At 66.3% G+C, this 57,671-nt stretch carries 32 protein-coding genes, 1 tRNA gene and 1 pseudogene (2 of these 34 cut by a window edge); 16 read left to right on the plus strand and 18 right to left on the minus strand.

From position 1 onward, the window contains the following. From ABZ293_RS11770 to ABZ293_RS11785, 4 genes are all read right to left on the minus strand, one after another. Window positions 1-5,685: the 5' portion of an amino acid adenylation domain-containing protein gene (locus ABZ293_RS11770; RefSeq protein ID WP_355179691.1), read on the minus strand. The gene continues 1,719 nt to the left of window position 1, outside the view; the window shows 5,685 of its 7,404 coding nt (coding positions 1-5,685); it begins with the start codon at window positions 5,683-5,685; the stop codon falls past the left edge of the window. Window positions 5,686-5,943: 258 nt separating this feature from the next. After that, window positions 5,944-6,153 carry a hypothetical protein gene (locus ABZ293_RS11775; protein WP_355179693.1) on the minus strand — a complete coding sequence of 70 codons (210 nt, stop codon included), beginning with the start codon at window positions 6,151-6,153 and terminating at the stop codon, window positions 5,944-5,946. 259 nt (window positions 6,154-6,412) lie between these two features. Beyond that, a complete protein-coding gene (locus tag ABZ293_RS11780) occupies window positions 6,413-6,745 on the minus strand; it encodes a hypothetical protein (RefSeq protein ID WP_355179695.1) in 333 nt (110 codons plus the stop codon). Window positions 6,746-6,878: 133 nt separating this feature from the next. After that, complete coding sequence (locus ABZ293_RS11785) at window positions 6,879-7,091, minus strand: hypothetical protein (protein ID WP_355179697.1); 213 nt, start codon at window positions 7,089-7,091, stop codon at window positions 6,879-6,881. Window positions 7,092-7,252: 161 nt separating this feature from the next. Between ABZ293_RS11785 and ABZ293_RS11790 the strand changes: the two genes are divergently transcribed. From ABZ293_RS11790 to ABZ293_RS11805, 4 genes are all read left to right on the plus strand, one after another. Further along, window positions 7,253-8,146: a helix-turn-helix transcriptional regulator gene (locus ABZ293_RS11790; protein ID WP_355179699.1), complete on the plus strand. Its 894-nt coding sequence runs from the start codon at window positions 7,253-7,255 to the stop codon at window positions 8,144-8,146. Further along, window positions 8,143-8,352: a DUF397 domain-containing protein gene (locus ABZ293_RS11795; RefSeq protein WP_355179701.1), complete on the plus strand. Its 210-nt coding sequence runs from the start codon at window positions 8,143-8,145 to the stop codon at window positions 8,350-8,352. Before ABZ293_RS11790 ends, ABZ293_RS11795 begins: the two co-directional genes overlap by 4 nt. Before the next feature lie 34 nt (window positions 8,353-8,386). Beyond that, window positions 8,387-8,596: a DUF397 domain-containing protein gene (locus ABZ293_RS11800; RefSeq protein WP_355179703.1), complete on the plus strand. Its 210-nt coding sequence runs from the start codon at window positions 8,387-8,389 to the stop codon at window positions 8,594-8,596. Window positions 8,597-9,567: 971 nt separating this feature from the next. Further along, complete coding sequence (locus ABZ293_RS11805; RefSeq protein WP_355179704.1) at window positions 9,568-10,443, plus strand: DUF559 domain-containing protein; 876 nt, start codon at window positions 9,568-9,570, stop codon at window positions 10,441-10,443. Between the two features lie 67 nt (window positions 10,444-10,510). On the opposite strand, the gene ABZ293_RS11810 is transcribed toward ABZ293_RS11805, so the two are convergent. The 4 genes from ABZ293_RS11810 to ABZ293_RS11825 form a co-directional block, all read right to left on the minus strand. Further along, a complete protein-coding gene (locus ABZ293_RS11810; protein WP_355179706.1) occupies window positions 10,511-24,823 on the minus strand; it encodes an amino acid adenylation domain-containing protein in 14,313 nt (4,770 codons plus the stop codon). A gap of 144 nt (window positions 24,824-24,967) precedes the next feature. Beyond that, a complete protein-coding gene (locus ABZ293_RS11815; RefSeq protein ID WP_355179708.1) occupies window positions 24,968-32,368 on the minus strand; it encodes an amino acid adenylation domain-containing protein in 7,401 nt (2,466 codons plus the stop codon). Between the two features lie 241 nt (window positions 32,369-32,609). Next, window positions 32,610-33,593 carry a LuxR C-terminal-related transcriptional regulator gene (locus tag ABZ293_RS11820; protein WP_355179710.1) on the minus strand — a complete coding sequence of 328 codons (984 nt, stop codon included), beginning with the start codon at window positions 33,591-33,593 and terminating at the stop codon, window positions 32,610-32,612. Between the two features lie 106 nt (window positions 33,594-33,699). After that, window positions 33,700-34,524 (minus strand): M23 family metallopeptidase, encoded by an 825-nt coding sequence (locus tag ABZ293_RS11825; RefSeq protein WP_355179712.1) that lies wholly within the window; start codon window positions 34,522-34,524, stop codon window positions 33,700-33,702. A gap of 302 nt (window positions 34,525-34,826) precedes the next feature. Between ABZ293_RS11825 and ABZ293_RS11830 the strand changes: the two genes are divergently transcribed. The 4 genes from ABZ293_RS11830 to ABZ293_RS11845 all read left to right on the plus strand — a co-directional run bounded on the left by ABZ293_RS11830 (window position 34,827) and on the right by ABZ293_RS11845 (window position 40,245). Beyond that, window positions 34,827-35,873, plus strand: coding sequence for a nitronate monooxygenase (locus ABZ293_RS11830; RefSeq protein WP_355179714.1), 1,047 nt, complete (start codon window positions 34,827-34,829; stop codon window positions 35,871-35,873). 60 nt (window positions 35,874-35,933) lie between these two features. Continuing rightward, window positions 35,934-36,326, plus strand: coding sequence for an SCO5389 family protein (locus ABZ293_RS11835; RefSeq protein WP_355179716.1), 393 nt, complete (start codon window positions 35,934-35,936; stop codon window positions 36,324-36,326). Between the two features lie 216 nt (window positions 36,327-36,542). Beyond that, window positions 36,543-39,590: a tetratricopeptide repeat protein gene (locus ABZ293_RS11840; protein WP_355179718.1), complete on the plus strand. Its 3,048-nt coding sequence runs from the start codon at window positions 36,543-36,545 to the stop codon at window positions 39,588-39,590. A gap of 106 nt (window positions 39,591-39,696) precedes the next feature. After that, on the plus strand, window positions 39,697-40,245 hold the full coding sequence (locus ABZ293_RS11845) for an HD domain-containing protein (protein WP_355179720.1): 549 nt from the start codon (window positions 39,697-39,699) through the stop codon (window positions 40,243-40,245). A gap of 15 nt (window positions 40,246-40,260) precedes the next feature. On the opposite strand, the gene ABZ293_RS11850 is transcribed toward ABZ293_RS11845, so the two are convergent. Next, window positions 40,261-41,898 carry a long-chain fatty acid--CoA ligase gene (locus ABZ293_RS11850; protein ID WP_355179722.1) on the minus strand — a complete coding sequence of 546 codons (1,638 nt, stop codon included), beginning with the start codon at window positions 41,896-41,898 and terminating at the stop codon, window positions 40,261-40,263. Window positions 41,899-42,195: 297 nt separating this feature from the next. After that, window positions 42,196-43,134, minus strand: a complete 939-nt coding sequence (locus ABZ293_RS11855; RefSeq protein ID WP_355180007.1) for a cation diffusion facilitator family transporter — start codon at window positions 43,132-43,134, stop codon at window positions 42,196-42,198. Between ABZ293_RS11855 and ABZ293_RS11860 the strand changes: the two genes are divergently transcribed. After that, a complete protein-coding gene (locus ABZ293_RS11860) occupies window positions 43,093-43,506 on the plus strand; it encodes a hypothetical protein (protein ID WP_355180027.1) in 414 nt (137 codons plus the stop codon). The genes ABZ293_RS11855 and ABZ293_RS11860 overlap by 42 nt on opposite strands. On the opposite strand, the gene ABZ293_RS11865 is transcribed toward ABZ293_RS11860, so the two are convergent. The 4 genes and pseudogenes from ABZ293_RS11865 to ABZ293_RS11880 all read right to left on the minus strand — a co-directional run. Further along, window positions 43,488-43,883: a metalloregulator ArsR/SmtB family transcription factor gene (locus tag ABZ293_RS11865; RefSeq protein WP_355179724.1), complete on the minus strand. Its 396-nt coding sequence runs from the start codon at window positions 43,881-43,883 to the stop codon at window positions 43,488-43,490. The genes ABZ293_RS11860 and ABZ293_RS11865 overlap by 19 nt on opposite strands. 212 nt (window positions 43,884-44,095) lie before the next feature. Continuing rightward, on the minus strand, window positions 44,096-45,460 hold the full coding sequence (locus ABZ293_RS11870) for an NlpC/P60 family protein (RefSeq protein ID WP_355179726.1): 1,365 nt from the start codon (window positions 45,458-45,460) through the stop codon (window positions 44,096-44,098). 704 nt (window positions 45,461-46,164) lie between these two features. Then, window positions 46,165-47,169, minus strand: a complete 1,005-nt coding sequence (locus tag ABZ293_RS11875; protein ID WP_355179728.1) for a hypothetical protein — start codon at window positions 47,167-47,169, stop codon at window positions 46,165-46,167. Beyond that, window positions 47,169-47,861, minus strand: a pseudogene (locus ABZ293_RS11880) (ParA family protein); the annotation flags it as partial. The gene ABZ293_RS11875 and the pseudogene ABZ293_RS11880, both read right to left, overlap by 1 nt. Before the next feature lie 250 nt (window positions 47,862-48,111). On the opposite strand from ABZ293_RS11880, the gene ABZ293_RS11885 reads away from it, so the two are divergent. The 4 genes from ABZ293_RS11885 (at window position 48,112) to ABZ293_RS11900 (ending at window position 50,981) form a co-directional block, all read left to right on the plus strand. Then, window positions 48,112-49,254 carry an acyl-CoA dehydrogenase family protein gene (locus tag ABZ293_RS11885; RefSeq protein WP_355179730.1) on the plus strand — a complete coding sequence of 381 codons (1,143 nt, stop codon included), beginning with the start codon at window positions 48,112-48,114 and terminating at the stop codon, window positions 49,252-49,254. 101 nt (window positions 49,255-49,355) lie between these two features. Then, the gene (locus ABZ293_RS11890; protein ID WP_355180009.1) at window positions 49,356-50,204 is read left to right on the plus strand and encodes a DUF1542 domain-containing protein; all 849 of its coding nucleotides are present in this window, start codon (window positions 49,356-49,358) and stop codon (window positions 50,202-50,204) included. A 100-nt stretch (window positions 50,205-50,304) separates the two neighbouring features. Further along, window positions 50,305-50,562, plus strand: coding sequence for a hypothetical protein (locus ABZ293_RS11895; protein ID WP_355179732.1), 258 nt, complete (start codon window positions 50,305-50,307; stop codon window positions 50,560-50,562). Between the two features lie 346 nt (window positions 50,563-50,908). Continuing rightward, window positions 50,909-50,981 (plus strand) — tRNA-Arg (locus ABZ293_RS11900). A 285-nt stretch (window positions 50,982-51,266) separates the two neighbouring features. Here ABZ293_RS11900 and ABZ293_RS11905 read toward each other — a convergent pair. After that, window positions 51,267-51,944 (minus strand): CPBP family intramembrane glutamic endopeptidase, encoded by a 678-nt coding sequence (locus ABZ293_RS11905; protein WP_355179734.1) that lies wholly within the window; start codon window positions 51,942-51,944, stop codon window positions 51,267-51,269. Window positions 51,945-52,280: 336 nt separating this feature from the next. Between ABZ293_RS11905 and ABZ293_RS11910 the strand changes: the two genes are divergently transcribed. Together ABZ293_RS11910 and ABZ293_RS11915 are read left to right on the plus strand one after the other, a co-directional pair. Then, window positions 52,281-53,510 carry a sensor domain-containing protein gene (locus tag ABZ293_RS11910; protein WP_355179736.1) on the plus strand — a complete coding sequence of 410 codons (1,230 nt, stop codon included), beginning with the start codon at window positions 52,281-52,283 and terminating at the stop codon, window positions 53,508-53,510. After that, on the plus strand, window positions 53,501-54,133 hold the full coding sequence (locus ABZ293_RS11915) for a response regulator transcription factor (protein ID WP_355179738.1): 633 nt from the start codon (window positions 53,501-53,503) through the stop codon (window positions 54,131-54,133). Before ABZ293_RS11910 ends, ABZ293_RS11915 begins: the two co-directional genes overlap by 10 nt. Window positions 54,134-54,290: 157 nt before the next feature. Here ABZ293_RS11915 and ABZ293_RS11920 read toward each other — a convergent pair whose 3' ends face one another. From ABZ293_RS11920 to ABZ293_RS11930, 3 genes are all read right to left on the minus strand, one after another. Beyond that, window positions 54,291-54,695 carry a hypothetical protein gene (locus ABZ293_RS11920; protein WP_355179740.1) on the minus strand — a complete coding sequence of 135 codons (405 nt, stop codon included), beginning with the start codon at window positions 54,693-54,695 and terminating at the stop codon, window positions 54,291-54,293. 596 nt (window positions 54,696-55,291) lie between these two features. Further along, the gene (locus ABZ293_RS11925; protein ID WP_355179742.1) at window positions 55,292-56,326 is read right to left on the minus strand and encodes an amidohydrolase family protein; all 1,035 of its coding nucleotides are present in this window, start codon (window positions 56,324-56,326) and stop codon (window positions 55,292-55,294) included. A gap of 34 nt (window positions 56,327-56,360) precedes the next feature. Further along, window positions 56,361-57,236, minus strand: a complete 876-nt coding sequence (locus tag ABZ293_RS11930) for an NAD(P)H-binding protein (RefSeq protein ID WP_355179744.1) — start codon at window positions 57,234-57,236, stop codon at window positions 56,361-56,363. Between the two features lie 69 nt (window positions 57,237-57,305). Here ABZ293_RS11930 and ABZ293_RS11935 point away from each other — a divergent pair, with 69 nt between their 5' ends. After that, window positions 57,306-57,671 carry the 5' portion of a TetR/AcrR family transcriptional regulator gene (locus ABZ293_RS11935; protein WP_355179746.1) on the plus strand. Its footprint extends 279 nt past the window's final position, so only the first 366 of its 645 coding nucleotides appear in the window; its start codon is at window positions 57,306-57,308; the stop codon falls past the right edge of the window.

Here is a 57,671-nt window from a genome sequence, read left to right on the forward strand (position 1 = left end):
CTGTGCGGCCACCGAATTCTCGTCGTCATCGCTGCCGATGACCTCGCGCTGCCAGAGCGCGAAGTCGGCGTACTGCACCTCGAGCGGTGTCCAGGTCGGGACATTGCCCGCACAGCGCGCGGCGTAGGCGAGCATCAGATCGCGGGCCAGCGGGGCCATCGAGGCGCCATCGGCCGAAATGTGGTGCACCACCATGGCCAGCAGATGCCGGTTCGGAGCCAAATGATCGGCACTAGCGCCGCGCAGCAGCGCGCCGCGCACCGGAACCTGTTCGGTCACATCGAATCCGGTCGACATCAGCTCGGTGATGCGCACAATGGGTTCGGTGGTCGACTCGACCGTGAGCCCGCCCGGCCAGGCCTCGGCGACCGGCAGGATCTGCTGGTACGGCAGCCCACCCGGACCCGTCGCCGGGTAGCGGGTACGCAGCGCCTCGTGCCGTTCCAGCACATCGGCGACCGCATCGCGCAGCGCCTGCACATCGAGCGCACCGGTCAGACCGATGGCCAGCGGGATGTTGTAGGCCGCCGAGCGGGTATCGAACTGGTTGAGCACCCACATGCGCTGCTGGGCCAGCGACAGCGGCACCCGCTCGGGACGCACCGACGCAACCAGCGGCGCACGGGAACCGTTCGACGAACCGGGCACGATCCGGGCGGACAGCGCCGCGACGGTCGAGGCCTCGAAGAGTTCGCGCACCGAGACATTCGCGTCCAGCGCCTCATTGATCCGGCTGACCGCCCTGGTGGCCAGCAGCGAATTGCCGCCCAGACCGAAGAAGTCGTCGTCGAGGCCGACATCGCGCACACCGAGCAGTCCGCCGAACACGCTGGCAACGGCCTGTTCGATGGGCGTCTGCGGGGCACGGTAGGTGACGCCGCTGACGAATTCCGGTGCGGGCAGCGCCTTTCGGTCCAGTTTGCCGTTCGGGGTCAGCGGCAGTGCGTCCAGTACGACGATCGCGTCGGGAACCATATAGCTGGTGAGGAATTCGGCAACGGCGGCACGCAGTTCGGTGTCGTCCAATTGCGCATCGGCCTCGGCCACCACATATCCGACCAGCCGGTCACCGGCGTGCTCGTCGGAGCGCACCAGCACGACGGACTGGCTGACCCCGGACTGAGCGAGCAGCGCCGCCTCGATCTCACCGAGTTCGATACGGAAGCCGCGCAACTGCACCTGCTGGTCGCTGCGACCGGCGTATTCGAGATTCGCCTGACCACCGAAGCCGGCCCAGCGGCCGAGGTCGCCGGTGCGGTACATGCGCGAGCCCGGCGCCCCGAACGGATTGGCCACGAAGCGGGTCGCGGCGAGTCCGGGCCGACCGAGGTAGCCGCGGGACAGCTGCGCACCGCTGACATAGATTTCGCCGGCCACCCCGACCGGAGCCGGATGCACGCGATCGTCGAGCACATAGCTCTCCAGGCCGGGCAGCGCGCGGCCGATGGCACTGGCCGGATTCTCGGCAAGCTGCTCGTCCAGCGCCAGGAACGACACGTGCACCGTGGTTTCGGTGATGCCGTACATATTGACCAGCCACGGCGCGTTGTAGGGGTGCCGCTCGTACCAGCGCCGCAGCTGCCGCAGATCCAGTGCCTCGCCGCCGAATACGACATAGCGCAATGCGAATTTGCCCTGATCGCCCGCGTGCGAGGCGCGGTCGGCCTCGGCGAGCTGGTAGAACGCCGACGGCGTCTGGTTGAGCACCGTGACCTGTTCGCGAATCAGCAACTCGCGGAACTGTTCCGGGGAGCGGGAGGTCAGATAGTCGACGACCACGACGGTGCCGCCATTGGCGAGCGCGCACCACAGTTCCCACACCGAGAAGTCGAAGGCGAAGGAGTGGAACAGCGTCCACACATCGGTCTCGTCGAATTCGAACATCAACTGGGTATTGGCGAACAGCTCCACCACATTGCGGTGGGCCACACCGACGCCCTTCGGCACACCGGTGGAGCCCGAGGTGTAGATGACGTAGGCCAGATTGTCCGGACGCAGCCGGGCCGTGCGCTCGATATCGGTGATCGACGATTCGCCGAAGCCCGCGGTGTCCTCCAGCAGCACGATCGGCAGCTCCGTCGCCGGAATATCGGCCATCAGATCGGCGGTGGTCAGCACGCAGGTCGGCTGGGCGTCGGTGAGCATGAACTCGAGCCGCTGCGCCGGGTAGGTGGTGTCGATCGGCAGGTATCCGGCGCCGGCGGTGAGCACACCGAGCAGTGCAGTGGGCAGCTGTTCGGTCCGCCCCACGGCAACGGCCACCAGCGATTCCGGCCCGGCGCCGCGCGCCATCAGCGCCCGCGCCACCCGGTTCGCGCGCCGCTGCAGTTCACCGAAACTCAGTGCGGTATCGCCGAATCGGACCGCGATCGCATCCGGACGGCGGCGCGCCTGCTCCTGGATGAGGTCGACCAGGGTCACGTCGGGCACCGTCGCCCCGTCCGAATTCCATTCGTGCAGAACCAGCTCGCGCTCGCCGGGGGCGAGCAGGTCGATATCGCCGAGCACCGCGTCGGAATCGGCCGCCACCGCGGACAGTACGCGCAGGAAGCGATCGGCGAAGTCCTGCACGGTCGCGGCGTCGAACAGATCGGTGGCATAGGTGAAGGTCGCCGACATCCCCTGCTGGTCGGCATTTTCCGCGATCTCCAGCTGCAGATCGAACTTCGCCAGCGATACCGCGTGATCCACGCTCGACACGGTCAGCCCCGGCAGCTCCAGTTCGGTGCGCGCCAGATTCTGGAATACCAGCATCACCTGGAACAGCGGATGCCGAGCCGCCGAGCGCACCGGATCCAGCAGCTCGACCAGCCGCTCGAACGGCACATCGGCATGGCCGAAGGCCGCGACGTCGGTCTTGCGCACCGCGCGCAGCAGCTCGTCGAAGGTCATGGCGGGATCGATCTCGGTCCGCAACACCAGGGTGTTGACGAACATGCCGATCAGATCGTCCAGCGCCGCCTCGCCACGACCGGCCACCGGGGTGCCCACCGCGATGTCGCGGGTGCCCGACAGCCGGGCGAGCAGCACCGCGAGCGCCGCGTGCACGACCATGAAGAGCGTCGAATTATGCTCGTGCGCAAGCTGATTCAGTCGGGCGTGGACGTCCGGGCCGACCTCGAAGGCGATGACGGCACCCTGGTTGGACGCGGCGGCCGGACGTGGTCGATCCGCGGGCAGATCCAATTGTTCCGGCAGCGCGGCCAATTCGTTGCGCCAGTAGGCGATCTGCTGGGCGAGGACCGATTCCGGATCGTCCTCGCTGCCCAGGGTTTCGCGCTGCCAGATGGTGTAGTCGGCGTATTGCACAGCGAGCGGCGGCCACTCCGGCCGTCCGCCGCGCACCCGATCGGAATAGGCCGACATCAGATCCCGGGCCAGCGGGCCGAGCGAGAAACCGTCCGCCGCGATGTGGTGTACCACGCAGACCAGCACGTATTCGGATTCGTCGAGTTGGAACAGCCGCAGGCGCACCGGCGGCGCGGTCGTGACATCGAATCCGGCCAGCACCTCGGCGATGATCAGATCCGAAAGTTCCGGTGTGGCCGCGCTGGTCACCGCGAGTTCCAGCACCGCGCGCGCATCGCCCGCGGGCAGCACGACCTGGAAGCCCTCGCCGTCGATCTCCGGGTAGATGGTGCGCAGCACCTCGTGCCGCTCGACCAGATCGCGCCCCGCGGCCCGCAGGGCATCGATATCCAGTCGCCCGGACAGCCGCACCGCGAGCGGAATGTTGTTGACCGCGCTCGCGGCATCGAAGCGGTTCAGGAACCACATCCGCTGCTGTGCGTAGGACAGCGGAATCCGGTCGGGGCGGGTCTGCGCGGTGAGCGCCCGGCCGCTGGCCGAACCCGCATGCTGCTCAACCCGTTCGGCCAGCACCGAGACCGTGGACGCCTCGAAGATCACCTGCACCGGCACCCGCACGTCGAGTGCGAAACCGATGCGCGCGGCCGCCTGTGCGGCCAGCAGCGAATTGCCGCCGAGTTCGAAGAAATCGTCATCCGCGCCGACGCGCGCATCCTGCGCACCACCGAGCAGCAGGGCCGCGAAGACCTCGGCGACGATCTCCTCGACCGGTGTCGAGGGCGCACGGAACTGCCGCGCCGCGAAGACCGGTTCGGGCAGCGCCGCCCGGTCCACCTTGCCGACCGGGGTGAGCGGAATCTCATCCAGCACCATGATGGCGGCCGGAATCATGTAGTCGGGCAACGACTCCCCGATATGGTCCGCCAGCGCACCGGTATCGACGGTGCTACCGGCGCGCGGCAGCACATAGGACACCAGCGCGGTCGTGCCCGAGGGCAGGGTCTTGCCGAGGGTGGCCGCGAAGTCGACATCCGGATGGGCGGTGAGCACATTGTCGATCTCGCCGAGTTCGATGCGCAGGCCGCGAATCTTGACCTGGAAATCGGAGCGGCCCAGATACTCCAGCACACCGGCGTCGGTGCGCCGCACCAGATCTCCGGTGCGGTACAGGCGCGCACCCGGGTTATCGGCCTCCGTGCCGAAGGGACTGGCCACGAAGCGCTCCGCGGTCAGCTCCGGGCGGCCGAGATAGCCCTGTGCGAGCACCGCACCCGAGACGTAGAGCTCACCGACGACACCCGCGGGGACCGGACGCAAGCGGGAATCGAGAATGAACGCGCCGACGCCCGAAATTGCGGAGCCGACGGTGACGGGCTCACCGGGCACCAGCGCCGCGGTGCTGGTGACCATGACGGTCGCCTCGCTCGGCCCGTACGCATTGAACATGGACCGGCCGTGATCGCCCCAGCGCGCCACCAGATCTGCGCCGAGCCGGTCGCCACCGGCCACCACGACCTGCAGATCATCGAGATCGTCGGTATCGAGCGATTCCAGCGCACCGGGCGTGATCAGCAGATGGCTGACCTGTTCGCGGCGCAGCAGATCGGCGAGTTCGACACCGCCGAATACCGTCGGCGGCGCGATGACCAGCGTCGCACCCACCGAGAAGGTGAACAGCGTCTCCATCAGCGAGAAGTCGAAGCTGGGCGAACTCAGATGTGACACGCGCGCATCGGCGTCGATCAGATAATGCTCACCGACCGCCGCCAGACCGGCCAGACCGGTGTGGGTGACCGCGACCCCCTTCGGCTTACCGGTGGAACCCGAGGTGTAGATGACATAGGCGGGGTGCTGTTCATTCACCACGCGCACCCGGTCCGCATAGGAGACCGGATGGTCCGGCCGGGCGGCGATCCGCTCGGATACCACCGGATCATCCAGTTCGATCCAATAGGTCGAGGTGCCCAGCTTGGCCCGATGTGCCTTGGTGGTCAGGCCGAATTCGGCGCCCGAATCGGTCACGATGTGCTCGATCCGGTCCGGCGGATAGTTGGGATCGACCGGCACATAGGCCGCGCCCGTCTTCGCGATCGCCCAGAGCGCGACGATCGATTCGACCGAACGGGTAATGCCCATCGCGACGAAATCGCCCGCGCCGACCCCGCGCTCGATCAGCTCGCGCGCCACCCGCGAGGAGGCGGCGTCGAGTTCACGGTAGGTGAGTTCACGCTGATCGGCCGCATCGCCGGACGGATTGAACCGCAGCGCGACCGAAGTCGCCGCGGACTCCACCGCGGCGGTGAGCAGCTGCGCGAACAGCGGGCTGCCCGACCTGCGGCGACGACTACCACGGGCGGAACGGCGGGCAGTTTCCATTCGAGTGCATTTACCTCTCGCGTCGAGCTAGGACCTGCCCCACCCTCCTTGGAGGGCATCACCGGGGCCGCAGTCCGAGCCATCATATAAGCCTGCAGCATGCACGGTCGCGCCCGCGCCGCATGGGCGCAGACGTGACAGATGTGTATCGGTCTCAGACGGTCGATGTTGCGATGCGCCCCCATCTCAGTGAACTACGTCACATAACAGGTATACGTCTCCGACGCGTATTCCTCCATTGAAAAATCACACCTCACTTCATTCGTTGAGCCACCGCTCGATCTGATCGAGGTCTGCGGTCGAATAGATATTCGCGCCGTCTTCGGCGTCGAGCAGCATCCAGTCGTACGGCGCCCTGGACGCGCGTTCGAGCCGATATCCCACACGCCCGGCTCGCGCGGTGAGTTGTCGAATCCGCACCGATATGGAATCAGTTGGTTCCGGCTGAAGCCGCCTGTCGTCGCTCATCGAACGAACCGCCCTCGTGAATTCCTCAGGGGCGGTGCAACTTCCGCCCAGTACCCATGCCGAATCGCGTCCCATAACCGCGAGAGCTCGGGAAAGCGCTCTCGCATCTGCACCAGGTCCGGGGCCGAAGCCACCATGAACGAAACCAGGGGTTTCTCGGCCCCGCTGCGTACCAGCGTTATCCGAATGCGGTACTGGTCTACCTGCCACTCGGCCGACCAGCCGTCTACCTCGGTGCGATGCTCGCTCCCGGCCACCTCTATCGGGCTCGCGAGTCGTACGGATCGCACGCCAGGGTCTCGAGCCCCTCCAGCACCTCACGCAACGTGCCCGGTGAGTGGCCGCCGGGCGGTAGTGCGGCGATCTCGGCCGCTATTGAGTAATCGATACCTCTCGCGGCGGCACGTTCACGCGGGCTCATCGACTGCGGAACCAACCGCCCGGCGAGCACGAGCGTCTGATACGCCGCCGCCTTCCACACGCACCGGTCGATACGGCACGCACGATGCCGTTGCCACAGACCATGCGCCAACGTCACGTCCACGGCATCGCACAGCGGCGGCGCGGCAACGAGTATCTGTCGCCCGGTCATGCCGCCGGATCCGTTTCATACGCCAACATCGTTGGGAGACACGCAGATTCGAGGCGGCAATTCGCACATTTGGCACACACTTGCTTCACACCCCCGACTGCCCGAAGTCGAATGGCCTCGTAGCCAAGGTGTTTCAGCCCAACTGCGTGATCTGGTAGCGCCCCCTCCGCGCTTGTGTGGTCACGACGAGCGCACGGTCGGTGAGATTTGCCAGGGCTTGGCGCGTCTTCCATTTCGTAAGGCTCGCTGAGATCATGATCTGCTGTTCTGTAAGCATCCCTCCGCAGCTCAGCGCCCGTAAGACACGCGCATGAGCGACGTTGAGGATTCCGTGTTGCTCGGCCATGTGGTTATGTTGCTCCCCGCACACGGCGTCAGTGGGTCCGAAGTGGACAGTCCGATCAAAGTTGCCGGTTCGCCCAGAATTCGGACCGGCCGACACACGGGATAAGTCCGAACCGGACTGCGACCTGGGCCGTTTCGGACCAAGCGGGGAAATGGGGAGCCATGGTGCGGGAGGATCAACCGGACTCGACGCTGCCACGTCGCCAACTCGGCCGCGCGCTGCGAGAGGCCCGCGAGGGTGCCGGGTTCACGCTCGAGCAGGCTGCGCGCGAGATGGAGATGGGGAAGACCTCGGTAATACGTGTCGAAAAGGGGCACAACGACAAGGTCAAAATGCGCGACGTCGAAGGGTTCGGCCGCGTCTACGGCCTCAGTGAGGAACGGATCGAGGAGCTGAAAGCTCTTGCGCAAGAGACCGCGACGAAGTCGTGGTGGCAGGGAATACGCCATCTGATGCGATCTGGGTACAGCACCTATCTCGGGCTGGAATCCGGCGCATCACGGCTGACCTTCTATCAGCCAATGATCGTTCCCGGACTGTTTCAGTTGATCGACTATGCCAGGGCCATCGAACAACCGTTTCTACCGGGTGACACACCGGAAGATCTCGAACGCCGAGTCGAAGTCCGCTTACGACGATCCTCGATTCTGACTCGGCAACACAAACCAATAGCGGCTGAGTTCATCCTGCATGAGTGCGTTCTGCATACAGTCGTCGGATCGCGTGCAGTCATGGCCACGCAACTGAGGCATATCGCCGATATGAGCACCCGACCGAATATCACCGTTCGGATATTGCCGTTCGCGGCCGGGTTTCCTGGCAACATGGCTCCGGTTCTGCCGTATATCATTCTCGATTTCCCCACAGACAGCCGAAGTTTCGGGACGGAACCTCCAGTCGTCTTCACCGAACACACACTTGGAACGATGTTCCTCGAGGACAAAGCCGACGTGCAGCGTTGCCGCGAGATTCACGACGACCTCCGACGTGCCACACTGGACGAGCAAGCATCGAGGGACCTGCTCAGGCAGGTAGCAAGGAGATATGACCGGTGACCATCGACGTGACCGGCGCGCACTGGTTCAAGTCATCGCGCAGTAGTACCGGCAGCGAGTGCGTGGAAGTCGCCTGGCTCGAAGCCGGTCATGTCGGTATCCGCGACTCGAAGAACCCCACCGGCCCCGCACTGGTCTTCACACCAGCCGAGTGGGACGCCTTCACAGCTGGCGTACACGACGGCGAGTTCAACCAGCGCGCATAGCTCTCCGCCCCTGCCACACAAGGAGATACGGTCCATGACTATCAACCTGACCGACGCGCAGTGGTTCAAGTCCTCGCGCAGCGGTTCGGCCGGTGAATGCGTTCAAGTCGCCTGGCTCGAAGCCGATCATGTCGGTGTCCGCGACTCGAAGAACCCCACCGACCCCGCACTGATCTTCACACCAGGTGAGTGGGCCACCTTCACCACCAACGTGCACGCTGGCAACTTCCACCGTCCCGCATAGCATCTCAAAAGCGATCGGGCCCGCCGAGGGTAGTCAAACGGTACGTCGCCGCCCCCACCCACAACCACCATTCGACTACCCTCGACACGCTCGAGAACGCAACCACAGCCAGTCGACCGCGCTGGAAGCCGTCTGCCTGCCCACCTGGCTGCGGAAGGTAAGCCGGGTACGGCACACGACGCGCCCAGCACTGCACCCGTAAAACCACGGACGCCAAACCATTCCGGGTCCAGCAACCCCGGAAAGTCGGTGCAGGACAACAGGACCTACCGCAGCCTACCCAACCCGAACGCACCCCTCGCCCCGGCCACCCACCCCTCCAGAGCCACCACAACAACCCATCAAGTGCGCACTGATCTTCACCCCTGACCAGTGGGACGCTTTCACCGCTGGCATGCAGGCTGGCGAGTTCAACCAGCCCGCATAGCCATCATCACGCACCGAACTCAGCGCCGCACACAAAGCCTCGACCCAACACGCGGCAACTGACGCCGATCTCCAGCGCTGGTTCCGGCCACGTGCCAACCTGGACAACCGATCACCTGCATCCTCGCAGGAAAAACGCCGAGAGCGCCCCTCCACCAATACATTCCCGAGTGCTCGCCTATCCGGGACAGGGGTGCGTTCGGGTTGGTTGGCCTGCGGTAGGTCCTGTTGTCCTGCACCGACTTCCCGGGTTGCCGGCCCGGAATGGTTTGGCGTTCCGTGGTTTTACCGGTGCAGTGCTGGGCGCGTCGTGTGCCGTACCCGCCTTACCTCCCGCAGCCAGGTGGACAGGCCCACAGCTTCCAGCCCAGTCAACTGGCTGTGGTTGCGTCCTCCAGAAACAAGCACCCCCACCACCCCACATCCGAACTGGACAAATGATCATGTGGCACCTATGGCGGCATCGCCCGAGAAGCCGCCGCCACCAGTGCCACCTGATCTTGATCGCTGGACGGGTTGTCGGTGGGGGTGGGGATAGTGGGGGGATGGGGGTATTGGATGAGGCGTTTGTGGGGTCTTGGGCGGTGGCGGCGGGGTTGGTTACGCGGTGGGAGCTGCGGCACAACTTTGTGCGGGTGTTTCCGGATGTCTATATGCGCAAAGGGGGGTCGCTCGATGCGGGAGGCATGGCCCGCGCGGCGGCGCATTGGGCGAAAGGTGATGGTGTTCTGATCGGGTGCTCGGCGGCCGCGATGCATAACACCCGCTGGCTCGATGCCGATCAACCCGCGGAGATCGCCAGGGGCGGACATTGCCGCCCGCCCTGCGGAATTCGTGCTATCCGCTCAGTTATCGAGCCGAGCGAATGCTGTGAGGTCGACGGGTTCAACGTCACAACTCCGGCGCGCACAGCATTCGACCTCGGCCGGTGCCTGCCGCGCGAGCGGGCAACACCGATTCTGGACGCACTGTGTGCAGCCACCGGACTCGAACCGGGTGAGGTTGCGACCTTGGCATCGAAACATCCGGGCGCACGTTTCCTCAACCGCTTACGCACAACGCTCGCCGTCGTCGATCCAGGCGCCGAATCCCCACCCGAGACCCAAACACGCTTACTCCTGATAGACAACGGCTTACCCCGCCCCACAACACAATTGGTGATCCGCGATCACTACGGCGAATTCATCGCGCGCGTCGACCTCGGTTGGCGCAAGTGGCAGGTGGCCGTCGAATACGACGGCGCCCAACACTGGACCAACCCCACCCAACGCACCAAGGACATCGACCGCATAGCCCGCATCGAAGCCCAGGGCTGGCGAGTAATCCGCCTCAACGCCACCCTCCTCCACCACCGCCCCCACGTAATCCTCGACCGCATCCGCACCGCCCTCACCACCCAGGGTGCTCGACTGGACGGATGATCACGTGGAAATCATGGTGGCAAAACGCGAGAGGCTACCGCCACCAGTTCCACCTGATCTTGATCGCCTACCTGGGGCGCCATACCTGGGTCAGCACCTTGCCGATTTCGGCGAGACCGGGGGCGGTGGTCATGCGCCAGTGGGTGGTTGGGACCGCGTGGTTGTCCAGCGCGCCGTGGACCACCTCGGCCCAGATCGACGCACCGATCGAACCGGTCGCGTCGTCGAGCGCCGCGGTGAAGTAGATGACGTCGCCGTGGAAGCGTGCCGGACGATAGTCATTGCGCAGGACCACCGAATGTATTGCGGTATCCAGTACCCGGGTGAACCGGTCGGAGCCGAAGGAGGCGAACGGCTCGGGCAGTTCGACCAGTCGTTCGGCCAGTGCGTCCCAGTCCACATCGGTGTCGAAGCCGAGGTCACCGGCCTGTTCACCGAGCAATCCGCCGATCAGCTCGGCCACCGGCACCGGCGAGCCCGCGCCCTGGGCGCGTTCGTCGGGCGGATCGGCCATATAACTGTCCATTACCGCGAGCGTGGCCACCTGCTGTCCCGCGCGCTGCAGCTGGACCGCGATCTCGTGCGCGAAGACACCGCCCATCGACCAGCCGAGCAGGTGATACGGCCCCTGCGGCTGGACCGAGCGGATCGCATCCACATAGATGCGCGCCCACTCCTCGATCGTGTCCGGTAGCACCGCCGCGATCGCCAGCGTCGGCGCCTGCACGCCGTAGATCGGACGATCTACATCGAGGGAGGCGGCCAGACCCGCGAACGACCACGCGATACCGGATACCGGATGGATGCAGAACAGCGGTTCGGCCGAACCACTGGCCCGCAGCGGCAGCACCACATCGAAGGCCGCCTCGCCTTCGACCTGACCGCTGGCCCGGCGCGCCATTTCCGCGACGAATTCGCCCGGCGTCGGCGCGGTAAACACTCGCATCACCGGAATCTTCTCGCCGAGCACCGAACTCAGCCGCGCGGTGAGCTTGGTGGCGATCAGCGAATTGCCGCCGCGTTCGAAGAAGTTGTCGTCCATACCGAATCGATCGAGCTCGAGCACCTGCGCAAAGGCGGTGGCGATTGCTTCCTCGATCGGCGTGGCGGGCGCGCGGTACTGGCGTGCCTCGAATGCCGGATCGGGCAGCGCGCGCCGATCCAGCTTGCCATTCGGTGTCAGCGGCATGACATCGAGCACCACGATCGCGGCGGGGACCATATAGCCGGTGAGGAATTCGGCCACCTGTGTGCGCAGTTCATCCGGATCGATGCGGGCGCCGGAGGCGGGCACCACATAGCCGACGAGCTGATCGCCGAGGCGTTCGGTCGAGCGGACCAGGACGACGGACTGGCTGACCGATGGCTGGGCGAGTAGCGCGGATTCGATCTCGCCGAGCTCGATTCGGAAGCCACGCAACTGGACCTGCTGATCACCGCGTCCGGCGTAGGCCAGTCCGGTCACCTCGTCGAAGTTGCCCCAGCGCCCGAGGTCACCGGTGCGGTACATGCGAGATCCCGGCGAGCCGAACGGATTCGCGACGAACCGCACGGCGGCCAGCCCCGGCCTGCCGAGATATCCCCTGGACAGCTGGGCCCCGGCCACATAGATCTCGCCCGGTGTACCGACCGGCACCGGATGCAACCGCTCATCGAGGACATAGCCGTCCAGACCGGGCAGTGCGCGCCCGATCAGGCTGGCCGGGTTGTCCGCAATCTGCTTGTCCAGCGCCAGGAACGATACGTGCACCGTGGTTTCGGTGATGCCGTACATATTGACCAGCCGCGGCGCATCCGCGGGGTGGCGGTCGTACCAGCGCCGCAGCTGGCGCAGATCCAGTGCCTCACCGCCGAATACGACGTGGCGCAGCGCGAACTCGCCTTCGGCCTCCGGTGCGGCCCGGTCGGCCTCGATGAGCTGGTAGAACGCCGACGGCGTCTGGTTCAGCACGGTCACCCGCTCGCGGATCAGCAACTCGCGGAACAGCTCCGGTGCGCGCGAGGTCGGGTAGTCGACCACCACGACGGTGCCGCCGGTGGCCAGTGCGCACCACAGTTCCCATACCGAGAAGTCGAAGGCGAAGGAGTGGAACAGCGTCCACACATCGGTCTCGTCGAAACCGAACAGCGGCTGGGTATTGGCACACAGCTCGATCACATTGCGGTGCGTGACGCCGACGCCCTTCGGCACACCGGTGGAGCCCGAGGTGTAGATGACGTAGGCCAGATTGTCCGGGAGCAGCGGTGCGCTGCGGTCGGCATCGCTGATCGGCCCATCGGCGAATTCCGCTGTGTCCTCGAGCAAGATCACCGGCTGGTCGCCGACCGGCACATCGGCGCGTTGCGCCGCGGTGGTGAGCACGCAGACCGGAGCCGCGTCCGACAGCACGAAGGCCAGTCGCTGCGCCGGATAGGTGGTATCGATCGGCAGATAGGCCGCACCGGCGGTGAGCACGCCGAGCAGGGCGACCGGCAGCTCCTCGGTGCGCGAAACCGCGACGGCCACCAGCGACTCCGGTCCGGCGCCGGCGCCGATCAGCGCCCTGGCCACCCGATTCGCCCGCCGCCGCAACTGCGCGAAAGTCGTTGCGGTGTCGCCGGAGCGGACGGCCACCGCATCCGGTCGCCGCCGGGCCTGATCGGCGATCAGCTCGGGCAGGGTCGCGGCAGGTACCCACGCACCGCGCGCATTCCATTCGCGCAACACGCTGTCGCGTTCATCCGGTCCGAGCAGATCGATATCGCCGACGGTCACCGTGGCATCGGCGACCACCGCGGCGAGGATCCGGCCGAATCGATCGGCGAAGCCCTGTGCGGTGGCGGCGTCGAACAGATCTGTCGCATAGGTGAATTCGGCCAGCATGCCGCGCGTATCACCGCGCGGGCCGACCCGCTCGGTGAGCGAAAGGCGCAGATCCACCGCGATCGGATCGGCGTCATCCTGGAAGCCCATCGCGACCTGGAACAGCGGATGTCGGCCGGGCACCCGGATCGGGTCGAGCGCCTCGACGAGTTGGTCGAGCGGCACATCGACATAGGCGAATGCGGCGGCGTCGACCGAACCGATTGCGGCGAGCAACGCGTCGAAGGAAGCACCGGCGTCATATTCGGTACGCAACACGACCATATTATCGAAACCATCAGTGGCACTGGAAGTTTCGGTGCGCACAGTGGTCCCGATCGCGATATCGGCCATGCCGGACAGCCGAGCCAACAACACCGTGAACGCCGCGTGCGCCACCACGAACATCGAGGTATCGCGCGTCTCGGCAAGTCGGCGCAGCCCGTCGTGCAGGTGCACGCCGATCTCGAACCCGACCCGCGCACCGGCATCGGACGGCACCGCCGCGCGCGGTCGATCCATCGGCAATGTCAGCTCATCCGGCAGACCCGCCAGTGCGGTGCGCCAGTACCGAACCTGGGTGAGCACGTCGGTGGCGACGCCGTCGCGCACCGCGACAACCGAAAGCTGTGGCGCGGTGACGAATTCGCCGAGCATGCCACGCAACCGCTGGGTGAGCGCCCGCGCCGCCGATTCGGCGACGGTATCGCCGCGGTAGAGCACCTCCACCCGCAGCCCGGCACCCAGTTCGGCCCGCACCGTGACCGGATAGTGCGTGTAGTCGACCGAACGCACCCCGGTGACCAGCAGGCCGTCGATCGCACTGCCCGCCTGCCGCAGGCCATCGGCATCGACCGGATACGACTCGTAGGCCACCAGCGAATCGAACAGTTCGCTGCCGCCCGCGACACCCTGGACCTCGGCCAACCCGAGATAGTGATGTTCGAGCAGTGCGGCCTGCTCCGCCTGCAGCTCGGTGAGCAGCCGCGAAACCGTTGTCGCCGAATCGAATCGGACCCGCACCGGGATGGTGTTGACGAAGAGGCCGACCATTTCGTCGACCCCGTCGAGCTGCGGTGGCCGACCGGATACCGTGACGCCGAAGACGACATCGGCACGGTCGGTGACACCGGCGACGACCACGCCCCATGCGGCCTGGAGCACAGTATTGACGGTGACCTCGGCCGCGGCGGCGAAGGCGGTCAGCGCCGCCGTCTCGGTCGCCGACAGCTCGAATGCCGACCTGCCGAAACCAGTGTCCGGCACTGCCGGTCGCACCAGCGCGGGGGCAAGTAGCGTCGGCTCGACGCCCGCCATCGCGGTATCCCATGCGCGCAGCGTGTGCTCGCGGTCCTGGCGCGCCAACCACGCCAGATAGTCGCGATAGGGCCGCGCGGCGGGCAGCTGCGCGGCCTCGCCCCTGGTCGCGTAGAGAACCAGCAGATCCTTCATCAGCAGCGGCATCGACCAGCCGTCCAGCAGAATGTGGTGCGCGGTCAGCACCAGCTGGGTGGCCCCGGATATGGTGCGGTACACCGTGAATCGCAGCAGTGGCGCGATGGCCGGATCGAATCCGGTGCGCTGGTCGGCGGCCAGCAGATCCGGCAGATCGGCATCCGGCACCTCGGTGACCATGCGCCACGGCACCCGCACGCCATTGGCGATCAGCTGCACCGGCCTACCGTCCGCGCCGATGGTGAAGGCGCTGCGCAGGTTCGGATGCCGGTCCAGTGCCGCCTGGGCGGCACGGTGCAGGCGATCGAGGTCGAGTTCGCCCGCGAGCCCGACCGCTACCTGGATGACATAGGGGTCCGCCGAATCCGCCAGCATTTCCATCAGGAACAGCAGGCCGGTTTGCAGCGGCGACAGAGGTAGCACATCGGCCAGGCCCGGATGGTCCGCGCGCCAGGCATCGAGTTCGTGCTGGGTGGCATGGACGAGCGGCACATCCGATGGCGTCAGGCCACCGGCGGACGGGTCCGCGACGTGCCGGGCGACCGCGGTCAGGGCGGTCAGCCAGTCGTCGGCGAGTTCGCGCACCGCCGCCTCGCCGAGGATTTCGCTCGCGTACTGGAACACCACGTCCATCCGTGGTCCAGCATCGGTATCGACGACGATCGCATTGATATCGACCACGGCATTCGCTGGCAGCGCGGGATCCTGGCCGCCGTCCAGCTCACCCAGCTCGCCGGACGGGAGCCAGCCCGGATCGGTCAGCCCCTCCGGCGCACCGCCAGCGGCCACTCGGCCCAGATAGTTGAAGCCGATCTGTCCGAGATCACCGGACAGCGCCTCGGCGGTCGCCGAATTGAGCTGGCGCAGTAGACCGAAGCCGATGCCCCGCTCCGGCACCGCGAGCAGTTGTTCCTTCACCGACCGCAGCACCGCCGCGGTCTCCTCGGCAATTCCGGTGAGCTCGAGCGCGACCGGGTACACGCTGGTGAACCAGCCGATCGTGCGTGTCAGATCGGCGCCGGGCACCGTGGTTTCCTCGCGGCCGTGACCCTCCAACCGCACCTTGGTGACCTGGGCGTCGATACCGCGTCGGGCTCGCCAGGTCCGCACCGCCATGGCCAGCGCCGCGAGCAGACCGTCATTGACGCCGCCCCGGTACCGCGCGGGCACCGTGGTGAGTACCGCATCGGCCACCTCGACCGGCACCTCGACGGTCACCTGCCGCACCGTCGCGTTGGTATCGACGGCGGGATCGAGTGCGCGGTGGCCGAGCAGGGGATCCGGTGTGGCCAGCACGTCGTGCCAGTAGTCGAGTTCGGCAATCCGTGATGGCGCGCCCGCTGCCTCGACCAGACCGTGTGCCCAGCGCCGGAACGAGGTACCGACCTCGGGCAATGCGACCGTCATCCCCGCGGTGCACTGCGCCCAGGCGGTCATGAGATCCGGGATCAGAATCCGCCACGACACCCCGTCGATCACATAGTGGTGCGCCGCGACGACGAGCAGATCGCGCCCGTCCGGCCTACGGAGCCAGGTGCATCCGAGCATTCGGCCAGCGGCCGGATCCAGTGCCGCCAGCGCGGCGGCCACGGCGGCATTGCCGATTCGGTGCGGTGCCGCGTCGGCGGGCAGGTGCATCTCCGATATCGATGCCGATGCGTCGAGGGTTCCCGGTGCCGGCACCTCCTGGCGCCACCGGCCGTCGCTGTGCCATATGCGGGCACGCAACATGTCGTGGTGATCGAGCACGGCGGTGAGGGTGGCGACCAGTCCGGCGCGATCGATACCCGCCGGCAGCGCGAGCACCATGGTCTGGGCGAATCGGCGGAACGAACCGGCTGCCAGGAATCCGGCGAGCACCGGAGTGAGTGGAATTTCGCCGACGCCGCCACCGGGCAGCTCGGCCAGCACCGTCGCCGCTGATTCCGTGCCGAGGACCGCGATCCGGGCCAGCCCCGCAACGGTTTTCTGCTCGAACACATCGCGCGGGGTGAAGCCGATTCCGGCCGACTTGGCCCGTGCCACCAGCTGGATCGAGACGATGCTGTCGCCGCCGATGGCGAAGAAGGAATCCTCGGCACCGACCTGCGGTACGCCCAGGACCTGGGCGAACAGCTCGGCGATCCGCGATTCCAGCGGACCCGACGGCAGCCGCGACACCGTGGCCGTCAACTGCGGCTCGGGCAGTGCGTCGCGGTCGAGTTTGCCGTTGGCGGTCAACGGGATCTCGTCGAGGACGACCACGGCGGACGGCACCATATGCGATGGCAGCACGCGCGCCGCGAACTCCGTGAGCCCCTGTGGATCGACAGTGCGGCCGGTCGCCTCGAGCACATAGGACACCAGCGCCGTGCCACCCGCCGCCGTCGCGCGGCCGATGGTGACCGCGAATTCGACGTCCTCGTGGCCGCCGAGCACCGCATCGATCTCACCGAGTTCGACACGGAAGCCGCGGACCTTCACCTGGAAGTCGCTGCGGCCCACATAGTCCAGCTCGAACGCGGTGGCACCGGCTGGTGTGTACCAGCGGACCAGGTCACCGGTGCGATACATCCGCGCGCCCGGCGCGCCCCACGGATCGGCCACGAAGCGCGCTGCGGAAAGTCCGGGCCGATTCCGGTAACCGCGCGCCAGCGCACCGCCCGCCAGATACAGCTCACCCGTCACGCCGGGCGGGACCGGATTCAGCCGCGCGTCGAGTACCAGCGCGGACATGCCGTTGACCGGCTTGCCGATCGTAATGTGCTGTCCTGCGGTCAATTCCGCGTACGAGGAGATGATGGTGGTTTCGGTCGGGCCGTAGCCGTTGTAATACCGGCGACCCGGCTGCCACTTGGCCAACAGCTCCGGCGTGGTGACATCGCCACCGACGGACAGCATTTCGAGCTGATCCAACCCGGCCGGATCCACCGTGCCCAGCACCGCCGGAGTGATGATCGCGTGCGTCACCTGCTCGGTGCGCAGCAGGTCGCCGAGTTCGGCGCCGCCGATCACCTTCGGCGGCACGATGACCAGGGTCGCGCCGCTCGAGAAGGCACACAGCCATTCGAGCACCGATGGGTCGAAGCTCGGCGAGCAGATGTGTAGGAAGCGATGGTGCGACTCGAGCCCGTACAGCCCTACCGCGTGATCGAGCAGACCACCGAGACCAGCGTGGGTGACGGTGACGCCCTTGGGCATACCCGTCGAACCCGAGGTGTAGATGACGTACGCCGGATGGTGCAGTTTCAGCGGCGTGATCCGGTCGGTGTCGGTCACCGGTGCGGCGGATCTGCTGGCGCACAACGCATCCGTCTCGGCGTCATCGAGCGCGAGCCAGTGCACGTCATCGGGTAGGCCGGGGAGGTAATCGGCGGTGGTGAGCCCGACGACCGCGGCCGAGTCGGTCAGCAGGTACCGCACCCGATCCACCGGATAATTCGGATCGACCGGCACATGCGCACCACCGGCCTTCGACACCGCCAAGACGGCCGCAACCATCTCGTACGAGCGCGGCAAGGCGAGCGCCACCAGGCTTTCCGGACCGACACCACGCTCGATCAGCACCCTGGCCAACCGCGATGAGTACTCGTCCAGCTCGCGGTAACTGATCGAACGCCCTTGATAGCGAACCGCGGTCCGACGGGCTCCATGGTGCAATCCGCGCACCAGCAGATCCGGCAACAACCCACCGGCCATCACATCGTCCGGCTGCACCCGGGTCAGCGATTCGACCTCGGATTCGGCGAGAATCGGCAGCTCACCCACCGGCACTTCCGCACTCGCGACGATCCCCGCCAACAGTCGCACGAACCGGTCCGCGAAGGCACGTACCGTCGCGTCGTCGAAAAGGTCACGCGCGTAGGAGAACGCGGCCACCATGCCAGCGCTCGACTCGCGAATCACCAGCGACAGATCGAATTTCTCGATCGCGATATCGAAATCGACCGGGGCGACCTGCAATCCGGGCAGCTCGAAGGAACTCTCCGGCAGATTCTCGAACGACAGCGCCACCTGGAACAGCGGATGCCGCGACGTCGAGCGCTCCGGCTCGAGCAGATCCACCAAACGCTCGAAGGGGATATCCGCATGCGCGAACGCCTGTAGGTCGACGTCTTTGACGTGCGCGAGCAGTTCGGCGAAGGTACTCGCACCCGGCACCTCGGTGCGCAGCACCAGCGTATTCACGAACATGCCGATGACATCGTCGAGTTCGGCCGCACCGCGTCCGGCGACCGGCGTACCGATGGCGATATCGTCGGTGCCCGATAGTCGCGCGAGCAGTACCGCGAGAGCGGCGTGAACCACCATGAACAACGTGGCATTGTGCTCGCGAGCGATATCGACCAGCGCTCGGTGCAGCTGCGGATCGATGGCGATATCGCAGTGCCCACCGACGAACGAGCGGACCGCTGGCCGGATCCGATCCGCGGGCAGGTTCAGCTCGTCCGGTAGCTCCGCGAGCGCCTGCCGCCAGTACGACACCTGCTGTCCGGCAAGGGAATCCGGATCCGATTCGGAACCGAGTACGGCGCGCTGCCAGATCGCGAAGTCGGCGTACTGCACCGGCAATGGCGTCCACGCCGGAGCCGATCCGCCGCCGCGCGCGACATAGGCGAGCATCAGATCACGGGTCAGCGGACCCATCGACCAGCCATCGGCGCTGATGTGATGCGCCACGACTACCAGCACATGATCGCCGTCGCAGCGCAGCAGTGCGATACGCACCGGCGCCTCGGCGGTCACATCGAAGCCGGTACCGACCAGCTCGGTGATCCGCTCGCGCAGCTCACCCGCGGTGACATCTTCCGGGGCCAGGTCGGCAACCGCCTGTCCCACGGGCAGGATCACCTGATGGGCAATGCCATCGCGGGCCGGGTACACGGTGCGCAGCACCTCGTGCCTGGTCACCACATCGGTGACGGCCAGCCGCAGTGCGTCGATATCCAGCGCACCGGACAGCCGCACCGCCACCGGCACGTTGTACACCGGTGATGCGGTATCGAACTGGTTCAGGAACCACATCCGCTGCTGTGCCAGTGACAATGGCACCGGCTGCGGTCGCGGACCCGCAATCAATGGCGCCCGCCCACCGGAGCCGACCCGCTGCTCGACCCGGACCGCAAGTGCGGCGACAGTGGTCGCCTCGAACAACATCCGCACCGGCACCTGCGTATCCAGTGCCGTACCGACACGCGCCGCCACCTGCGTGGCGACCAGCGAATTGCCGCCGAGTGCGAAGAAGTCGTCGTCGATCCCGACGCGATCCACCCCGAGCACATCGGCGAACACCGCGGCGATGATCTCCTCGATCGGCGTCGACGGCGCGCGAAAGACTCGCGTCTCGAACTCCGGTGCGGGCAATGCCTTTCGATCCAGCTTGCCGTTGGCGGTGCGCGGAAGTTCGGCCAGGACCACGTAGGCGGCAGGCACCATATAGGACGGCAGCGCACCGCTCAGCGCCGACTTCACCCGCGCCACATCGATATCGGTCGCCGCGGGAACCAGATACGCGACCAGCCGGTCACCCGTGCGCGGATCGGCATCGGCGATGACCGCCGCCTGCGCGATCTGCGGTATCGCGGTCAACACCGCCTCGATCTCGCCGAGTTCGATCCGGAACCCGCGGATCTTCACCTGGAAGTCGGTGCGGCCCCGATACTCCAACTCCCCTGCGGCATTCCACGCCACCAGGTCACCCGTGCGGTACATGCGCGCGCCCGGCTGGAACGGGTTCGCCACGAACCGCTCCGCCGTCAGATCTACCCGCCCGAAGTAGCCGCGCGCCAATTGCGCACCGGCCAGGTACAACTCCCCGCAGACGCCAACCGGCACCGGACGCAAACGCGAATCCAGCACGTGGACACGGCTGTTCCACTCCGGCGCACCGATCGACACCGACACCGTGTCCGCATCCGTCACCCGATGGCTGGTGATCGATACCGCCGCCTCGGTCGGACCATACAGATTGAACAGTTCCTTCTGCGGATAGGTCGCCCGGAACCGCTGCGCCAGACCGGCGGGCAGCGCCTCACCGATCACCAGCACACGCCGCAGCGTGAACGGCAGCCGACCGGCCGTCAACAGCGCATCCAGCATCGATGGCACGGCATGCAGGGTGGTCACCGATTCCCGTGCCATCAGGTCGTTCAGATAGGCGGGGTCGCGGTGTCCATCCGGCGCGGCGAGCACCAATCGGCCGCCGAAGACGGCCGCCGACCAGAACTCCCATACCGAAAGATCGAAGGTGGCAGCCGTCTTCAACAGCACCGCATCACCCGGACCGAGCGCGAATTCGCCGGTCTTCCACAGCAATTGGTTGACGATCGCGGCATGCGACACCGCAACGCCCTTCGGGCGACCCGTCGAGCCCGATGTGAAGATCACGTACGCGGTATTGACAGCGCGCAGCGGCGCGATCCGATCACGGTCCTCGATCGGCGTCGCGGCCAACCGGGCGAGGTCGAGCCGGTCCAGCCGGACCACCGGTGCGATTGCGGTATCGAAGGACGTTTCGGCATTGGTCAGTACGCAGACCGGTGCCGCGGAGCCCAGTATGTAGTCGGTGCGCGCCGCGGCCTGATCCGGATCCACCGGCACATACGCGGCACCGGATTTGGCCACCGCATACATCGCGACGACCAGATCCACCGACCGCCGCAAGGCCAGCGCCACCCGCGACTCGGGTCCGATACCACGCGAAATCAGATGCCGCGCAAGACGATTCGCCCGCGCATCCAACTCACCATAGCTGACCGGCTCGCCATCGGCACCCATCAGCGCCACCGCGCCCGGTGTCGCGGCGACGGTCGCATCGAACAGCGAGACCAGCGTCGCCGTCGGGTCCACCGCATGGTCGGTCGCATTCCGGCCGGATACCAGTTCGGTCCGTTCCGCGGCGTCGAGCATTGCCAATTCGCCGACGACCACACTCGGCGTGGCGCTGATCTCGCCGAGCATCCGCACGAAACGCGCCACGAAACGCGCCACCGTCGCCTCGTCGAACAGATCGCGCGCGTAGGTGACCGCACCCCGGATGCCAGCGGGTCGACCGGCCTCGTCGTACTGATCGCCGACGATCCAGTGCAGATCGAACTGCGATACCGCCGCATCGAAATCCACGCCCGAGACGGTCAGTCCCGGTAGCTCCAGCTTCGTCGCGGCCAGATTCTGGAACGACAATCCCACCTGGAACAGCGGATGCCGCGCCGTGGAGCGCACCGGATTGAGCACCTCGACGAGCCGTTCGAACGGCACATCGGCATTCGCGAATGCCGCGAGATCGGTCTCGCGCTGCCGCGCGAGCAATTCGGTGAACGGCGCGGACTCATCCACCCGGGTCCGGAACACCAGAGTATTGACGAACATGCCGATCAGCTCGTCCAATGCCGCAGCACCGCGACCGGCCACCGGCGTGCCGACGGCGATGTCATCGGTACCCGACAACCGGGCCAGCAGTACCGCCAATGCCGCGTGCACGACCATGAACAGCGTCGCACCCTCGGCGCGCGCCAATTCGGCCAGCGCCCGATGGGTTTCGGCATCGATATGCACCGCGACCTTGCCACCGGCGAAGGACTGCATCGCGGGCCGTGGCCGATCCATCGGCAGCTCGAGCTGATCCGGCAGCCCCGCGAGCGCGTCGCGCCAATAGGCGATCTGCCCGGCCGCCAGCGACTCCGGATCGTTTTCACTACCCAGCAGCTCGCGCTGCCAGATGCTGTAGTCCGCGTACTGCACCGGCAGCGGCGCCCAGCCCGGCTCCGAACCCGCCGATCGAGCGGCGTAGGCGGTCATCAGATCCCGGGTCAACGGCCCTATCGAGCTGCCGTCACCGGCAATGTGGTGCACCACCAGCGCAAGTACGAATTCGGCTGGCGCATCTGCCTTCTCGACCTCGAAGAGCCCGGCCCGCAGTGGCACTTCGACGGTGACCTCGAAGGTGGTCGAGAGCAGTTCGCGCACCGCGGGTTCGAGTTGTTCGGCCGGCACCGTTCGAACCATCAGCTCGGGTACCGCCGCCGGCAGGATCAGCTGCACCGGACCGGCTTCGGTCTGCGGATACACCGTCCGCAGCACCTCGTGACGTGCGACGAGATCCGCGACCGCCGCCCGCAGCGCCGCCACATCGAGCGCACCGGTGAGCCGCACGGCGATCGGAATGTTATAGGCCGCCGAAGTCGGATCGAACCGGTTCAGGAACCACATCCGCTGCTGGGCCAGCGACAGCGGAATGGCATCCGGTTGCGGACCGGCGCGCAAGGCCCGGCGGGCGCCGGTCCCCTCGTACTGCGCCACCGCGGCGGCGAGCCCGGCGACGGTCGGTTCCTCGAAGAGCAGGCGCACCGGCGCCATGGCATCCAGCGCCTCCCCGACGCGCGCCATCAACTGCGTGCCGATCAGCGAGTTGCCACCGAGTGCGAAGAAGTCGTCATCCGCGCCGACCGGCACATCCAGTGCCAGGACCTCGGCGAAGAGCTCGGCGACCACCGGCTCCACCGCGCCCGAGGGCGCGCGGAAGGCCTTGGTAGCCAATCGAGGTGCGGGCAGCGCCCGCCGATCCAACTTGCCGACCGGGGTCAGCGGAATCTCGTCGAGTTCCATAATGGCGCTGGGCACCATATGGGCAGGCAACTTCCGCGCGGCCAGCGCGGTCAATTCGGCGGTATCGACCGATTTACCGTCGGCTGTGCGTACATATGACACCAGAATCGTTGCGCCGCTGTCCTGTTCATGTCCGACGGTGACCACGAACCCGACGCTGTCGTGCGCGGCCAGCACCGCATCGATCTCGCCGAGTTCGATCCGGAACCCACGGATCTTCACCTGGAAGTCGTTGCGCCCCAGGTATTCCAGCTCCCGATCCGCCGTCCAGCGCACCAGATCGCCGGTTCGGTAGAGCCGGCCGCCGGGCGCGCCGAACGGATCGGCCACGAACCGGGCGGCGGTCGGTCCCGGCTGGCCGTGATAGCCGCGGGCCACCTGCGCACCGGAAATGTACAGTTCGCCGACGACCCGGCCCGGTACCGGCGCAAGCTCCTCATCCAGCACATATTCGGTGATCCCACGAATCGGCGCACCGATGGTCACCGGCTGCCCGGGTGCCATCGGCGCACTGATATTGGTCATCATGGTGGTCTCGGTGGGCCCGTACCCATTGAAGAATTCCCGAATCACGCCATTCGCGATCGGCACTGCCCAGCGCTGCACCAACTCCGGCGGACAGGTCTCACCACCCGCGACCACCACACGCAACTCGTCCAACCCCTCGGGCGGCAGCGAGGCGAGTGCGGCGGGAGTGATGAAGGCGTGGGTCACCCGCTCCCGACGCAGCAGCACGGCCAATTCCGCACCGCCGTAGACCGTCGGCGCGGCAACCACCATCGTCGCGCCCCGGCTCAGCGCGAGTAGCAATTCCAGCACCGACGCATCGAACGAGGGTGAGGCGAAATGCAGTGTGCGCGAATCGGATGTCAGCCGATAGCGCTCGCGCTGCTCATCGCAGAAGTTCGAAAGACCGGCCTGGGTGACGACCACACCCTTGGGCGTGCCGGTCGATCCCGAGGTGTAGATGACATAGGCCGGATGTTCGGCACGCAATTGCCGGATCCGGTCCGCGTAGTTGACCGGCTCCGCCGAAAACCCCGCCACCCGCTGCTCGAACTCCGCAGTATCGATGGTGAGCCACTGTGGCCCATCCGGTAGCCGCGCGCCGACCGAGGCCACGGTGAGGCCGAGTGCCGCACCGGAGTCCGACAGCATGCGGGCGACGCGATCGGCCGGATAGTTCGGGTCGACCGGCACGAATCCGGCACCGGCCTTGGCGATCGCCCACACCGCGACAACCGACTCCACCGACCGTGGCATGCCGACCGCGACCAGATCCTCCGGCCCCACACCGGACTCGATCAGCAAGCGCGCCAGGCGCGTCGACCGGTCATCCAGTTCGGCATAGCTCAGCCGCGCCAATGTCGTTGTCGCATCGGCGAGGACGATCGCGGCTCCCGCCGGATTGGCCTCGACGGCGGTGGTCAGCAACTGCGGCAGGGTCTTGATCCGCGGGCGTCGGGTCCGGTTGGGCCGCTCGCGATCCGGCCGCGTCATGCGCCGAACCCCGGTCGCGCACGGCGCGCGCACGCCACCAACACACATTCGAACAGGCCGACCATCAGGGAGCTACTTCCTCGGGTTTGTCGTTACATCACCACCCCCGCGCCAGATCACCACCCCCAACGCATTGTCGAACCCTCAGCGCCACCCCACCGAAAGCAACTCGTCGAGCAAGACCACCTCGGACGACCCCGGCAGCGCGACCCCGGCGGATGATCCGCGTTCGAGCACTACCGCCCGTAGATCCGCGAGCCGGGTCGTATCAATGGCATCCAGCGCGGCCCGATCGGCGATCAGATGCGTCACCCATTCCTCGGCGAGTGAGGCGCCGAGATCGGTCTCCGCACCCGGCACCACGATCAGACCGGCCCCGGTCGCGCCCACTCCGACCACCTCGAGCAACGCCGCCGCCGAATCGGAACGACCGTGCTGGAAGGTGCGTGATTCGAAGGTCAGCCCGGTGCGAATGCGCAGCCGATCCGCCGCGGTCGCCACCTCGTCATAGCTCATCCGCACCCCGGTCGCGGCGACCATGAGGGCCGGATGGGATCCGCTCAGTACCCCGGTCCGGTTCGCATGGTTGACCGGTCGCGCCGATTGCGCGGCGATTTCGGCGACAGTCGCGGGATCGTCGAGCCGCAGCCAGTCGATGCCGCTGCCGACCGGATCGGCGCCGGTGGTCAACCCGATCCGTACCTCGGGTCCGGCGGGCACCGCTTCCCCGGCCGAGGCGAGCAGCACCAGCGCCGCCCCCGCCTTGAGTACCGCCCAGGCCGCCACCGCCCAGTCGGCACCGCGATCCAACCGGATCGCGATACCGGTGCCCGGCCCGCAACCGCGCTCGATCAGCACCCTGGCCAACCGCGAGGATCGGGCGTCGAGGTCCCGGTACGGCATTTCCTGCTCGCCCCGCACCAGGGCGGGTGCATCCGGATCGTCCTCGACCGCGGCGGTCAGCAGGTGGGTCAGCTCGGTTCCGCCGGTGGCCGCAGCGGACTGCGTGGCCCCCGCGGTGAGCACCTCATCGCGCTCGTCGGCGTCGAGAATATCGATGCCACCGATGCGCGCCCGCGGATCGGCGACCACCGCGGCCAGAATGCGCTCCAGCATGCGCCCGAGCCCGCGCACCGTCGATTCCTCGAAAAGGTCGGTGGCATAGGTGAATACGATGACCAGCTCACCGGTGCTGCCGTCGGCGAGCTGACGTGGTTCGACGACCACCTGCAGATCGAATTTCGCGACGATATTGCCCGCCTCCAAGGCCGCGACGGTCAGCTCCGGCAGCTCCGGATTCGGCTGCTCCAGATTCTGGAACGCCAGCATCACTTGGAACAGCGGATGCTGCGATGCCGCGCCACGGCCGGGTGCCACCGCCTCGACGACCCGCTCGAACGGCAGGTCCGCGTGCGCGAACGCGGCCAGATCCGTTGCCCGCGTGTGCTCGACGAGTTCGTCGAAGGCCATGCCGCGGTCGACCGCGGTGCGCAGTGTCAGCGTGTTGACGAACATGCCGACCAGATCGTCCAGCGCCCGCTGACCGCGACCGGAGATCGGCGAGCCGATCGCGATATCCGAGCCGCCCGACAGCCGGGCGAGCAGCACCGCCAGTGCGGCGTGCACCACCATGAACAGCGAGGATCGATGCTCGCGCGCGATACGGACGAGACCTTCGTTTACCTCGGCGGGTACGGTCCAGCCGACGGACGCACCGCGACCCGACGGTGCTGCCGGGCGTTGGTGGTCCAGCGGCAGCACCGGTGCCGTCGACAGCCCGGAAAGCTGCTCGCGCCAGTACGCCAATTGCCGTGCGGCCACCGAGTTCTCATCGTCCTCAATACCGATGACCGCGCGCTGCCAGAGCGCGTAATCCGCGTACCGTACCGCGAGCGGCGACCAACCGGGCGCAGTGCCGCCGACGCGGGCGAGATAGGCGGTCGTCAGATCCCGAGCCAACGGCGCGAGGGAGGCAGCGTCGGCCGAAATGTGGTGCACGACAACGACGAGCACATGCTCATCCGCCGCGGCATCGACCAGCAGCCGTGCCCGCACGGGTGCCTGTTCGGTGACGTCGAATCCGGCCGAGGCCAGCTCGACCACCCGGCCGAGGATATCGGCGGCGATCTCGACCTCGAGTCCATTCGGCAGCACCTCGGCGACCGGCAGTATCTCCTGATACGCCTGCCCACCGGCGCCCGCCGTCGGGAACCGGGTGCGCAGCGCATCGTGGCGCACCAGCACATCCTCGACCGCCCGGCGCAGCGCCTCCACATCGAGCGTGCCGGTCAGCCGGATCGCGAAGGGCAGGTTGTACGCCGGGGACTCCGGGTCGATCCGGTTGAGCACCCATATCCGTTGCTGAGCAAGGGAAAGCGGTACCCGCGCGGGTCGTTCGGCCCGGGTCAACGGCACTCGGGCCGCCGCCGCGCAGCCGGTACCGGGGACGACCCGGTCCGCCAGTCCGGCGACGGTCGAGGTCTCGAACAGATCGCGCACCGCGACATTCGTCTCGAGCGCATCGTTGATCCGCGCGACGACCCGGGTGGCCAGCAGTGAATTGCCGCCGAGCGCGAAATAGTCGTCGTCCAAACCAACCCGTTCCATGCCGAGCACCTCGGCGAAGACGGCCGCGACGATCTCCTGCGTCGAAGTGATCGGGGCACGGAACTCGCGCGCGGTGAAGGTCGGCGCGGGCAGCGCCTTGCGATCGAGTTTGCCGCTGGTATTCAACGGAAAGTTGTCCAGCACCACGATGGCGGCCGGAACCATATATGCCGGAAGCACTTCGGCGACCGCAGTCAGCAATTCTGCTGGCTCGACCTGTTGGCCGGGCAGCGGCACCACATATCCGACCAGCTGGTCACCCGTCGGCGTGACCACCGCGACGGACTGGCACACCGAGGGCTGGGCAAGTAATGCCGTTTCGATTTCGCCGAGTTCGATGCGCTGGCCGCGGAACTTCACCTGGAAGTCGGTGCGGCCCAGATACTCCAACCGGTGCGGATGCTCGCGCCAGACGACGAGGTCACCGGTGCGGTACATCCGCGCACCCGGGGTGAACGGGTCGGCGACGAAGCGGTCGGCCGTCAGATCGGGCCGGGTCACATAGCCGCGCGCCAGCTGGACTCCGGCCAGATACAGCTCACCGACGACACCCGCTGGCACCGGCCGCAATCGCGAATCCAACACATAGACCCGAGAGTTCCACTGCGGCAGGCCGATCGGCACACTGGTTTGGTCCAGCGCCTGCGCCCGCCACGCGGTCACCGATACCGCCGCCTCGGTCGGCCCGTACAGGTTGTGCACCGACGCATCCGATACCGCGCGCACCGCGGTCACCGTCTCCGGCGGCAGCGCCTCGCCGATCACGAAGATATCGCGCAACGTCGGGCAGGATCCCGGTGTCAGGTGCGCGGCGAAGACCGTCAGCATCGACGGTACGAAGTCGGTGACGGTAACCTGTTGCGCGGCAATCGTTTCCGCGAGATAGGCGGGGTCGCGGTGGCCGTCGGGCGTGGCGACCACCAGCTCGGCACCGGCCCGCAGCGGCATGAAGTATCCCCACAGGGATACGTCGAATGTCGTGGCGGTCTTCTGCAGATACACATCATCGGGACCGAGCGGGTAGTGCGCGAGCATCCACTTGATCTGGTTATTGATGGCCGCGTGGCTGACCGCAACGCCTTTCGGCCGTCCGGTGGACCCCGAAGTGAAGATCACGTAGGCGGGATTGTCCAACGATACCGGCCGCAGCAGTTCATCGGCCGCCACCGGCCTTCCCGAGAATGCCCCCAGCTCAACGGCATCCAGATGCACAACCGGAATACCGTCCGAGACCGCGACCACATCCGAGGTCGTCAGCACGCAGACCGGTGCCGCGGTGTCGAGAATGTGCGCGATCCGCTCCCCGGGGTGATCCGGATCCAGCGGCACGTACGCACCGCCGGCGGTGACAATCGCATACATGCCGACCACCAGGTCGAGCGAACGCCGAACCGCCAGTCCCACCAGGGATTCCGCGCCGACACCGCGCTGGATCAGCAACCGCGCGAGCCGGTTGACGCGCTCGTCGAATTCACGATAGGTGAGCTCGGTCCCCGCATACGCCACCGCGATCGCATCCGGATACGCCAGCGCGGCACGTCGATACCCATCGAGCAGCAATTCCGGCGCAACCGGGTGCGCGGTATCGTTCCAGTCCCGCAGGATCCGCTGCCGCTCCGCGGGCTCGAGCAGCTCGATCTCCCCGACCGCCCGATGCGGATCCTCGGCCACCATGGCCAGCACGCTGTTCAACCGCTGGGCAAAGCCCGCCACCGTTGCCTCGTCGAAGAGATCGGTGGCATAGGTGAACGACGCCGCCAAACCATTCGCCGCGCCACTGTCATCGCGCGGCACCACGGTCAGTTCGAGGTCGAATTTCGCCTGCACGACACCGAGATCGATGCCCGATACGGCCAGTCCCGGCAGTTCCAGCTCCGGCTGCGCCATGTTCTGGAAGGTCAGCATCACCTGGAACAGCGGATGCCGCGCCATCGACCGCACCGGATCGAGCAGTTCGACCAGTCGCTCGAATGGCACATCGGCATGTCCCAACGCCGCCATATCGGTGCGACGAACGGCGCGCACCAGTTCGTCGAACGAAAGTTCAGGATCGACGTCGGCGCGCAGCACCAGCGTATTGACGAACATCCCGATCAAATCGTCGAGTGCGGTCTCCCCACGACCGGCAACGGGAGTTCCGATGGCAATATCGGTGGTTCCGGCCAGTCGCGACAGCAGTACCGCGAACGCGGCGTGCACCACCATGAACAGCGTCGAATTATGGCTTCGCGCCAGCCGCTCCAACGCGGTATGCACCTGGGCATCGATCTCGAAGGCGAAGACCGCACCGCGGCTGGACAGCACCGCGGGCCGCGGCCGATCGGTGGGCAGCGCCAATTGCTCGGGCAGTCCGGCCAATTCGGCGCGCCAGAAGGCGATCTGCCGCGCGAGCAGCGATTGCGCATCGTCTTCGGTGCCCAGCATTGCCCGCTGCCAGATCGCGTAATCGGCGTACTGCACCTCGAGTGGCTGCCACTGCGGCCGCGCACCGCCCGCCCGAATCGAATAGGCGGACATGAGGTCACGCACCAGCGGTCCCATGGAGCTTCCGTCGGCCGCGATATGGTGCACCACGCACACCAGCACCTGGTCGGATTCGCTGAGCCGCACCAGTCGCAGGCGGATCGGCGGCGCGACACAGACATCGAATCCGGCGACGGCCGCGGCGGTGACCAGCTCGGGCAGATCCGCCGCGGTCGCGGCAATGAGCTCGAGTTCCGGTACCGCGCGGGCGTCCTCGATCGGCAAGACGAGTTGACTGCCCGCGCCATCGATCTCCGGATACACCGTCCGCAGCACCTCGTGCCGCAGCACCAGATCGCGGGCCGCGGCCCGCAAAGCGTCGATATCCAGCGCACCGGACAACCGCACCGCGAGCGGGATGTTGTTGACACCGCTGGCCGGATCGAATCGGTTCAGGAACCACATCCGCTGCTGCGCATAGGACAGCGGAACCCGAGCTGCGCGCGGCTGCGCCCGCAGCGCGTGCTCGGTCGAGGCACCGATATGTGCCGTCAGCCGCTGCGCGAGTTGGGCGACACCTGGTGCCTCGAAGACCAACTGCACCGGCACTCGCGTCCCCAGTGCGGCCCCGATTCGCCCGGCGGCCTGCGCGGCCAGCAGCGAGTTGCCGCCGAGTGCGAAGAAGTCGTCATCGACACCGACCCGCGCAGCAGTATCCGATTCGCAGTGCCCCGCGTGGATGCGCGTATCCCCTCCGGTGTCCGGCGTCGACGGCCCCCGACTGCCAATCGCCCCTGTGCCCGTTGCTCGCGCTGCGGAACCATCGGCGAGCAACAGCGCCGCGAACACATCGGCGATGACCTGCTCCACCCGCGTCGACGGTGCGCGGAACTCGCGCGCGGCGAAGACCGGATCCGGCAGCGCGGCCCGATCCAGCTTGCCCACCGGCGTCAATGGAATCTCGTCGAGCAGCACAATGGCCGCGGGCACCATGTACGCGGGCAGCGACCGCTCGAGCGCGGTCACCAGGTCGGCGGTATCCACGACCGTCCCGGCGCGCGGCAGCACATAGGACACCAGCGCGGTCACGCCGGACGGCAGGCTCCGGCCGAGGGTGGCCGCGAAGTCGACATCCGGATGCGCGGTCAGCGCATCATCGATCTCGCCGAGCTCGATGCGCAGACCACGAATCTTCACCTGGAAATCGGAGCGGCCCAGGCACTCCAGCACCCCGCCGTCGCCGCGCCGCACCAGATCTCCGGTGCGATACAAACGTGCACCCGGACAATCGGCTTCCGCACCGAACGGACTGGCCACGAACCTTTCCGCGGTCAGTCCGGGCCGTCCGAGATACCCCTGCGCGAGCGCGGGCCCGGCCAGATAGAGCTCGCCGACAACACCCGCTGGCACCGGACGCAGGCGCGAATCCAGTACAAAAGCCCCGACACCCGCGACGGTGCCGCCCAGGGTGACCGGCGCACCGGGCACCATCTGCCCGGTGGTGACCATGACCGTCACCTCGGTCGGGCCATACGCATTGAAAACGGCCCGGCCATCGCGAGCCCAACGGTCGACCAGTTCGGTGCCCAGTTTGTCGCCACCGGTGACCACCACCCGCAGCTCGTCCAACCCGGCCGGATCGACCGATTCCAGCGCACCCGGGGTGATCAGCAGATGCGTCACCCGCTCCCGGCGCAGCAGATCCGCCAGTTCGACACCGCCGAACACGGTCGGCGGCGCGATCACCAGCGTCGCACCCGCCGAGAAGGTGAACAGCAGTTCCATCAGCGAGAAGTCGAAGCTCGGCGAGCTGAGATGGGTGACCCGCGAGGCACCGGTCAGCGCGTACTGCTGCCCGACCGCGGCCAGCCCGGCCAGTCCGGCGTGCGTGACCACGACGCCCTTGGGCCGACCGGTGGAACCCGAGGTGTAGATGACATAGGCCGGATGCCGTTCATCCAGGCGACGAACCCGATCGGCATAGGAGATCGGCCGTTCGGGCCGGTCGGCGATCCGCGCGGCGACCACCGGATCGTCCAGTTCGATCCAGTGGACCGCATCGCCGAGCGCCGCCCGGTGCGCCGATATGGTCAGCCCGAGCACGGCGCCGGAATCCGACACCATATGCGCGATCCGCTCGGCGGGATAGGCCGGATCGACCGGGACATAGGCCGCGCCGGTCTTCGCGATCGCCCACACCGCGAGGACCGATTCGACCGAGCGGGCCAGCGCGGTAGCCACAATGTCGCCGGGGCCGATGCCGCGCGCGATCAGCTCCCTGGCCAGCCGTGCGGACGCCTCGTCGAATTCGCGATAGGTCAGCTCGCGCTGTTCGGCCGTATCACCGGTGGGGTCGAAGCGGATGGCCAGCGCATCGGGGGCGGCGTCGACAGCGGCCGTGAGCAGCTGCCCGAGCAGTGGGGCGCTGGCGCGGAGTCGACGGCTGGTCCGAACAGATCGACGAGCTCTATCCATTCGAAACCATTCGCCTTTCACATCAAACATCGCAGCGACGAACACCGGACGCGGAATACCGCCGCCGTGCTCGCCGCCACGCAACGCAATCGGGACATCGTAGAGAGCTAACTTTCCGCGAATCACGGAGGGTGTCCTAATACCTCCGAATCCGTTGCGACACAAGCCCTCAAAAATCCCGGGTCACTGATCGTTCAGCATTCGTCCCATGCTGTCCACTCGAGCAGTTCAGTTGCCCAAGTCACAACCATCCGCGTCTGGTCGCCTGCACACCGGCCTGGAAGCGGGTGCTGGCGCCGAGGCGCTCCAGCAGCCGAGCTGTGCGCCGGACCACAGTTCGGCGGGACATGCCGAGCCTGCGGGCAATGGTGTCATCGGTCGCACCCAAACCCATCAGGGTCAGGATGGCCTTGTCCCGCTCGTCGAGCTCATCGGCCGTCGGATTCACCGAAATCGGCGCGGCCAGCGACCACAGCACGTCGAATGTCTTCACCAGCAGCCGCAGTCCCGGCGATCCGGTGATGCGCAGCCCCATTGGATCCGGCCGCCGCTCGTCGACATGCAGCACCAGGCTGGCCCGCTCATCATCGCTGATGATCAGTTTGAACGGCGGTTCCGGCAGCGTACGTGCCTGGGCGCCGCTGGCATTGGTGGCCAGCGCATGCCGCAGCCGCTCCGCGTCCTGGTAGATGGTGTCCTGATAGAGCGTCTGATAGCGGATGCCCTCGCCGATCCGGGCGCGCTTGAGCAGGAACAACTGTCGCTCGCGCTCCGGATCGCTGAGGTAGGGACCACGTTCGATCACCTTGACGCTGGTGCGGGCCGAGGTCTGCACCTCTTCGAAATCCGCCAGCATCTCCATGCGTTCGAAGACCGGAACGATCGCGCCATTGGTGCGCGGTGAGCGCCGCACCGAACGAAAGGTCTCGCTGAGTCGCGCTGCCGCGGCATGCATCTGGTTGATCTCGTGCTGTCTGCGCCGCGCCTCGGCCTCCGACAGCGATTCGGGGGCGTGCGCGTCCCAGATGGCCTCGCCGTCGGTGGACAGCTGGCTGACCGCGGCCTGCAGCCCCGTCAGCACCTCCAGCGATGCGGACGCGGCCTCGCTCGAGACACCTAGATATCCTGCGATCTCGGCCAGACTGGAACGCGGATGATGCACCAGCACGGCGTAGGTGCGCCCATGCGGTGATCCCGGCTCGAAGATATCGCCCAGCTCGGTCATGACTGCACCTCGCCGACACTCCGCTCGCTCACGGGCCCGAGCCTAACGACCGACCGGTCGCCGCGGGGGCCTTGTGAACGTCGAAATCTCAAGCCGGGCAAGAAAATCAGTGCGCCGAAGGGCCCCACTGGAGCGGGACACCCTTGGCGGCAAGGTACGGCATCGGGTCGACCTTACTGCCGTTCTGATCCCAGATCTCCAGATGCAGATGCGGTCCGGTCGAATTGCCGCGGTTGCCGACGGTGGCGATGACATCGCCCGCGTTCACCCGCTGACCCGCGTGCACGAACATCTCGTTCACGTGGCCGTAGACCGCGACGGTGCCGTCGTCCTGCTGCACCCGCACCCAGAGGCCGAAGCCGGAGGCCGGGCCCGCCTCGATCACGGTGCCATTGCTCACCGAGTGGATGGGCGCGCCGAGCTGGTCGGCGAAGTCGAGGCCGTAGTGGAATTCGCCCCAGCGGGAACCGAATCCGGAGCTGATCTCACCGGCGACCGGCCGCACCGCGGCGGCCGGGGCGATCTGCTGCTGTGCGCCCTTGAGAATCTGTTCGACCTGGGCCAGCGGACCCGCGATCTCCGGCGGCAGACCGCCGATGCCGAACGGGTTGGCGACCGGAGCCGCGATCGGTGCGGCCACCGGAGTGGCGACGGCCTGCGCGACCTCGGCGACCGGAGTCGCGGCCTTGATCTCTTCGACGGGCAATTCCGCCGTGCCCTGGAACGTCATGGGCGCGGCGGCTTCCTCGTCCCCGTCGTGCGCGCCCGGCAGCAGTGGGGCGGCAATGGCCGGAGCGACCTGGGCGGTGGCGCCGATGAGTGCACCGGCGGCGACCGCGACACCGGCCGCGACCTTCACCCGGTCGGTGGTCGACGGCTCGGCGCGATGCCGCGTCGGCCGACCCGCAACGCCTTCACCGATCAGACTCATGACGGTTATGGAACTGGGGCCTACCCGATGCTGCGACAAAGCTGGTCCTTGCACTCGACCTACAGTGACTCAATGGATCCCGAGTCGGCCCCGACCGTTCTGTAACGATTGGCCGGTTCCGAAATTTGTAACGTTTCGGTGTCCGTTGTGACGGGAACTCTACCCCGTCGTGACCATTCCGCAACCTTTCCTGTCGAAGTCCCCAGTAAGAGCCTGGTCAGACGCCTAGCGGGACATCACGGCGTCGTGACTTCCGGGCGACGCCGCTCACCGGCGACGGCCGATGAGCCAGACTGAGATGCGTGATCCTCGACGACACGAGCGTTCCGATCGTGCTGGCGCCGATGGCAGGCGGACCGTCCACTCCGGAGTTGACCGCGGCGGTTTCCGCGGCGGGCGGGCTCGGACTGCTGGCCGCCGGATATCTGACCGTCGCCGATACCGCGGCACGACTCGCGGCCACGCGCGAACTCACCACCGCGCCGCTCGGGGTGAATCTCTTCACCCCCGGACCCGCTTCACCGCCCGAGAGTTTCGCCGACTACCTGGCCGAGCTGGGTCGCACGCATGAACTCGGCCCGCCGAAGTACGACACCGACGACTGGGACGCGAAGCTGGCACTGCTCGTCGATACCCCGGTCGCGGTGGTCACGTTCACCTTCGGCTGCCCCAGCGCCGCGGAGATCGCCCGCTTGCACGCGGCGGGCTCGGAGGTGTGGGTGACGGTCACCTCGGTCGCCGAGGGCCGGATCGCGGTCGAGGCGGGCGCCGATGTGCTGATCGCACAGGGCGCCGAGGCGGGCGGGCACCGCGCCACCTTCGTCGATCGCGTCGCCGATGACGTCACCGACCCGCTGGGACTGCTCGCCCTGCTGCAACTGCTCAACGCCGCCGTGGACCGGCCGATCGTGGCCACCGGCGGCCTGACCACCGGCGCTGGCATCGCGGCAGCACTCGCGGCGGGCGCGGCGGCCGTCCAACTCGGCACCGTCTTCCTGCGCTGTCCGGAGGCGGGCACCAATGCGCTGCACCGCGCCGCGCTGAGCACGGTCGCCCCAACCGTGCTGACCCGCGCCTTCACCGGCCGCCGGGCGCGTGGCCTGCGCAATCGGTTCATCGACGAATACACCGCGACGGCACCGTCCGCCTACCCGGAAATCCATTACGCCACAGCGCCGTTGCGGGCTGCCGCACGGGCGGCGGGGAACCCGGAAGAGGTGAATATGTGGGCGGGCCAGACCCACGAACTGGCACCCGAGTTACCGGCTGGCGATCTGGTCCGGCAGCTGGCCGCTGATGCGAAAACCGCACTGACCAAAGCGCTTTCGGGACGAATCCAGTCTTGTTGACAACAGTTTCCGATTAGAATCGAGGGGCATCGCAACAGCCATCCAGGTCAGGAGAGCGCTATGTCCCTCGATGTTCCCACCGCCCTACTCGAACGCGCCGAACGCGGCGAGGTCGACGACGCCGACTTCGTCGAGGTCGTCCGGCTCTCCCTCCCCTACGCCTGGGAGGTCGTCAGCCGCGTTGCCGATGAGCTGCATTCCGGCACAGCCGAATTCGCCGACAACGTCGTCGCTCCGCCCGATGAGGTGGCCCGTGGACAACTGCTGCGCGCCATGGCCTCCGACGCCATCCGCGGCGGCCTGGAACGCCACTTCAACGTAAAACTCGCCTTCCAGAACTGCCACCGGGTAGCGGCCTTCCCGATCTCCGCGGTCGGCGGCGACACCTACTCCACCTTTATCTCCACCCGCGCGCAGCTACTCAACCAGAGCCCGGAATTCCGGTCCTGCTGAAGTTTGTCCAACAGGAGTCGGGTTCGCCGAGCCCGGCTCTTGTTTCGGCTCGAGCCCTGTCCGATACTTCCGTGCATGGGAGGAAAGCTGGCGCTCGTGGTCGGGTCGGAGTGCACAGCACTTCCAAGCTTAGGTTTTCCCGGAGAGCTTGCGGGCGAACTGTATTCGGCGTTGAGCGGGGCCGGCTGGCGGTCAGCGATAGACCACGACGGTCCCATGGTCAGTCCCACCATCGCAGAGTTCATCGGCGCCCTCGACCAAGCCTTCGCCGCCGCCTCGGATCAGCAAGCGACACTCCTGATCAGCTTCGTCGGTCACGGCACCGCACTTGGCAGTGACGACTTCTACCTGCTTGCCCTCGATTCACCGTCGATACCGGATTCCAGGATCGCGTTTCATCTGGCTCAGGGCATTCGGGAGAAGCTCAATAGGTTCTCACCCGACGGCCTGATCGTCGTAGTCGACGCCTGCGAAACCGAGCAAGGTGCCATCGGAGCCGCCCGCCGCTGGGTCGACGTGCTCGCCCACTCGTCGGGCCGGGTGGAACTGTTGGTGGCATCTGGCGACGGCCCCGCCTATTCCGGCTGCTTTACACGCACCATGGTCTCGACCTTCTCCAGCGGCCTGGCGGCGAGTGGCGAATACTTGTTGCCCGCCGACCTCACCGGCCCCATCGCCGCCGCATGCACCCGTCAACAGCCTCGGCATCTGTCGTTCTCCGCAGGAGACGCTGCCACGTTCGGCGATCCGGGTCTGTGGTTGGTACCCAACGCCGCTCGCCGCGACGACGCCGTAACCGGCCGCCCCATTGCCGGATCCGTCGATCAACTCACCAGGGGCCTCGTGCTGACCGACGGCCTCCGCGAACAACTCTCGGCCGTGGTCGAAACCAGTGGTCGACTTCGGGCAGTCGTCGGCCCGGCCGGCTGCGGAAAGTCCACACTTATGGCGCTTTTGGTGCGCCCAAGCTTGGCCGACAACTTGGAAGACTTGTCGTCGCGATACATCACTGCTGCCGTCTTCCTGGATGTCACGGCGACCATCGAATCGTTCGCCACCGAACTCTCGGCCCAACTACGTCACCGCCTACCCGACTACGAGGCCGCCATAGACGCGGTGGAACGGGAACTCATCAGTCGGGGCGACGTCGAACTCGGCCTCTTCGATCGCACGGTCCGCGAGCCACTGGCTCGGCTCACAAAGCCAGGGCGTCGGATCACTCTCATAGTCGATGGGCTGGATCAGCCAGCGGCCGGCAGCCGCGAACTCCTCGTGGCCGCAGTGTCTATGCTCACTCGTCGCAGCGACCTGGCCCACGTGCGAGTGATTGCCGGTATCCGCAGCGGTACCGGCGTCGAGGATGCACCGGAGCTCGCCCATATGCGGCGCATCAACTCGAGCCCCCCGGCAGCACACGACATCGCGGCGGCCGTCAAGACCCATTGGGACGGCGATCAGTCGACCGAATGGGCCGCAGCGTTCGATCGACTAGTGCGCGAACTCGACGCACAAGATCTGGCGGGTGGATGGCTCTTGGCGCGATTGCTTACCGAAATCGACCAGAGTACTTCCGACTCGAACATACTTGGAACCGTGGACCTCGACGCGCTCGTCCGGGAACGACTCAACTGCGCAGCCATCGATTCGGGAATCCATGCGACGACACTCGCCATACTGGTCGCATCCGGAGAGGGACCGGCTCTGCCCTTGGAACTACTCCGGTCCGCATTGGCGTGCCAAGGCATTGTCTCGAGCCACACACAGATCCGCGATATCGCTGTGAGCCTCGGCGCCCTGGTGATTCGGGGTCGTTCAGGCACGCCGCAAGAAGCGTTGGGCATCGCTCACAGTGCATTGATTCCACCACTGACGGCAGCGCTGAACGAACTCGGCATCGACTTGGACGAGCCCCATCGCAGCATCGTAGCCGCGATCGAGACCAGTACCGACGAGCAGATAGTCGACTACGCGCGCGGATCGGCGGTGAGACACTACCTTTCGTTCGGTAATTCGGCCGGGGCGCTCAGCTATCTCACCGGCCTGGATTCAACACGCGCTGCAGATAATCGAGACCACTGGGCTTCATGGCTTCCGACCTTCGTCGATGTGGTCGGACCCGACCGCGCCGACACTCTCGCCGCCCGAGGACACCTCGCGTGGTGGCGCGGCGAGAGCGGCGACGTATCCACGGCTATTACCGAATTCGAGCAGCTCGAGGCCGACCTGCGGCGTGTCATGGGACCAGACGCTCCCGAGACGTTGTCAGCCCGCGAAAGCCTCGCCCACTGGCATGGCGACCATGGTGACACCGCCACCGCCATCAGCGAACTCGAGCAACTCCTCACCGATCGTCGACGGGTGCTCGGAGTCGACCACTCCGACACCCTGCAGACCGCACACAACCTCGCGTGGTGGCGCGGGGAGATCGGCGACGTCGCCGGAGCAATCACCGATTACGAACGGATCCTTCCCGCTCGACTCCGCATCCTGGGGCCCGACCATCCCGACACCCTTCGAACCCGCAACAACCTCGCCCATTGGCGCGGCGAGCACGGCGACCTGAATGGGGCCATCGTCGAATACGAACATGTCCTTGCCGACCGACAGCGCGTGCTCGGACCCGAGCATCCCGACACACTGCAGACCGCACACAATCTCGCGAACCGACGCGGCGAAAACGGTGACCTGATAACGGCTATCACTGAATATAAGCACATTCTGACGGAGCGATCGCGCGTCCTTGGGCCCGACCACCCCAACACGCTCCGCACACGCAACACTCTTGCCCAGTGGCTCGGCGAGAACGGCGATATAGATTCGGCCGTCACCGAATACGAGCAGCTACTGTCGGATCGCCGACGCATCCTGGGATCCGACCACCCAGACACCTTGACCACTCGCAACAACGTGTCTTATTGGCGGGGCCGGAACGCAAATGCCACGAGCGCCGTGGTCGAACTCAAACAACTGCTGGACGATAATATTCGCGCCCTCGGACCGGACCACCCACTAACCCTCATCACCCGGAGCAATCTCGCCCATTGGCACGGCGAGCAGGGCAACTTCGCTACGGCTGTCGCCGAACACGAACAACTCCTGATCGACCGATTGCGCGTCCTGGGTCCGGAGCACCCCGACACCCATCGAACCCGCCGCAACGCGGCCTACTGGCGCAGCCGACACAACGACGGCGACGCAGTGTCAAACGTTGAACCGCAACAGCGCCCTGATCGACTCGACGTCCTCGGATCCGACCACCCCTAAAGCACAAAAACCCGGCGCGGCACGGACTTCCGGCCGCGCCGAGGTGCTGGGCGATACCGCCGATGCTCCCGCCGTATCGGGGGTATCGCGCGTAATGTGAGCGCACATGAGCAGCAGCGATCTTCGTGACGAGGTCGACAGGCGCCTCGATCCTTGGCTGCCGCAACTCGGTTCGGATCGCGTGGCCTATACCAATCATGTGCTGCGGGTGCTGCAGCTGTGCGATCTGCTCGCCGGTGGCTCAGGGCCCGTGCCGAGCACCCGCGAGGAGTACCTGACGGCCGTGGCCTTTCACGACCTGGGCATCTGGACGGCGGGCACCTTCGACTACCTCGCGCCCTCCGCCGACCTCGCGCTGCAGTGGCTCGACCAGATCGACCGACCCGACCTCGCCGATCTGGTCGTCACCATGATCGACCAGCACCACAAGATTCGGCCCGCAGGTGAGCGCACCGATCCGATCGAAATCGTCCGCCGAGCAGATGCCATCGACGTCGAATTCGGCCTACTCGGCCGTTTCGGCGTACCCCGCTCGACCTACCGCGAGTTGGTGAAGCGCTATCCGGACAAGGGCTTCCACCGCCGGTTGGTGCAACTGGCGGCGCAGCGGATCCGAACCAACCCCACGTCACCACTGCCCATGCTGAAGTGGTGACGCGGGGTCGTTCGGTCAGGACAGCGTGGTGACCGTCAGCTCGCCGTCGGCGTACTGCGCGCGCAGGCGCTTCTTATCGAATTTGCCGACGCTGGTCTTGGGCACCTCCGCGATGAAGGTCCACCGTTCCGGCAGTTGCCATTTGGCGAATTTGTCGGCGAGGAATTCGCGCAGCTCCTCGGGTTTGGTCTCGGCGCCGTCGGTGAGCACGATGGCGACGAGGGGGCGCTCGTCCCACTTCTCGTCGGGCACACCGATGACCGCGGCCTCGGCGACGGCCGGATGGCCCATGACCGCATTCTCCAGATCCACCGAGGAGATCCATTCGCCGCCGGACTTGATCACATCCTTGGAACGGTCGACCAGGGTGAGATAGCCGTCGGGGCTGATCTTGCCGACGTCGCCGGTGCGCAGCCAGCCATCGTCGAATTTATCGGGGTCGATCTGCGCGCCGTCCGGGGAGTAGTACGAGCCGGTGATCCACGGGCCGCGAACTTCCAACTCACCGAGGGATCGACCGTCATTGGGGACGACACTGCCGTCGTCGCCGATCAGGCGTGCCTGCACGCTGGCGGGGAAGCGGCCCTGGCTGAAGCGGTACTCCCATTCGGCATCGCCGGTCACCCCGGCGGGCGGGTGGGCGACGCTGCCGAGCGGAGAGGTCTCGGTCATGCCCCAGGCGTGCAGGATGCGAACGCCGTGCTTTTCCTGGAAGGCGCGCATCATCGACGGCGGCACCGCCGCACCACCGACGACCACCGAACGCAGATGCGAGATGTCCTGCGGCTTGGCCGCGAGTCCGGCGAGTACGCCGCCCCAGATGGTCGGGACCGCGGCGGCAAAGGTGGGCTTTTCCGACGCCATCATCTCCAGCAGCGGGCCGGGCTGCAGGAAGCGGTCCGGCATGAGGACATTCGCGCCGGACATCAGCGCCGCGTAGGGCAGGCCCCAGGCGTTGGCGTGGAACAGCGGGACGATGGCGAGCACATAGTCGCTAGCCGAGAAGCCCATACTGGTCGGCTGGCAGACCTGCATGGCGTGCAGCCAGTTGGAGCGGTGCGAGTACACCACGCCCTTGGGGTCACCGGTGGTGCCGGAGGTGTAACACATTGCGGCGGCGGATCGTTCGTCGATCACCGGGTAGTCGTAGGTATCCGCCTGCGCGGCGAGCAGTTCGGTGTAGGAATGCACCTGGACGCCCTCGGGGGCCTGCAGTGCGGCGGCGTCGCCATTGGCCACGATGACGTGGCGGACGGTCTTCAGATTGGGCAGGTACTGGGCGAACATCGGCAGCAGCGAGCCGTCGACGATCACCACCTGGTCCTCGGCGTGGTTGGCGACGAAGACCAGTTGCTCCGGGAAGAGCCGGATATTGAGCGCGTGCAGCACCGCCCCCATCGCGGGCACCGCGATGTAGGCGACCATATGCTCGTTGTTGTTCCACATGAAGGTGCCGACGCGATCGCCGACGCCAATTCCCAAGCCGCGCAACGCATTTGCCAGACGCGCCGATTCGGCGCCCAGCTCGCGGTAGGTCATGGTGCGTACGCCGGTTCCGGTCCAGGTCGATACGGTGGAATCGCCCATGAACGTCGATGCGTAGCGCAGCAACGTCGCCAGCGACAACGGCTCGTCCTGCATGGTGCTCAACATCGGTACTCCTTTTTCTTCGGTGGCTACGGCGGCCTGCCGACCATGAGCCACATCACACCCCCGGATGCTACCCAAGGGTAGGTCGGACTGAGGGGGCGACCGCGAATCACATGAGCGGGCGGGTGCCCTCAGTTACCGCAGCTCGGCGGCGCCCCGGCGCCGCGCCGCAAGGCAGCCGAGTCCAACAGCCGATCCCATCGGCAATGTCGAGCGGTCTGAGCGCGAGCACGGCGCAACTCGGCGGCGACCAGGCGAGACACGTCACATGGTCTTTCGGGGCACCCGGATGACTCCGGTTCAGACCACGACGTGGGCCGGATAGGCGTGCACGAGAGCGGTGTCCAGTTTGGGAATGGCGTGAGTGAGGGTGTGCTCGGCGCCATGGGCCAGGCGGTGGGCATCGGCCAGGGTGATGGTCGGGGCGATATCCAGTTCGACATCGGCGTGCAGGCGGTGCCCGATCCAGCGCATCCGCAGGCTGCGCACCCCCAGTACGCCGGGTTCGGCGGCCAATGCCTGCTCGGCGGTGTGCACCAGCGTGGGTTCGACACCATCCATCAAGCGGCGGAACACATCTCGTGCCGCCGTCCGCAGCACGGCGAGGATCGCGACGGTGATCAGCAGTCCGACAATGGGGTCGGCCAATGGGAAGCCGAGCGCGACACCGCCCGCGCCGATCAGCACCGCCAGTGAGGTGAATCCGTCGGTCCGCGCGTGCAATCCGTCCGCGACCAGTGCCGCCGAACCGATGCGCCGCCCGACCCTGATCCGATAGAGCGCGACGGTCTCATTGCCGACGAAGCCGATCAGCCCCGCCGCCGCAACCCAGCTCACATGCTGGATCGGCACCGGATCGATCAGCCTGCGCACCGCCTCGTATCCGGCGATGATCGCGGACAGCGTGATCATGCCGACCACGAACAACCCGGCCAGATCCTCGGCCCGCCCGAATCCATAGGTGTAGCGCCGAGTCGCGGCCCGGCGACCGAGCGCGAATGCGATCCACAAAGGCACCGCGGTCAGCGCATCGGAAAAGTTGTGAATTGTGTCCGCCGCCAACGCGACCGACCCGGACACCAGCACGATCAGCACCTGGAGCAGCGCGGTAACCCCGAGCACCCCCAGACTGATCTTCACCGCACGAATGCCGACCGCACTGGCCTCCAATGCATCATCGACACTGTCCGCGGCATCATGGCTGTGCGGCACGAAGATCTCGCGCAGCGCTCCCCGCAGACCACCCGGATGGTCGTGGTCGTGGTCCGCACCGTGCGCATGATGGTGACCGCGTCCGTGTCGATGCCCGTGGTCGTGCTCCGGTTCGTGCGCGTGATGGGGACCGTGTCCATGTCGATGCCCGTGTCCCACCCCGTGGTCGTGATCCGGTCCGTTGCCCATCCGATGACCGAACTCGGATTCGTGACCGTCCCCTGGTCCGTGGCTGTGCTCCGGTCCATGATCGTGGTCGACCGCAAGGCCGTCTCGGCCGTTCCCAGCATTCGGAATATGGTTGTGCGCCTCGGCATTCCGGACTTCGTCACCGTGTGCGTGCGAAATGACCCGCCACCGTTCGGGATTGCGCTCGTGACTCATTCCGCCACCGCCTGATCACGGGACGGCAGTTCGCGCACCACACCATCGCCGCGGTGATGCGCGGGCACGCCGGGCCCGGCGTGTTCGGCGTTGTACACCGCGTCGACGACCAGCTGGCGTACGTGTTCGTTCTCCAGGCTGTAGAAGATCGTGGTACCTGCGCGGCGGGTCCGGACCAAGCGAGCCATCCGCAGCTTCGACAGATGCTGCGATACCGAAGGGCCGGGTTTGCCGATACGACCGGCCAGATCATTGACCGACAGTTCCTGGTCCACCAGCGCCCAGAGCACCTGCACGCGGGTCGAGTCCGCCAGCATCCGGAAAACCTCGACAACCAGCCCGACCTGGTCCTCCGCGAGCGGCGGCCGGATTAGCTCGCTATCTGCATTCATACGCAGATAATAGAACGGTGGGCCGCGGAGCGAAACCGCCCCTTCGGACCGGTCCGGCGGCGACACCCCCTGCTCGGCCGCCGACAGACCGGTCCGCCCCATTTCGAACAGCTCATTGTCTTAGCCGGTGTGGCACATTTATGCCAGTCGACGTGCCGACAATGGCGTAAATGAGACGGAGGCATTTCATATCGCTGGCGACGGCCGCGCGGTCAGTACCTGCGGGCCCCTGCATACGGCATCGAGGACAGCGGCGACGTCGTCACACCGACCCCGTAGGTCGAGGCGTGGATGACCTTGCCGTCACCGGCATAGAGGGCCGAATGACCGCCGTCATAGAAGGACACCACGTCACCGGGCTCCAATTCGTCCCGGGAAACCGGCGTACCTTCGGCCAGCTGCTCATAGCTCGTGCGCGGCACCTTCACCCCGGCCTGTCCGTATGACCACTGCACCAGTCCGGAACAGTCGAAGGCATTCGGACCCGTCGCGCCCATGCTGTATTCGGTGCCGACTTTGGTCCGCGCGGCGTCGACCGCAATCGCGCCGTGCGTGCGCGGCGGTGCCACCGCGGGCGCGGGCGTCGGAGCAGGCGGCTTGATGCCGAGAACACCGGTGAGTAGCGCGAGTTCATTGCGGATCACATCGGTGGGCAGTGGAATCCCGGTCCCCGGAACAGTCGCGGGTATCGACAGCTCCAGACCCGGAATTCCGAGGGGCACCGGACGGTCCGCGCCCTGAGCTGCCGAGGGCGTCGAACGGTCCGCCCCGGGAGGCGTCAGCGGTGCCGAAGTCGCCGTCCCCGGAATCGCTATGGGCGCTGCGGCCTCGATCCCCGGAACTGTCGGCGCACGTTCGGCACCGGGCACCGCGAGCGGAGCCGGACGCCCGAAGCTGAACACCGCGAGTGGCGCCGAAAAGTCCGCACCCGTAACCGCGAGTGGTATCGAAAGTTCCGTCGGCGGAACCGCGACCGGCGCGAGGTCCGCGGGAGCGGCGGAATCGCCGATCGCAGGAATCACCGGGAGCGCCGAACGCGCGGCCGCCAGAGCTTCCGATGGGAGCGAGACTGCCGCAACGGGAACCGTCAGTTCCGTGCCGGGGATGACCAGAGGCGAGGACAGTTCCGCGGCCGGAATCGCGAGCGGAGCCGAAAGTTCCCGACCGGAGGCCGCGACCGGAGCGATCGCCACCGGAGCAGCGGAATCACCAACCGCAGCAACCAAAGGCAGCGCCGAACGCGCAATCCCCGGAACACGCAGCGGCGCAGCGAGTCCTAGACCTGGACGCACCAGCGGTGCCAAAAGCTCCTTACCAGAAGCGGTGATCGGCGCGGCCTCCACCGGGGCGACGGAATCACCGATCGCAGCAACCATGGGAAGCGCCGAACGCAAGGCCGACGGAGTCACCGACTGGACCATGAGGTCTGCGCCCGGAACCGCCAGGGGCACGGAGATATCCGCGCTCGGAACCGAGAGCGGAGCCGAGAGCTCCTTACCCGAAGCCACAACTGGCGCGAGTTCCGAGACGGCGACGGGATCACCGCTGGCAGGAATCACCGGGAGCGCCGAACGCACCGCTGCCAGAGACTCCGACCGGGCTGGGAGGTCCGCATTCCGAACTGCCAGGGGTACAGCGTGTTCCGCGCCGCGAATGGCGAGGCGTGCAGGCAGTTCCGCACTCGGAACCGCGAGCGGAGCCGAAAGTTCCTTCCCCAGAACTTCAGCAGAGGCGAATTCGGGAAGAACAGCGGATTCCGCAACCGCGGGAATTGCATCGGGCGATGCATGCCCCTCCGTCGGAAAATCGACGCCGGGAATCGCGGTTGGAATCGAAAACTCGTCCGGGACTTCGTATGTCCCGATACCTGGAATCGTCAGTGGCTGTGCAGCGGCCTGTCCTCCCAGCAGTGTCGCGGCAATGGCCGCGCCTGCGATGACCCCTGCGCCGACGACCCATGGGAGTGCGCGCCGCAGGAAGCGGGAATATCGACCCTCCGAAGATGATGCCATGATCCGGTCCTCCGATCCTCGTATCGAAGGCCCTGGCTGGCCGCGCAACGCCGCACTGCATCGGCGTGTAGGACTTCACCAAGACCTCGAATTGATTCGAAAACCATCACGGTGATCTGTAGTCCAGTGGATCCGAGCGTCTATATTTCGACAGTTCTAGCGAATTACAAGGCGCAACACACGATATCGCGATAACAAAATCATAACTAATCGAAAATTCCCCGTCGCGCAACTGCTTTCGCGACGGGGCATTTTCGGCAAGCGGTTACTCACGCGGTGATCTGTTCCTCGATCTGCCTGGCGAGAGTTCGTAGTTTCGCGGCGAATTCACGCGCCGCCACCGGATCATTGTTCGAGCCCTTGACAACTCGTCGCGTCAGCGCGGCGAATCGCGATTCCACGGCCGCGAACAGATCGACGGCCCGCTGGTTCGACCGGTCCCGCAGCTCCCCGCGCAACCATGCCTGCAGCAGCGCGACCACCTCGGCCTTGTCGAACTGCTCCGGCAGCAATGCGACAGCCTCCCGGAGCTTGCCCGCGGTGACCTTCACATCATCGGTGCCCGCGATCGTCGTATACACCGTGACCGCGGCATCCTCACCGTGCTGGACCGCGACCGGCAGCAACTCGCGGACCTGTCCCTCATTGATGGCCGGTGCGACCGGATGCAGTTTCGCGGCGAGCGGCCAGGCCCGAATCAGCTTGTGTGCATAGGACCGTTGCATATCCCAGCGCTGCTCGACGTACTCGTCGAAGGTCGCGTGCCGATCGCGGTACAGGCGACCGTCCCGCACGATCTGGAGCGCCCGTCCGGCGGTCCAGAAGGCGACGCGCAGACCATCGATGGACGATTCGCAGGCCGTCAACTGTGCCTGCTCACGAGCGTCGAGCGGACCCGCCAGCTCGGCCCCGCTCGGCACGGGCAGCGGCATCGTCAGCACATCGGCATCGGCGAGCGGTGCGGTCGCGCCGGCGAGCGGAACCGTCGCAACCGAAATCGGTGCGGTTGCGTTCGCGACCCGTGCGGTTGCGTCGGCGAGCGGGACCGTCGCAGCCGGAATCGGTGCGGTTGCGTTCGCGACCGGTGCGGTTGCGTTCACGGGCGGGGCGATCACATTCAGGGATGCGGCACTCAGCGCGCCGGTGCGCCACTCGGCGTCGCGCAGCGGCGAAACCGGCGGCGTGTGTTCGGCGCTGTCCGCCAACGGATTCGCGCCACCGATCGAGCCCTTACCGACGGATCCGATGGAACCCTTTCTACGCTGCGGAGGCATCAGGCAGGCACCTCCACCGCGACCCCATACGGACTGACCAACTCGTCCCCTACCTGGAGATACTCCCCCAGGTCCACGATCGGATTCTCGGCACCCTCGCCGACCTCGCCGTCGGCCGCCTCCCGATACCATTTCCACGCGCTCAAATAGGACTCGAATACGTCGTAGCCCGCATCCTCCAGATTTCCGCGCTGCGTGCGATATTCGGTCGAGACGTTCACGCCGTTCTTCATCGTCACCGGCACCTTGGTCATCAGCACGCGCACCCTGATCTCGCGACCGCTATCCATCGCGGCCTCCTCCGCGGCCTTGTACGTACTCGGTACCCGCTTCACTTCCGAGGGACTCACGCTGGTCAACAGAATCAGCTCATCACTCTGCGGAATGGCGGCCTTGAATATCTCGGCCGACTCACCTCCGGCATCGACGATGATCACGTCGTACGTCCCGGAATTGTCGGTAATACAGTCGTTGACGTGCCGGGACGGGAAGGCGATCAACTCGAATGGCACCTCGATGCCGCCCCGGACCAGCCGCCGATACCAGGAATATCCGGTCTGACTGAGCGGGTCGGCGTCGATCACCAGCACGCGCAATTCATGGATCTGTGCGAAATATGCGGCCAAGAAAAACGCTGATGTGGTCTTTCCGACGCCGCCTTTGAGATTCCCCAGCGTTATGACCAGGGGTTCGGGTAGCTCCAGTGACGCAACAGAATTCTTCATGGACAGTCCTCCGAGGGTGAGGAGTGCAACCGTAGCGACTGCTTGCAGGTCGCTCGAAATTGTCAGCTGTGCGGGGCCAGTTTCGCACAGCGGAGAGCAATTACCGCTGATTGCGGACGCGCCATTTATCGGCGTCGAGTCCGATGCATGCCGTGTCCAATTGGACACAGGCGACCACCCTGTCGCGACCCGGCATCGACCGGGTAGAACAGGCGACATGCCTGTTGACCGGATGCTGCCGACCCCAGAGGCCCGCGACCTGATCGCGCTCACGCGCGATATCGCCGACAAGGTGCTCGAGCCGCGTGTAGTCGAGTCCGAGAGGACCGGGACCTTCCCCGACGGCGTCTTTCCCGCCCTCGGCGCGGCCGGGCTGCTGAGTCTGCCGTATCCGGAGGAATTCGGCGGCGGTGATCAGCCCTACGAGGTGTATCTGCAGGTGCTCGAGGAATTGGCGAGCCGCTGGGCCGCGGTCGCCGTCGCGGTCAGCGTGCACAGCCTGTCCTGCCATCCGCTGTTCACCTTCGGCACCGATGCGCAGAAGCAGCGCTGGCTCGCGACCATGCTCTCCGGCGAAACCATCGGTGCTTACAGCCTTTCCGAGCCGCACGCCGGATCCGATGCGGCCGCGCTGCGCTGCCGGGCCGCCGCGGTCGAGGGCGGGTATCGGATCAATGGATCGAAGGCATGGATCACCAATGGCGGCCGCGCCGACTTCTATACGCTCTTCGCCAGGACCGGCGAGGGCTCGCGCGGAATCTCGTGCTTCCTGGTCCCCGCCGACACCGAAGGCCTGAGTTTCGGCAAGCCGGAAGAGAAAATGGGCCTGCGCGGCATCCCGACCACCACCGCCGCCTATGACGACGCCTTTTTACCCACTGAAAACCTGATAGGCGTTGAGGGACAAGGACTTTCGATCGCTTTCAGTGCTTTGGACTCGGGTCGGCTCGGCATCGCCGCGGTCGCGACGGGTCTCGCCCAGCGCGCCCTCGACGATGCCGTCGCCTATGCCAAGGAGCGAGAGGCCTTCGGTCGCCACATCATCGATCACCAGGGCCTCGGTTTCGTGCTCGCCGATATGGCCGCGGCGGTGGATTCGGCGCGCGCGACCTACCTGGACGCCGCCCGCCGCCGCGATGCCGGGCTGCCCTACTCGCGCCAGGCCAGTGTCGCCAAGCTGATCGCCACCGACGCCGCGATGAAGGTCACCACCGACGCGGTACAGGTGTTCGGCGGTTACGGCTACACCCAGGACTTCCCGGTGGAGCGCTATATGCGCGAGGCGAAGGTCATGCAGATCTTCGAGGGCACCAATCAGATCCAACGCCTGGTCATCGCACGCCAGCTCGCCGGACAATAGAGACGGCGGCTCTTCCCGCCGCCGAGCTCAGCCGAGTCTCAGCAAGTCCCCAGTAAACTGGGGGCGACCTGAAACCGAGGATGAAAGGGGCGCGAGCGGTGTTGTGGCTACTGATCGGCGTTGTCATTCTGCTCGCGGCGGCCTACGTCGTCTTCCTGACGCAGCAGACCAAACAGCGCGCGGTGCGGGAATTCGACGACGCGGCCGCCGACGCCAGGCAGATGATCGAACGACTCGCGGGCCAGGTGTACAACCTCAACGGCACCAGCGAGGCGGCAAAGCAGGCACTCGCGGACGCCTCGGAACGGCATATCGCGGCCGGATCGCAGATCGAGCAGGCGCGCACGCCCGCCCAGGCGCGGCTGGCCAAGCAGACCGCGGCCGAGGGCATGTATTACATCCGGGCGGCGCGCATCGCGATGGGCATGGATCCCGGTCCAGTGATCCCAGCACTGGACGGCCAGGACACCGCAGGGCGGGTCACCGAGAACCGGGTCGTCGAATACGACGGCCGCCAGGTCGCCGCCTCACCCAACCCCTCGGCGGAGACACCGAATTACTATCCGGGCGGCCGGGTCGCGGGGCGGCCGGTGCCCGCGGGCTGGTACTCCGAACCATGGTGGCGGCCCGCATTGATCGCCGGCGCATGGGGTTTGGGTTCGGCGCTGCTGTTCTCGTCGCTGTTCTCCGGAATGTCCGGGGTGGGATATGACGTACAGGGCTTCGAAAGCGGTTATGGCGAGGGATATCAGGACGGGCTCGATGCGGCCAGCGGGGATCAGGGGTACGACTCGGGTGATCAGGGCGGATACTCCGGCGATCAAGGTGGGTACTACGACGATCAAGGTGGATACGACTCGGGTGGCGGCGGGTTCGATGGTGGGGGTTTCGATGGGGGTGGATTCGATGGCGGCGGGTTCGACGGGGGCGGGTTCGACGGCGGATTCTGACCACCCGGCTGAGCACAGGCCGGTCTTACCGAAATAGCCCTCGCTCGGACGCAACTCTCGACCGCGGCTTTATTGTCTGAGACAGAGCGTTTAGTTTTCCTTGAACCAGTACGGATTCGGTTCCGCCTTCGATCTTCCACGCACAGCCAAGTCGACCACCAAGGTCACCGCCCGGGAGTTGACTTTCACTTCCCTTCCCACGCAAGGCTTTTCGGCCGAAACATTCCGAGTGCCGCAGCCCGGCGAAAAACTCGTCACCGCAGATTCGGCGCCCGGCATCAACGAGAATTGCTGCACAGCAACAACTTTTGCGTATTGCGTGGCAGAAGCCGACCATACGCCAGGGGCCGACACCTAGCGGAGGTCGGCTCCACACCAGAGGCGACCTTCGGATCGACACCTCCGGAGTCGACCGCTCGACACACCATAGCGACCCGTCGCGACATCGAGCCACCGCTCCCGCGGAGCCATCGCCACCCCGAGCCGAACCTCCAGCTTGCGTCATTGCATGCCCGGAGACCGGTCAAAGACAGACCGAGCCACGAAACAGTCTCAGACAGTCTCCTCGCCTCGGTCAACCCCAATCCGATGTCGACCAAATGACGCCACCATCACGCTCCCCGCCAAATCGATGCGGCCCCTACGCACCCGACCCGGTAGACTCCCCGAAGTCCCGGTAGGCGCCCCCGGCACCCACCAGATCAGCCCTCGTAGCTCAGGGGATAGAGCACCGCTCTCCTAAAGCGGGTGTCGCAGGTTCGAATCCTGCCGAGGGCACTTACCTGCGACAGCTGTTTCCACAGCTCAGCGGATTTTCCTGATCCGCACAATACTCCCCGATCGCCAACGCGAAACCGAAACATGCAGGTCGAACAGTTGCCCTGGTACGAGCCCCCAGGAAGCACAAAACATGGGCAACCCTGCCGACAACCGGGAATCAGGACCCGTCGACATCCGGGCAATTCACCTGCCATTTCAACAGTGCGGCAACTGCTTTCGCCTGCGCAGCAGCGACACGCTCCCCCTCCGCACCACCGACAGGCCGAACCTTGAAGTACACCGTCAGCCCATCACGCAACGCACGTCGCGGACGGTGCGCAGGGCGGCGCTTGCGGCGATGATGAGAATCGGCAAAGTGAGCAAGCCCAGCGGCCCTACGAGCAGGGGGTCGGGCACGTGATCGGGGGAAGCGGTGAGTCGTGGCAGTGGTAGCGCGAACTCGTTCAATCCGACGTGGGCTGCCACTGCGGGCCAAACCGAACCAGTCTTTATCCGGATGACGGCAATCAAGGCGCCTGCGCCGACCGCGACGGTCACGGCCACCGGGATCGCGATGTACAGCGGATGGCCGGGATAGCTGCCGCCGAGCGCAGTCATCGGCAGATGCCACAGACCCCACAGCACGCCGCCAAGGCAGATGCCCGCCACAGTGCCGAAGCGAAGTGTCAATCGCGGCATCATGTATCCCTGCCAACCGATCTCCTCGCCGAGGTACAGCGGAAGGGAAACCAGCGCCGATACCGGTAGTGCGAGCAACGACCACCACGAATCCGACCATGTCGGTCGATACGTGCCGAGCACGGCTGCAGGGATCAAGCCCACAGCGGTGATCGCAGGCAAAGCCATACTGGCGTAGAGGCATTGGAGCAGGACGCGCCGTGGCGAACGGGGCAGGCCCAGCGCGAGGATCCGCGGCAAGCTGCGCCATGGATAATGCCGTCGAGCCAGCACGATCGCCACCGCGGCTGGGACCACCATCATGGTGAACAGGCATGCCGCCACCAACGGCCCCGCATGTTGTGACGGCGCCGCACGCCGGAATCCCGACAGCCACAAGGGCGCCGCCACCAACCATGCGCCGATATAGGCGGCCGGCACGAAATACCACAGCTCCCGGACAGCCCGTCTGATCGGATCATTTCGATGATCTCCAGTGGTGGAACGCAATTCGCTCTGATTCGTCACGCTCGGCAACGCTATGCACGTCACGGTGGTCGCGCGGTGACGTGCGCACCCCGGCCGATGGTGGATCCTGCGACACCATCGGTGGCTGAGCCGGGATGAGAGACTCTTGGGGTGTCTGGTGTGTTGCGGTGGGATCGTGTGTGGGGCGGGGTGCGCGCCAGTGCGGTCACGCTCGGGATCGGCCTCTACGCGATCATCGCGGTGCCCGCGATGGCCTATACCGCGGTCACGTGTGTTGTGGGCATTGGATTTGTACTCGTGCCACCACAATTATGGCTTCTCGGACGGATCGCGGATGCCGAACGCCGCAGGCTGGGCGGGTCACTGGAATTAAGATTCGAACCGCAGACAGGGCGGCCTTTCCGGTGGCTGCCCGCGCTCGTGGTCGACCCAGCGGTATGGCGCGAGTTGCGATGGGCCGTGATCATGCTGTTCGGCGGAACTCTGCTGGGTGCATTGGGTATCGCACTGTCCGTGTTGCCGTTGCTTTGCTTCGCGGCGATGTGGCTGTGGTGGTTGTTCCCGACCGACGACCCCATCCGAATCATCGCCAATGTCCCGATCACCGGGTGGATGTCGGCGTTCACGGCGGGAGTCGTGCAGTTGGTCATCACCGTGGCGGCGGCCGTCGTTTGTGGGCCGTGGGTCGCTCACGCGGGCCTGTGGCTGTCGTGGGCGGGCCTACGAGCAAGTAGACGAGGGCGCATGGCGCAACAGGTCGCCGAACTGCGGCGCACCCGATCCGGAGCCATCGACGCACACGCTGCGGACCTCCGGCGCATCGAGCGCGATCTGCACGACGGCACGCAGGCGCACCTGGTTGCCCTCGCACTGCGATTGGGACTGGCACTGCGTGTGCTGCAACGCGATCCAGCCTCGGTCGCGCCGCTGTTGGAGCAAGCGCGCGACGGCGCGGAAGCCGCGATGGCCGATCTGCGGACCGTATTGCGCACCACATATCCGCCGATCCTGTCCGACTACGGACTCGACGGCGCCCTGTCCGCCGCGGCGGCACGTTGCACCGTTCCCACTCGTGTGCGGGTCGAGATCATCGAGAACCCGCCTGCTGCAGTGGAAGCGGCGGTCTATTTCGTGGTCACTGAGGCGCTCACCAACATCGCCCGTCATTCGGGCGCCACCGCAGCACTGGTCGAGATCCGCGCGATCCGCGAATCCGTCACGATCGAGATACGCGACAACGGGCGTGGCGGCGTCGACGAGTCCGGCGGCACGGGTGTGTCCGGCATGCGGCGGCGACTGGAAGCACTCGATGGTGTTCTCACCGTGGACAGTCCCGCCGGAGGACCGACGATCTTGCGAGCGGAGTGCCCATGCGCATAGTGATCGCTGAGGACAATGTTGTACTCGCTCAGGGACTCTCGCTGCTGTTGGAGAAGGTAGGCCATGAAGTCGTGGCGATTGCCGGCGACGGCGACTCGTTCGTTGCCGCCGTCGGTGAACACCGCCCCGACGTCACCATCGTCGACGTCAGGCTGCCTCCTTCCTTCCGCCACGAAGGCATCCGCGCGGCATTGCGCGTGCGCTCGGAAATTCCCGGCCAGCCTGTACTCGTCTTCTCGCAATACGTCGAACAGAGCTACGCCCGTAACCTGATCCGTGACGGCGGAGGGGTCGGGTATCTACTGAAAGACCGTGTCGCACGCGTTGACGACTTCCTGCGAGCCCTGCACCACATCGCCGAAGGCGGCACGATCATGGACCCCGAAGTCCTCGATCAGCTCATGACCCGCCACGACCCCGTTTCCACCCTGACGCCCAGAGAACGTGAAGTCCTCGAATTGATGGCCCAGGGCTATGCCAACGGCGAGATCGCCCGAAAACTCACCGTCACCGATCGCGCCATCCTCAAACACATCGGCAATATCTTCACCAAACTCGATTTGCCAGCGGAAGAAACCGGCCACCGCCGCGTCCTCGCCGTGCTGGCCTACCTCAGTCAATAGATGCAGCCCGGATAGCGCCCGAGAGAGGCCGTCACTTCTGCATGTCGGCGTGCTGGAGCTTGGCGGGTGCGGTGGTCCTGGAACCGTGGTGGCCGTGGACCTCGAGCGCGATCGAGCCATCGGCGAGTCTCAGCGGTGGTTCGGAGGCGGTGTCATTTCAGCCAACGGACCCAGCTGGGGTCGGTTGTGAGGCAGGATCGTTGTCCACCTGCGCGCCGAGGTATTCGATGCTGCGTGGGTGACCCGTTATCCACTCGGTGAAATCGTGTCCGAAACCAGGCTTCCAGTCCGTCGGGCAGGAAGGGCGCAACACCTCGGTCCGGTGCGGGCCGACCCAACTGGTGGCCTGTTGTCCCATGCCGGTTGTGCAGTTCATCTGCCAGGTCACACGGTAGGTGTCATCGGTGTTGTTACTGCATGTGTAGTCGTCGCTGCAGTTCAGTCCAGGGGCTACTTCCCTGGCGGCGGCCTGGGGGGAGAGTATCGCGGCGGTGGCGGTGATCAGGGCGGTGATGCCCGTACCCGCTGCGAATCGGGCCCGCAGTTCATTACTGTGCGTCATGATCGCCAACGGTAGGCACGTCAGCACACCCACACAGTAGCGCTGCCTCCCCAACCCAGGGTGGTGCTTGCGACACTGTCGAGACGTCCCCACCACCGAAATTCGCACCTACACATTCCCGTTCGACATCTGGGTCACCAGCTACCCCGGTACCCGCCCCGGTCCCCGCCATGGTTTGAGTCCGACGCGACTTCGAACCAGGTGGGCCGACCTCCTAGGATCCGGCTCCGGCACCACCGACCATCGCCAGGCACTATCCGGTGTTTCTCGCGCCGGCACTACCGGAATTCCGGCAGCGCCGGCGCGAAACGCGCAGGTGAGGATGGAACGTTGTCGGCAAGATACCGCCCGCACGGATCGTCGGACACCCACCACTCCAACAATGACTGGCGTATGCCCGACGACCCGATGCCGAACGATCAATCAGGCTTCGGATAGCCGAACCCCGCTTCGATAGTCAGCATCCCTCACGAAAACCGCTGGTCGGTACCGTTCCCATCCTTATAATTCACCGCCCACGGCACGATCGTTGCCGAGACCATGCCCGATTTCGGCGTGGATGCGGATCGACACTGGAGCGGGCGATCGACGGCTGACTACACGCCGTTCAGCCGGAAAAGCCGCTCAGCGTTGCGATGTGTGATCCCCTCCCGTTCCTCGGGCGTGATGTCGAGTTCGTCGAGGAACTCACGCACGCCGCCGAGGTGGAGGAACGGGAAGTCGGTGGACCAGATCACCCGGTCGAGTCCCACCTCGGCACGGATGAAGTCGAACTGGGGGCGATGGAACATCCCGCTGGGCGTGACCCAGACGTTGGAGCGGTAGACCTCGGCGATCGTGCGTGACAGCCCGGTGTCGCCCGGCGAAAGGACGTCGTCCAGGCGGCTGAGGTAGAAGGGGACCATCTCGCCCCAGTGGCCACTGATGACCTGCAGGTCGGGAAGTCGTTCGAACACTCCGGCGAGGATGAGCCGCAGCACGTGAATGCCGGCCTCGTGGTGCCAGCCCCATCCGCCTAGGGAGAACTCCGCGGTCACCTTGTCGTTGAAACCCGCGTAATAAGACCGCTGCACCTGTTGAACAGGATGGAAAGGGTGCACGTAGAGAGGCACCCGCAGTGCGGCGATCCGGTCCAGGACCGGCTGGTAGGCGGGTTCGTCGAGGAACCCGGCACCAGGACGTCCCAGGATGAGGACGCCGCGCAGACCGAGGTCGGTCATGGCGCGGTCGAGTTCGTCGACGGCGGCGGCGGGCAGTTGCCACGGCAACGCTGCCAGCCCCTGAAGGCGATCGGGGCTAGCGAGGACCGCCTTCGAGAGCCGGTCGTTGACCGACTGGCACAGGGCGATCGCCCTGTCGTCGGGAACCAGCTGGACTGGGCTGGTCCAGGAAACAATCTGCACGTCGATGCCGTGCTCGTCCATCCGCCGGATGCGGTCCTGCCCGAGGTCGGTGCCGAGGCGGATCGCTTCGTGGATGTCGACGGCGGGTCGTCGGCCGGCACCGGGGCGCACCGGCGAGGAGCTGGAACTCTGGGCACGCATGTACGGCGCCTCACGGGCGAGGACCGGGCCTGCCGCTTCGGCGATCGACTGGTCGACCGCATGTTCTTCGATGCAGATCAGCGTCATGAGGAGCTCCCAGTGAAGTCGGGTGCGAAGACGGTCAACCGGCCAACGCCGGTTTGATGGTCTCTTCGGCGAACTCGCGGAAGGTGGTGGGTGTGGTGTTCCCAGCGGTACGCGCCGTGCCGTTGTTGATGCCGCGCTCGCCGGCAAGGTCCATGTCCACCATGGACTGGGCCATCGCCTCGGAGACGCCGCGATCGACGAGGAAGCGGCGAATGGCAGCGCGGTCCCCGAGCTCGTACCGGATGGGCACACCGAGAACCTCGGTCAGGATCTGCGCGATGTCGAGGTAGGAGAGGTCTTCTCCGCCGAGGACCTCGACCGACTCCTGCCCGGTCCAGGCGTGATCGAGCAGGAGTTCGGCAGCGAGTGCGGCGATGTCCTTCGTCGCGATCCAGGGCATCGTGAAATCGGCTGGGAGAGTGCCGGAGACGACCCCGTTCCGGATCGTGGCCACCTGCCGGAGGACGTTGTCCATGAAGGCGGGCAGAGCGAGCGAGCGCACGTGCGCGCCGGTGCTGCGGAAGAGGTCCTCCATCGCGTGCGACGCGGAGATGTGGCCCGCATAGATCTGCGATCCTCGCCCGAGCGCGGAAACGATCACGACGCGCGGCACACCGTGGCGCACGACGGCGTCGGCGCCGGGGATCGAGGCGGTCACGTACGCCTCGTAGGGACTGCTCGCGTTCGCAGCTGCCGGCATGAGCCAGAACAACGCGTCGGCGCCGTCGAGGGCACGGTCGAGGACATCGCCATCGCAGTGCGACCCGACGACGATCTCGGCTTGCTGCCGCACTTCGGCGGGCAGCTTGTCCGGATCCCGGACAACGAGGCGCACCGGTTCACTTCGCTGGAGCAGCGTGGCGACCAGCTTGCTGCCTATCTGCCCGGTGGGGGCGGTGACAACGATCATGGATGATTGCTCCTATCCTCGGAAAATCAAAGTAAACTAAACTGTACCGTATACTTTAGGTGGCACACAATGGCCCGACGCGGTGAAGCGCTGCGAGAGCACATCCTCGACACGGCGAAACTCGCGTTCCTGGAGGACGGCTTCGAGCGAACCTCGATGGACGCGATCGCGGCGCGGGCGGAAACGTCGAAGCGTTCTCTGTATGCGCACTTCCCGACCAAGGACGCGCTGTTCCTCGCGGTCGTCGAGCGCGTCCGCGCCCTGTTCGGTCAGCGGATGCGCACGCCCGGGCAATACGCCGACGAACCGGCGGAAGCGGTCGTGCGGTACTGCGGGCGCTTCGTCCAGCTGTTGCGGTGGTCCTCGGTCGCCAGGATGCTCCGTCTCGGCATCGCCGAGGCCGACCGGCTGCCGGATCTGGCGGCCGGCCTCTAC

The sequence above is a fragment of the Nocardia sp. NPDC005998 genome (assembly GCF_040614395.1).
GTDB lineage: Bacteria > Actinomycetota > Actinomycetes > Mycobacteriales > Mycobacteriaceae > Nocardia.

Bases quoted from the DNA above. Each gene is read 5' to 3' on its own strand.
- ABZ293_RS11775 (WP_355179693.1), bottom strand. From the start codon at position 6,153: ATGAGCGACGACAGGCGGCTTCAGCCGGAACCAACTGATTCCATATCG.
- ABZ293_RS11780 (WP_355179695.1), bottom strand. From the start codon at position 6,745: ATGACCGGGCGACAGATACTCGTTGCCGCGCCGCCGCTGTGCGATGCC.
- ABZ293_RS11785 (WP_355179697.1), bottom strand. From the start codon at position 7,091: ATGGCCGAGCAACACGGAATCCTCAACGTCGCTCATGCGCGTGTCTTA.
- ABZ293_RS11790 (WP_355179699.1), top strand. From the start codon at position 7,253: ATGGTGCGGGAGGATCAACCGGACTCGACGCTGCCACGTCGCCAACTC.
- ABZ293_RS11800 (WP_355179703.1), top strand. From the start codon at position 8,387: ATGACTATCAACCTGACCGACGCGCAGTGGTTCAAGTCCTCGCGCAGC.
- ABZ293_RS11805 (WP_355179704.1), top strand. From the start codon at position 9,568: ATGGGGGTATTGGATGAGGCGTTTGTGGGGTCTTGGGCGGTGGCGGCG.
- ABZ293_RS11810 (WP_355179706.1), bottom strand. From the start codon at position 24,823: ATGACGCGGCCGGATCGCGAGCGGCCCAACCGGACCCGACGCCCGCGG.
- ABZ293_RS11815 (WP_355179708.1), bottom strand. From the start codon at position 32,368: ATGGATAGAGCTCGTCGATCTGTTCGGACCAGCCGTCGACTCCGCGCC.
- ABZ293_RS11820 (WP_355179710.1), bottom strand. From the start codon at position 33,593: ATGACCGAGCTGGGCGATATCTTCGAGCCGGGATCACCGCATGGGCGC.
- ABZ293_RS11825 (WP_355179712.1), bottom strand. From the start codon at position 34,524: ATGAGTCTGATCGGTGAAGGCGTTGCGGGTCGGCCGACGCGGCATCGC.
- ABZ293_RS11835 (WP_355179716.1), top strand. From the start codon at position 35,934: ATGTCCCTCGATGTTCCCACCGCCCTACTCGAACGCGCCGAACGCGGC.
- ABZ293_RS11840 (WP_355179718.1), top strand. From the start codon at position 36,543: ATGGTCAGTCCCACCATCGCAGAGTTCATCGGCGCCCTCGACCAAGCC.
- ABZ293_RS11845 (WP_355179720.1), top strand. From the start codon at position 39,697: ATGAGCAGCAGCGATCTTCGTGACGAGGTCGACAGGCGCCTCGATCCT.
- ABZ293_RS11850 (WP_355179722.1), bottom strand. From the start codon at position 41,898: ATGTTGAGCACCATGCAGGACGAGCCGTTGTCGCTGGCGACGTTGCTG.
- ABZ293_RS11860 (WP_355180027.1), top strand. From the start codon at position 43,093: ATGGCTGTGCGGCACGAAGATCTCGCGCAGCGCTCCCCGCAGACCACC.
- ABZ293_RS11865 (WP_355179724.1), bottom strand. From the start codon at position 43,883: ATGAATGCAGATAGCGAGCTAATCCGGCCGCCGCTCGCGGAGGACCAG.
- ABZ293_RS11875 (WP_355179728.1), bottom strand. From the start codon at position 47,169: ATGCCTCCGCAGCGTAGAAAGGGTTCCATCGGATCCGTCGGTAAGGGC.
- ABZ293_RS11885 (WP_355179730.1), top strand. From the start codon at position 48,112: ATGCCTGTTGACCGGATGCTGCCGACCCCAGAGGCCCGCGACCTGATC.
- ABZ293_RS11915 (WP_355179738.1), top strand. From the start codon at position 53,501: ATGCGCATAGTGATCGCTGAGGACAATGTTGTACTCGCTCAGGGACTC.
- ABZ293_RS11920 (WP_355179740.1), bottom strand. From the start codon at position 54,695: ATGACGCACAGTAATGAACTGCGGGCCCGATTCGCAGCGGGTACGGGC.
- ABZ293_RS11925 (WP_355179742.1), bottom strand. From the start codon at position 56,326: ATGACGCTGATCTGCATCGAAGAACATGCGGTCGACCAGTCGATCGCC.
- ABZ293_RS11930 (WP_355179744.1), bottom strand. From the start codon at position 57,236: ATGATCGTTGTCACCGCCCCCACCGGGCAGATAGGCAGCAAGCTGGTC.